The organism is Gemmobacter aquatilis (genome assembly GCF_900110025.1).
Taxonomy (GTDB): domain Bacteria; phylum Pseudomonadota; class Alphaproteobacteria; order Rhodobacterales; family Rhodobacteraceae; genus Gemmobacter; species Gemmobacter aquatilis.
Map to the genome: position 1 here is coordinate 56,269 of NZ_FOCE01000004.1, position 55,979 is coordinate 112,247.

The window sequence follows — 55,979 nt, forward strand, 5'->3', positions numbered from 1 at the left end:
CAGGCTGACCACCTCTTCATCGCCCAGATGCAGCGGCGTCACCTGCACGTTGCAGCCCTGCGACACGGCAAAATCATGGCTGTTCGGGTCACGCGCCGCGACCCAGATCGGCGGGCCGGGCTGTTGCAGCGGCTTGGGCGACGATGTGGTTTTCGGGAACTGCCAGTATTCGCCCGCATGTTCGTAGTCGCCCGCCCACAGCGCCTTGATCGCCGGCACCAGCTCGCGCATCCGCCCGCCCGCACCCCAGGCATCCAGTCCCGGCAACAGCCGTTCATATTCAAAGCTGTAGGCGCCGCGCGCGATGCCCAGATCCAGCCGCCCATCCATGATGATATCGGCCATCGCCGCCTCGCCCGCCAGCCGGATCGGGTGCCAGAACGGCGCGATCACCGTACCGGTGCCCAGCCGCACGTTTTTCGTGCGCCGGGCCAGATCGACAAGGTTCAACAGCGGGTTCGGCGCGATGGTGAAGTTCATGCCGTGATGCTCGCCCGTCCAGATGGCGTGCATGCCACCTTCATCGGCGATGCGGCACAGTTCGATCATCTCGTCGTAAAGCTGCTTCTGGTCCTCTTCGGCCGAAACGCGCTCCATATGGATGAAGAGTGAGAATTTCATCAGTTCTGTCCTTCCGCGATACGTTGCACGCGTCCCTGTTCATGTGTGCCGAAATAGATGCCGTAATTGCCCATGCGGGATTCTTCGGCGAGGCGCTGCAGCATCTGGCGCAGCGCAGGATCGGTCACATCGGCGACCCCTTCGGCGGTCAGTTCGACAAAGGCGCCCTTGGCGGTGCGGCCAAGGCTGGCCGGGCAGCGCAGCGCGATATGTTGCGTGCCAAGGCCCGCATCTTCGTACACCGCATAGATCGAGCCGGGTTCCGCCTTGACATCAAGGCTGGCGATCAGGCTGGCCAAGGCGGCATGAACACCTTCGCGCCCGACGCGCACCATCGGCACCGACAGACCGCCGCGCCCGTCATCGACCAGCAGCACCTGACCTTCGGCCTCCAGAATGGCCGAGATCACCACATCCGGCCCGGCGGGCAGTTGCGCCGTCGTGGCGGCGGGGGTGACATAGGCGCCGCGATGATAGCCAAGGCCGGGGGCGGCGCTGGCCTCGAACGCGCCGATGCGGCCCAGAAGAATGGTGTGGTCGCCCGCCGGAATGACCTGTTCCAGCGTGCAGTCGAACCATCCCGAAACCCCGGCAATCAGCGGAGACCCGACGGGTCCATGCCGCCAGTAGACACTGGCGAACCGATCCTCCGAAGGGCGCGCGAAGGTGGCCGACACATCCTTTTGCCCTTCGGACAGGATGTTCACGGCAAAGCCCTTGCCACTGACAAAGCTGTGCAGGTTGATCGAGCTGTTGGCGATCGACACCAGAAGCAGGGGCGGATCCAGCGACACCGAGGAAAACGAGTTCGCGGTAAAGCCAAGCGGCTTGCCGCTGGCATCCAGCGTCGTGACCACGGTCACGCCGGTCATGAAACAGCCGAAGGCGTCGCGCAGGGCGCGCGGGTCCAGCGGGGTTGGGTCAGTGGTCATGCCGCGATCTCCTTGATGGACAGCCAGCGTTGAAGTTCCGCAGAAACAGCTTCGGGTGCGGTCAGGTTGACCATGTGACGATGCCCGGTGATCACCACGGCCCGGCCTTTCGGGGCCATCGCGGCCATGGCTTCGGTCATGGCTGGGGTGGAATTGGCATCACCGTCCCCGGTCAGCACCAGCAGCGGGCAGCGGATTTCGCCCAGACGATCGGCATAGATGCCGTCGCCTTCGGCAAAGGCACGATAGGCCGCAGCATAGCCTGCGGGCGAGACTTTGCGCAGCCAGCCCGCCACCGCGTCGCGCAGGTCGGCCTGGTCCGGGCTGAACCAGCGGGCCAGCGGCGCCTCGATCCCGCCGGCACCGGCGGCGATTTCGGCGGCACGGGCCAGAACGGCGGCGCGGGCCGCAGGGCTGCGGCGATGCACGCCGTTCAGCAGGGCCGCGCGGCGCACCAGTTCCGGGTGTTCCACTGCCAGCCCGCCCGCGATCAGCGAACCCATGGAGTGGCCAGCCACCGATACCGGCCCCAGACCCAGCGCCTGAATGACACTCGCCGCCCAGGCGACATAATCGGGCAATTGCGGCTGACCGGGCAGCGGATCGCTGTCGCCATGGCCCGGCATATCAACTGCGATCACGCGATGATCCGTGGCCAGTGCGGCGATCTGTGGCGCCCATGCCTCGGCCCGCATGCCCACGCCGTGGATCAGCAGAAGCGGTTCCCCCGCTCCTGCCTCGATCACGCGGACGGACAGGCCATCAGACAGACGCAGGGTTCGCGACATCATGGCCCAGATCCTTGAGGTCTTGATAGCGGTCGCCGATGCGGTGATGCGGGCGCCCGCCCGTTGACGCGCCAAGCGCCACGACGATCTCGTCGGCGGCGGGGGCGTCGGGGATCGAGAAATGGATGGTCTGGTAATGCGAGCGGCGGCCCTCGTCATGCTTGTCCATCAGCGGGATCATCACCGGGCAGTTGGCCGGGCCACGCACATTGGTGAAGGCCAGATAGGTCTTTGCCCCCAGCGCCTGACGGTAGTGGTTGCCAAAGCGCAGCGTGTGGATCAGCGCGTTGGCGTGTTCCAATTCGCCATCCAGCCCGACGACCGCGGCCTTGCCATAGCCTTCCACCGCATCGGCGCCGCCTGCGGCTTCCAGGATCATCGCGGTCAGAAGCTGCCCCAGTTCGGGGGCGACGGCGTGGATCATCGGCTTCAGATCCTCGACGAAGCCTTGCCCGGCCCAGGGGTTTTTCAGCACCGCTGCCGCCGTGATCAGCTTCAGGGGTTTGGGGGCGGCGCGGCCGCCTTCGATCAGCGTTGTCTCGATGGTGGTGAAGGTCTTGCGAATCTGTGCCGACATTGGGGTTCTCCAGTTCATTAATGGTATGTTGGTATACCATATGGTCACATGTCAAGTCGAACTTGATTTACCGGAATCCACCGCCTATCCTGCAGCCATGGACCAGACACATGACACCGATCTGCGGATCGACCATTCGCCCACGACACTGCGGGAACTTGCGGTGGATCGCTTGCGGCAAGCCATCATCTCGGGCCGGTTCAGCGGCGGCGAGCGTCTGGTTGAACGCACGCTATGCGACCAGCTCGGCGTATCACGCTCGGTCGTGCGCGAGGCGATCCGCTATCTGGAGGCGGAAGGGCTGGTGGAAACGCTTGCCCGCAGCGGTCCGATGGTGGCAAAGCTGGACTGGGCGCGCGCGCGCCAAGTCTATGATATCCGTGGTCTGCTGGAGGCCGAGGCTGCTTCTGCCTGTGCCAGGCTGGCGGATGACGGGGTGAAAGCGCGTCTGCATGCCGCGCTGCGCACCCTTGAGGCGGCATTCACCGATGCTGACCCAAGCCGCCTTTATCACGCGACAACAAAGTTTTACGAAGTGATCTTCACGTCGGCGGGCCATGACATCGCGTGGGAGATCGTGCAGCGCCTGAACAGCCGGATTTCCCGGCTGCGTGCCCTGACACTGGCAACCACGGATCGGCGGGTTTCTGGCCCGGCCCATATGGCGCGCATCTGCGAGGCGATCTGCAACAATGACGCCCCTGCGGCAGCCAAGGCAGTGCGCGTGCATCTGGCCGATGCGGCCGAAATCGCCCGAATGCTCCTGGAAAAAGAGACGTAAGGGCAGCCTTATCGCCGCCACCCATGTGCCCCAAGCACCGGCGCGGACCTTCGGCCTTGGCGCGTAGATCCAGATCAGGACCGGCGGCGCCTGGCACCCGTCAGAGTCTCGCCGGGGCTTTCGCCATAGGCCAGACGATAGGCCCCGGAAAACCGGCCAAGATGGGTAAAGCCGCAATCCAGCGCGATTGTAGTGACCGAATCCCCCGGCTGGGCGGCGCACAAACGGTCGCGCGCCCGTTCCAGCCGCATCCTGTTCAGCACGGTGCTTGGTTCCATCGCACGCGTTTCCATGAAGGCCAGTTGCAGACTGCGCAGACCAACGCCCACTTCACGGGCGATTTCGGCCATCGACAGCGGTTCGTCGCTGCGGGCGCGCATGATCTCTTCGGCCAGACGCACACGCCGCGCCGGGGCAGGCAGGGTGCGCAGTTCATCAAACGTCTGCACTGTCTCGACGACGATACCCCGAAGCAATTCGTTCACCAGTACCGCAAGAGCTGCAACGGCCTGCGAAGACACCGGGGGGGCGCCATCGTGGAAATGGCCGGTCACAAGATCCAGAAGATCGGACAGGCGCCGATAGCTGGGCGCCGAATTCAGGATTGGCAACCCGTCGGGCAGGCCCGGCAGATCGCGTTCGATGTCGTCAGCGATCTGCGCGCGCAGGTCGGCCCAGGGCGTCATAACGGCGCAGGCCCGGAACAGGCCGCCACCATCGGGCGCGTCAACCCGGGTGCGCCGCGCACCGGGCGCAACCAGAAGCCCGCCGCGCTGTGTCATCCGATACTCGGCAGCCGCGACCCGAAGCCGCAGGTGCCCGGCTCGTGGCATCAGCAGGGTGACAGCGGTTTCCTCTGCGACTTCGACGACATGCCCGGTCGATTGCACATGGCTGACGCGGGGCCCGTTGCGGCGCAACTCGGCGGTATCGACACGAATGCGGCCATTGCCCTCGGACAGCGCGAAGGCCCGTGTCTGATCAAACATGTTCGACGCGAAGGCTTTGCCGTGGCCATCGTCAGGGCCGTGCTGGGTTGTGCGGATCGAAAGCAAGGAATAGCTCCGCCAGAGACGTATTCGGGAAGGGACAATCTACCCAGAAGATAGCTTCGCGGGTTCAGAAGACGAGGGGGTTTTCCGCAGTTCGCGCAGAGCCTTGATCGACCGACCAGAAAATCCGCAACGATTGCCGTGTTTCGCATTCCGGATAGACGGAAAGGCGGGCCTGCGCGACTCTCAAGCGGAGCTTTTCATTCCACCGCCTGCAGATTGCTTTGGATGCGTTTCAGGCTACATGTCTACCTTACGGAGTGCTGATCCTGACTACCGCGACGCTGTGCCGCCAAGGCGCCCCGAGTCGGGCCGCGTCGATGACAAGGGCTGATGACGCCATGGCCGGAAACCCGCCACAGTTCTGCGCGCCTGTTGCCAAGGCGCGCAGGGCAGACCCTGAAACCTTGGAACAGAGCTGATGCCCATGCCCATGCGTATCCTTCGACTAGCCGCCATGGCACTTGCAGTGACTGCTTTCGCGCAGATCCCTTCGCCCACATCCGCGCAGACCACGACACAGAGGGTAACCTTCCCGACCGGGAAGGACAGCGGCACTGTGAAAGGGCGCATTGCCGGGGATGAGGCCATGCGTTTCACGCTCGGTGCGCGCGGGGGGCAGCGGATGATCGTCGAGATGACCACCTCCAACGCCTCTGCCTATTTCAACATTACCGCGCCTGGCGCGGCAGAGGCGCTGCATATCGGATCGGTTGCAGGCAATAACTTTGAGGGGCTTTTGCCCACGACCGGCGATTATACGGTCGAGGTCTATCTCATGCGCAATGCGGCCCGGCGGGGCGAGGCGGCGGATTTCGCGATCAGTTTCCGCATCGCTGCGGCAGCGGCAGCGGTGCAGTCCGATTTTGCGGATGGGCTGGCCGGGGGGCCGGACTATTGGGCGGTCAGCGGTTTGCCGCCGGGCGATCGGCTGAACCTGCGCGCCGGGCCGGGAACAGCGCAGCGCGTGCTGGGCAGCCTTGGCGAAGGAGAGGTGATCCGCAACCTTGGCTGTCGCATGGAGGGGGGCGGGCGCTGGTGTCAGGTCAGCACCTCTTATGGCACTGGCTGGGTGGCCGGGCGTTTTTTGCGCGAATCGTCGGCGCCGGGGGCCAATATAGCGCCACCCGCGCCGCTGCCTGCCGCCAAACCGGGCCAGCCTCGCGGCAATGGCGAGCCCTTCACCGCCATGGGCACGCTGCCCTGCGCCCGAGCCAAGGGCCAGCCGACGGGGCCATGCGCTTTCGGCGTGATCCGTCCGGCGCTTGGCGAGGCCAACCTCTGGATCGCCCATCCCCAAGGCGGTGAACGCTACATCCTGTTTCAGGACGGTGCGCCGGTGTTTACCGATGCTCAGGCCAAGATCCGGTTCGAGAGGGAGGTCGATCTTTACTTGATCCGCATCGGCGCCGAGCGTTTCGAGGTGCCGCGGGCCGTGATCTATGGGGGCTGACCCGGCCCGTCCTGCACCAAAGGTTGTTAACTGCCTCCGGTGCAGGCAGTTTTCACAGCCAGCCCAGCAGTTTCCACCACAGGAAATCCACCGGCACCAGGACCAGCAGCGTCAGTGCGGCCAGCGGCAGGGTGATGCGCAGCAGGTGGCCCAGCCGTTCGCCTGACAATTGCATCGCCACGACCAGCGGCCCCACCTGATAGGGAAACAGGACGGTGGAAAAGCCGATCACCTGTGTCATCAGCACGGCACGCAACCCGAAGCCTGATTGGGCTGCCAGATCGGGCGCCATCGGTGTCAGCACCGCCGGAACGCCGGGGACGGTGGCGATCAGCCCGGTCACCGTGGACATCACCGACAGCGCCATGAAGTTCAGCGCCTCCCGGCCCGGCTGCAAGGGCAGCATCCGCTCCAGCGTCTGGCCGATCATCGTGCCAAGGCCCGAGGCATTGACCAGCGCCCCAAGCGCCAGCGCGCCCGCCACGAACAGCAGCATCCCGAAATCGACAGAGGCCTTGAAGGCGGGCGGCTCGACCACGCCGATGCGCGGCAACAGCAGCACCACGGCGGTGGCCAGCCCGATCCAGGCGGGGTTGATGCCGTGCAGACTGTCGGTCATCCAAAGCGCAAGGGTGACCAGCAGCACCAGCCCCACGCGCCGTTGCATGGCGGCACTGGCGGGGGCGGCTGTGGCGGGCTGCGGCGCGGCGGCATCGCGGCGCACCGTATCCGGGAACAGGCGCAGCACCAGCAGCACGGTCAGCAGCGATTTCAGCAGGCCCAGAACCGGATAGTGCAGCAGCAGGTATTCGGTATAGCCGAAGCTGGCATGGTGGAGCGTCTCTGCCGTGCCGGACAGGATCATGTTGGGGATGTTGGAGGGCAGGATGGCAAAGCTGGGCATGTTGCAGCCCAAGGTCAGCACCACGGCAATGCCGATCCGCCCGTTGGCGCCTTTGCCAAAGCCGCAGCGATCTGCCAATGCCATGCCGATGGGCAGCAGCACGACCGCGCGCCCCACCGAGGATGGCATCAGGAACCCCAGCGCCATGGCGACACCCATCAGCCCGCCGATCAGCCGCGGATAGCTGCCGGTCAGCAGCGGCGCCATGACGCTAGCCAGCCGGTCGCCCAGACCGGACCGGCTGATCGCCGCGCCGATCACGAAGCCCGAAACGATCAGCCAGACCGCCGCCGAGCCGAACCCGGCAAACACCAGCTCTGGTGTGGCCAGACTGAAGATCAGCGTCAGGGCGAACAGCAGCAGGGTGGCCAGATAGGGCGGCACGGCGCCCGTGCTCCACAACAGCAGTGTCACGAAGACGATGCCAAAGATGCGCGCCTGTGCCGGGTCAAACCCCGCAGGCGGCACCAGCGCCAGCCCAAGGGCCAGCGCGATCAGCCCGCCGATGATGATCTGTTTCGTGTGCTGGATGCCCGTCATGGCCCTCGTCGCTCCTGTTTGATCCTGTGGCAAGACTGTAGCGCGGTGGGGGAAAATGCGTTAGACCGCCATGATGACAACAGATGTCGATAACACGCCAAACTTTGATCCCAGCGCGGTGGCCTTTGTCCGCGACCCGGCGCGCCCGGTGTTGACCCATGCGCGGCTGTTGCAGGCGGGGGCGGCGGTGACGCCGCATCACCACCCGCGGGGGCAATTGCTGTGGGCGGTGCAGGGGGTGTTGCGGGTGATCAGCGAAAGCTCGGTCTGGATCGTACCGCCCAGCCATGCGGTGTGGATTCCGGGGGGCACGCGGCATCAGGTGGTGACCGAAAGTGCGGCGCAGACCCGCAACCTTTACGTCGATCCCTCGCGCCCGATCCGTGACGCGGCGCAGGGGTGCGGCGTGCTGCACCTGACACCGCTGCTGCGCGAGGTGATCCTGCGGCTGGTCAGTGACGCCACCAAGGACAACACTGACCGTTACCAGCGTCTGTGCGAGGTGGCGCTGGACGAGATCGCCGCGCTGGAAACCGCGCCGCTTTGCCTGCCGGGCGGGCGTGACCCCAGACTGGTGCGCTTGACCCGCCATCTGGGCCAGAACCCCGCCGATCCCCGCCCGCTGACCGCACTTGCCGCTCTGGCTGGGGCCAGCCCACGCACGATGGAGCGGCTGTTCCGGCAGGAAACCGGCCTCGCCTTCCGACAGTGGCGCAGCCAGTTGAAGTTGCTTGCGGCAATCGAACGGCTGAGCCATGGCGAAAGCAGCACCGCCATCGCCTATGCGCTGGGCTATAGCAGCCCCAGCGCCTTTGTTGCGGCGTTCCGCCAGCATTTTGGCAGCCCGCCGCAAAGCTTTCTGGCTGGCTGAGCTACACGCCAGACGCACCCGATGCGGGGCGCGTCTGGCAAAGGTTCAGGCCTCCATCGCTTCCAACTCGTCGATGAAGCCTGCGATCATGCTCAGCCCCTTGTCCCAGAAGGTCGGGTCCGAGGCGTCAAGCCCGAAGGGGGCCAGCAGTTCCTTGTGGTGCTTTGATCCGCCTGCTTTCAGCAGGTCGAAATACTTTTCTTCAAAGCCCGGCAGGCCCGAGGCATAGACGGCATAAAGCGCATTCACCAGACCGTCACCAAAGGCATAGGCATAGACGTAGAAGGGCGAATGCACGAAATGCGGGATATAGGCCCAGAAGGTCTCATACCCGTCCATGAACTCGAAGGCATCGCCCAGGCTTTCGGCCTGAATGCTCATCCACAGGGCGTTGATGTCATCGGGGGTCAGCTCGCCTTCGGCCCGTGCGGCGTGCAGTTTGCATTCGAAATCATAGAAGGCGATCTGGCGGACGACGGTGTTGATCATGTCCTCCACCTTGCCGGCCAGCAGGGTCTTGCGTTCGGCGGGGGTCTGCGCGCCGTCCAGCAGCTTGCGAAAGGTCAGCATTTCGCCGAACACGCTCGCCGTTTCGGCCAGCGTCAGCGGGGTGGAGGACAAAAGCTCGCCCTGCGCCGCCGCCAGCCGCTGGTGGACGCCGTGGCCCAGCTCATGCGCCAGCGTCATCACGTCGCGCGGTTTGCCAAGGTAGTTGAGCATCACATAGGGATGCACGGTGGTGACGGTGGGATGGGCAAAGGCGCCCGGCGCCTTGCCGGGCTTCACGCCCGCGTCAATCCAGCCCTTGGTGAAGAAGGGTTCGGCCAGTTCCGCCAGTTTTGGCGAAAACGCGGCATAGGCGCCCGACACGGTGGCGCGGGCGGTTTCCCAATCCACGATTTTGGGCGCTTCGATCGGCAGGGGCGCGTTGCGGTCCCAGACCTGCAGTCTGTCCAGCCCCATCCATTTCGCCTTCAGCCGGTAATAGCGATGGCTCAGCTTCGGATAGGCGGCGACCACGGCATCGCGCAGCGCCTGCACCACCTCGGGTTCCACATGGTTGGATAGGTGGCGCCCATGCTGCGGCGTGGGCATCTTGCGCCAGCGGTCGTGGATTTCCTTTTCCTTGGCCAGCGTGTTGTGCACACGGGCAAACAGCTTGATATGCTTGTCGAACACGGCGGCCAGCGCGCGGGCGGCGGCTTCGCGTTTCGTGCGGTCGGTATCGGTCAGCAGGTTCAGCGTGGATTCAAGGTTCAGCTCTTCCGCCTCGCCTTCCACCGTGAACATCAGCCCGGCCATGGTTTCGTCGAACAGCTTGTTCCAGGCGCTGGCACCGACCACCGATTCATCATGCAGGAACTTTTCCAGTTCGTCCGACAATTGATGCGGGCGCATGGCGCGCATCCGCTCGAACACCGGCTTGTAGCGGGCGAGATCGGCATTGGCGGCCAGCAGGCCATCAAGATGCGCATCCTCCAGCCGGTTGAACTCCAGGCTGAAGAACACCAGCGGGGTGGTGAAGGTGGTTATACGGTCCTGCACATCGGCCATGAACTTGGCGCGCTCGCTGTCCATGGTGTTCTGGTAATAGCGCAGGCCCGCGTAAGACATGATCCGCCCGGCGATCACGTCGATCTGCTCATAGGCCAGCACACAGGCCAGCAGCCCGGCGGCGTCAAGGCTGGCCAGCTTGCCCTCGTAGGTCAGCGCGAAATCGGCGCAGGCTTTTTCCAGCCAGGCCATGTCGCGGGTCAGTTCGGGGGCATCGGGGGCGGGGTAGAGATCGGTCAGATCCCAATCCGGCAGGGCGCCAAGCGGGGCTGCGCCTGCGCCTGACATGGCGGCGGCGTCGAAGACGGGGCGGGGAACGGAAACGGGCATCAGGAACCTCCGGCAATGCTTTGGCCACAGATAGGCAGTCGAAGGGCGGCGGCGCAAGCCCGTGCGGGTGGGCATGGGGCGCAAGCGGATGTGATCTGCCGCCGCCGTGATGCGGTTGCGCTGGGGGAGGCAAGGCCGAAAGACGCGGCATTTCTGGCCTTGCAGGGCTGTCGGATCGACCGGTCAGGGCAGGAGAGACCGATGTTGACGCCTGAAGTGCCTAAATTTCGGGCAACAGGCGAGATTGTAATCATTCTTCTGCCCCTTGCGCCGCAAACATCGGCGTCTCCGCTTCCCTCTGCCGGAACGCACTGATTAACTGGCCTCAAGCAAGACCGTGGGGGGTGGCTTCAGGTGACGAGCTATTTCAACGAAATGTATCAGGATGGTGCAGTCCGGGCGCCTTATGCGCGCCTTGAAGACTGGATGCGCACCATGCCTGCCGAATTCAGGCAGATGAAGCAGGCCGAGGCCGAGGCGCTGTTCCGGCGCATCGGCATCACCTTCGCCGTCTATGGTGAAGGCGGTGACCCGGATCGCCTGATCCCCTTCGACATGTTCCCGCGCGTGTTCACCGCGACGGAATGGGGCAAGCTGGAACGCGGCATCAAGCAGCGCGCCCGCGCGCTGAACGCCTTTCTCGTCGATGTCTATGGCCGGGGCGAGATCGTGCGGGCCGGGCGAATCCCGGCGCGGCTGGTCTATCAGAACGAGGCTTACGAGAAAGCCGTGGTGGGCTTTGTGCCGCCGAAAGGCGTTTATAGCCATATCGTCGGCATCGACCTCGTGCGCACCGGGGCGGAAGATTTCTTCGTGCTGGAGGACAACTGCCGCACGCCATCGGGCGTGTCTTACATGCTGGAAAACCGCGAAATCATGATGCGGATGTTCCCGGACCTGTTCCGCGAAAACCGCATTCAGCCGGTGGACAGCTATTCCGACCGGCTGCGCCGCACGCTGGCCTCTGTCGCCCCCGCCAAATGCCGGGGCGAGCCGACGGTGGTGCTGCTCACACCCGGCCATTTCAACAGTGCCTATTACGAACACAGCTTCCTCGCCGACCTGATGGGGGTCGAACTGGTCGAGGGGCAGGATCTGTTTGTGGAAGGCGAATATTGCTGGATGCGCACGACCGAAGGGCCGAAGCGCGTGGATGTGATCTATCGCCGGATCGACGACGCCTTCCTTGATCCGCTGTGCTTCAACCCGTCTTCCATGCTGGGCGTGCCGGGGCTGATGGATGTCTATCGTTCCGGTGGCGTGTCAATCTGTTCGGCGCCGGGGGCGGGGGTAGCTGACGACAAGGCCGTCTATACCTATGTGCCCGAAATGGTGCGCTTCTATCTGGGGGAAGAGCCGCTGTTGCAGAACGTGCCCACCTGGCAATGCGCCAAGGCGGATGATCTGAAATATGTGCTCGACAAGATGGAAGAGCTGGTCGTGAAAGAGGTGCATGGCTCGGGCGGATACGGGATGCTGGTCGGACCGAAGTCCAGCAAGGCCGAGGTGGAGGCCTTCCGCCACAAGGTCATGGAAGACCCCGACAACTATATCGCCCAGCCGACGCTGGCGCTTTCGACCACGCCGACCTTCGTGCAGGAAGGCATAGCCCCCCGCCATGTGGACCTGCGGCCCTATTGCCTTGTGGGGGAAAGCATCGACCTCGTGCCCGGCGGGCTGACGCGCGTCGCGCTGAAAGAGGGCAGTCTTGTCGTGAACTCGTCGCAGGGCGGGGGCGTCAAGGATACCTGGGTGCTGGCGGAGTAAGACCATGCTGAGCAGAACCGCAGACAACCTCTATTGGATCGCCCGCTACATGGAGCGTGCCGACATCGCGGCCCGCCTGTTGGAAGTGGGCTCGCGCATCTCGCTTTTGCCGGGGGTGCAGGGCTATCGCAGCGAATGGGATAGCCTTTTGCAGTCCTCGGGTACGGCCGACGGGTTCGCCAAGAAATATGGCGATCCGGTGCAGCGCAACATCGAAAGCTATCTGTTCTTTGACCGCGACAACCCCTCGTCGGTGGCCAGTTGCATCACGGCGGCGCGCGAAAACGCCCGCATCGTGCGCACGGCGCTGACAAGCCAGGTCTGGGATGCGCTGAACACCGCGTTTCAGGAATTGCGCCAGCTGGAACGCACCCCGCGCAGCGAGCTGGAACTGTCGCTGCTGACGGATTGGGTGATGCGCCACGCGGCCATGGTGCGCGGCGCCATAGACGCAACGCTGCTGCGCAATGACGGCTACAACTTCCTGAACATCGGCTATTATCTTGAACGCGGCGACAACACTGCGCGGCTGATGGATGTGAAATATTATGTCCTGTTGCCACGGGTGGATTTCGTGGGGTCTGGGCTGGACAATTATCAATGGGCGACCTTGCTGCGCGCCATGGGGGCGCAGCGCGCCTTCCACTGGGCCTATGGCGGCGAGGTGACGGCGGCGAAGATCGCGCATTTCCTGATCCTCAATCCGCAAAGCCCGCGCTCGCTGATCACCTGTGTCGCAGGCACCAATGCCCACCTGGCGCGTCTGGCCAAGGCCTATGGCCGCGCGACGCTGGCGCAATCGAAGGCGGCCGCGATTCTGGCAGAGCTGGAGACGACGACAGTGGATGCGATCATAGACGAGGGACTGCACGAGTTTCTGTCGCGCTTCATTGGCGAATCGGCTGTGTTGGGCCATCTGATGCATGAATGTTATCTGAGCGGGGATGTGCGCTGATGCGGCTGATCGTCGATCATGTGACGCGGTACACCTATGATGTGCCGGTACGCGGTGTGGTGCAAAGCCACCGGCTGACGCCTTCGGCCTTTGACGGGCAGACGGTGCTCGAATGGTCGGTTGAGGTCAGCGACGGGATTCCGGGCGGTGTGTTCCGCGATGGGGCAGGGGATCGGGTGCAAAGCTGGTCGGTTCAGGGACCGGTCAGCGAGATTCTGGTGCGGGTGCGTGGCACGGTGGAAACCGTCGATCTGGCCGGGGTATTGCGCGGGCACCGCGAGGTCGCCAAGCCCGAAGTCTATATGCAGGAAACCGCACCCACCCGCGTCGATACGGCGTTGATCGAGCTGTCCAAGGCCGCAGAGGGGGCGGCTAATCAGCTCGACGCGGCGCACAAGCTGTCAGACGCGGTGGCCGAGGCGATTGCCTATCGGCCCGGGGCGACCACGGCACACACCACGGCGGCAGAGGCGCTCGCTCTGGGCGAGGGGGTCTGTCAGGACCACGCCCATGCGCTGATCGCCTTGGCGCGGCATATTGGCATCCCGGCGCGCTATGTTTCGGGCTATCTTTTCGCCGATGGGGACGGGAAACAGCATGAAGCGGCCCATGCCTGGGCCGAGCTGTGGATGCCGGGGCTGGGCTGGGTCGGCTTCGATCCGGCGAATCGCTGCTGCCCGGACGAACGTTATATCCGGCTGGGATCGGGGCTGGATGCCCTGAACGCAGCGCCGATTCGCGGCACGGCACGGGGGCAGGGGCAGGAAAGCCTCGACGTGACGGTTGCGGTTGTCGCAGCGCAGCAATAGTGTTGCGCGACACAGCCGAAACGGAACTTGAAATGACCTATTGCGTGGGCCTGTTGCTGAATGAAGGCATGGTATTGCTGTCCGATACGCGGACCAATGCCGGGCTCGACAATATCTCGACCTATCGCAAGATGTTCACGTTCGAGGAACCGGGCGAGCGGGTGATCTGCATCATGACGGCCGGCAGCCTGTCGGTGACGCAGACCACCATCGCCCGCCTGCGCGAGGCGATGGAGGATCCCGACGCCGACGGCGAAACCTCGATCATGAAGGCGCCGACCATCCTCAAGGTGGCCGAGATCGTCGGCAACATGCTGGCCGAAGTGCGCACCGAGATCGGCGAGAAGATGAGCGCGCAGAAGCAGAGCGCCTCGGCCACGATGATCGTGGCAGGGCAGCGCAAGGGCGGCGCGATGCGGTTGTTCCTGATCTATCCCGAAGGCAATTTCATCGAGGCGACCGAGGACACGCCGTTCCTGCAGATCGGCGAGCACAAATACGGCAAGCCGATCCTCGACCGGGTGGTGCGGCCGGATACCTCGATCCTTGATGCGCAGAAGGCAGTGCTGCTGAGCATGGATTCGACGCTGCGTTCGAACCTGTCGGTGGGTATGCCGCTGGATATGGCCGTGATCGCACGGGATGCCTGTCAGGTGACGATGCGGCGGCGCATCGAGGCGGGTGATGAGCAGTTCCGCGCGATGAGCGAGGCCTGGTCGCGGGCGCTGCGTGACGGGTTCACCCAGATTTCTCTGTAACGCCAATCAACCGGAACGCGGCCCTTTGGGCCGCGCGTTCGATTTGTCTCGCCTGCGCGGCAAGGCCGCTTGGCTCGGGTGCCTCCGGCGGGGGGATTTTTACAAAGAAGAAGGCAGGGTGGCGTTGACGAACAGGGTGATGGCGCTGTGGTGGAAGCGGTCGCGATGGGCCGGGGTTTCCATCATTACCTCATGTCGGGCGCGCAGATAGAGATCGAGTCTGGCGGTGCCCCAGTCGCGCAGGCGCTGGCGGATGGCGCGGGGGCAGATGATGCGTTCGGTGCTGCCCAGGGCGATCAGGGCGGGGACGGGCGGGCTGGGCAGACGCGCGAGGGCCTTCAACTCGGTAAAGGCAGCGTGCAGCCAGGTCAGCGACGGGCCGCCGAGCGCCAGATCGGGGTGTGCCGTCAGGTGCTGGCGCATCCAGTGATACATGTCCGGGTCGCGGGTCAGCAGGTTGCCGCGGAACGGCGCGTGCAGCACATAGCTGAGGCGCGTGGTGGTGGGCGTGAGGCGGTGGCCCTGGCCCGACTGATGGGCGAGGCGCGACAGGGTGACGGCAAGGGGCTCTACCGTCGGGAACAGCTTGATCCCCCACATCGGGGCGGAAAAGACCGCGCTGCGGAAGGGCAGGCCGTCCTGCAGGCTGCGCAGGGCGATGCAGCCGCCCATGGAATGGCTGAGCAGGTGGAAGGGTTCGGGCAGGCCCCGGGTGTTGGCAAACTGCAGAAGGCTGCGCACATCCTGCTGGTATTCCGCGAAGTCCGTCACATGGCCCAGCGCCGGATCGGGGCCATTGCGGTCCGAAAGGCCCTGGCCGCGCCAGTCCAGCGTGGCCACCTGCCAGCCGGCACGGGTCAGGGCGATGGCGGTCGGCCCGTATTTCTCGATATATTCGGACCGACCGTTGAACAGGAAGACGGTGCCGCGCGCCGGGCCGCAGGCGGGCCAATGTGCCAGGCGCAGACGGGTACCATCCTCGGCCTGCGCCCAGACCGCATGGCCCCCATCGGGACCCTGTGCGGCATCGGCATGGAACGGCGCGGGCTGCATCAGCCGAGGGCGGCGCCCAGTTGCATGGCCAGACCCATATTGCCCTCGACCGCCAGCTTGCCGGTCATGAAGGCGGCGGTCGCGTTCATCTCGCCCTCCAGAATGGCGCGGAACACCTCGGCCTCGGCGGTCAGCGTCACATCTGCGGGTTCATCGGCGGCGCGCACACCTGCGGCGTCGATCATGATCGCGCCTTCACCGGGGATCACGAATTTCGCCACGCCGTCAAAGCCTGCAACCTTGGCCGACAATGCCGCGACGGCGGCGGTGATGACTTCGCTCATGCTGGTTCCTTTGTTCCCTGAAACGTGAGCAGAGGGTTATGGCAATTCGCCCCCTCTGCGATACAGTGAAGATATGAAAGCAGCGTTTCCTTTCCACAATCTTGTCGTGGCGGCAGTTCTGGCCTTTGCCCTGTGTGACGCTGCGGCCATGGCGGCGACACCCGAGGAAACCGCACAGCTTGACGCGCTGTTCGCCGAATTGCAGGCCGAGGAGGCCCCGCAGGCCGAACGGGCCGAGCGGGAGATCTGGCGGATCTGGTCACATTCCGGTTCGCCCGCGATGGACCTTTTGCTGGAACGCGGGCGCAAGGCGATGGAACAGGGCGATCTGGAGGCGGCGGTGGCGCATTTTTCCGCGCTGATCGACCATGCCCCCGATTTCGCCGAAGGCTGGAACGCGCGCGCCACGGCCTGGTTCAACATGGGGCGCTATGGCCAGTCGGTGGCGGATATCCAGCACACGCTGGCGCTCAATCCCCGGCATTTCGGGGCAATGGCGGGGTTCGGGGTGATTCTCGAAACGCTGGAGAAGAAAGAGCAGGCGCTGGAGGTGTATCGGGCGGTGCTTGCTATACATCCCCACATGCAGTCGGTAAACGAGGCTGCAACACGCCTTGAAGCCGAACTGGCCGGGCAGGAACTCTGAAACGGCAGGCCCATGGCAGCGCAAGGACGGGTGACGGCGGTTCTCGGGCCGACGAACACCGGAAAGACCCATTACGCCATCGAGCGGATGCTGGGCCATCGCACCGGCGTCATCGGCTTTCCGCTGCGTCTGCTGGCGCGCGAGGTTTATGACCGTATCGTGAAGGCGCGCGGGCCGTCGGTGGTGGCGCTGGTGACCGGCGAAGAGCGCATCGTGCCGGAGCGGACGCAGTATTGGGTCTGCACGGTCGAGGCGATGCCGCAGGAGATCGGCGCCGATTTCGTGGCGATTGACGAGATCCAGTTGTGCGGCGACCCGGAGCGCGGCCATGTGTTCACCGACCGGCTGCTGCGCGCGCGCGGGCTGGTGGAAACCATGTTTCTGGGGTCCGATTCCATGCGCCCTGCCATCGCGGCGCTGGTGCCGGGCACGCAATTCGTGCGGCGCGACCGGTTTTCGACGCTGACCTATACCGGGTCGAAGAAGATCAGCCGGATGCCGCCGCGATCTGCCATTGTCGGGTTTTCGGTCGATGATGTCTATGCGATTGCCGAACTGATCCGGCGGCAGAAGGGCGGCTGCGCGGTGGTGATGGGCGGGCTGTCACCGCGCACCCGCAACGCACAGGTGGCGCTGTATCAGAATGGCGATGTGGATTATCTGGTGGCGACCGACGCCATCGGCATGGGCCTGAATCTGGACATCAAGCATGTGGCCTTTTCGGGCACTTACAAGTTTGACGGGCGGCGGATGCGCCCGCTGTTCCCGCATGAGATGGGCCAGATCGCAGGCCGTGCCGGGCGGCATATGGAGCCGGGTACCTTTGGCGTGACCGGCGATGCCAGCCCGCTGGACGACGATCTGGTCGAGGCGATCGAGGAACACCGCTTCGCCCCGGTGCGCAAGCTGATGTGGCGCAACGAGGTGCTGGAATTCGGTTCGGTTGCGCGGCTGATCGCCGCGCTGGAGGCGCCGACCAGCAACGAATGGCTGATGCGCACGCGCGAGTCGGATGACCTTCAGGCGTTGAAGGCGCTGTCGGAAATGCCCGACCTGCGTGACCGGCTGAAAACCCCGCAAGCGGTGAAACTGCTGTGGGATGTATGCCGCATCCCCGATTTCCGCTCCAACGGCGGCGCGGATCATGTGCAATTGCTGCAGCGGATGTTCGGATTCCTGCAGGATGGGCGGGTTCCCTCTGACTGGTTGGCGAAAGCTGTTGCACGGATTGATCTGTGCGACGGAGATATTGACGCGATCTCGAAACGTCTGGCCTATATCCGCACCTGGACTTACGTTGCGCAGCGCAAAGGCTGGGTTGAAGACGAAAGCCATTGGCGCGACGAAACGCGCGCTGTAGAAGACCGCCTGTCGGATGCGCTTCATGCGCGGCTGACGCAAAGATTTGTCGATCGGCGCACATCCGTGCTGATGCGCCGGTTGAAACAGAAGGAGAGCCTTGTGGCTGAGGTGAATGACAAGGGTGAAGTGACGGTCGAAGGCGAATTCGTCGGCCGTCTGGAAGGGTTCCGCTTCCGTCAGGATGCCTCGGCAACCGGCGAAGAGGCAAAGGTGATGCGGCAGGCGGCGTTTCAGGCGCTGCGGCCCGAATTCCACCTGCGCGCGGATCGGTTCTACAATGCACCCGATACCGAGATGGATTTCACTGAACAGGGCGGCCTGATGTGGGGCGGTTCGGCGGTGGGCAAGCTTGTGGCAGGGTCCGAAGCGCTCAAGCCGCAGGTCGAGGCGTTTGTTGATGAAGAGGCCGGGCCGGATGTCACCGAAAAGGTGCGCCGCCGTCTGCAGCATTTCATCGACCGCAAGGTGGCCGCGCTTTACGAGCCGCTGCTGGCGCTGGGGCGCGATGAAAGCCTGCAGGGCCTGACCCGTGGCTTCGCCTTCCGGCTGGCCGAAGGGCTGGGCATCGTCACGCGCGAAAGCGTCGCAGATGACGTGAAGGCGCTGGATCAGGATTCGCGTTCGGCGCTGCGCAAGCATGGCGTGCGCTTCGGCCAGTATACGATCTTCATGCCGCTGTTGCTGAAACCCGCACCCACCCGGCTGCGGCTGGTGCTGTGGTCGCTGGCCAAGGGCCTGCAGGAATTCCCCGAAAGCCCGCCGCCCGGCCTTGTCACCATCCCGAACATCCCGGATGTGCCGAAGGATCATTACACGCTGGCGGGCTATCGCCCGGCGGGCACCCGTGCCATCCGCATCGACATGCTGGAACGTCTGGCCGATCTGCTGCGCGCCAAGGACAGCCGCACCGGCTTTGAAGCCACGCCTGACATGCTGTCGATCACCGGCATGACGCTGGAACAATTCGCCGATCTGATGGGCGGGCTGGGCTACAAGGGCGAAAAGGCCGAACGGGCGAAGGTGCGCGTCGTGGAACTGCCGAAACCTTCGGACAGTGCGGCACCGATCCCGGAAGAGGTGTCGGTTCTGGCGCCCGTGCCGGAAGAGCCGGTGGCCGAAGGTGCCGAGGCGCCAGCGCCCGAGATGGAAACCTATTACACCTTCACCTGGGCCCCGCGTCCGCGTGGCGGGGAACGCGGTCCGCGCCGCGAAGGGCAGGGGCAGGGCAACCGCGCTCCGCGTCCTGAAGGCCAGCCGCGTGGCGAAAACCGGGGGGAAAACCGCGGTGAGCGTCCGAACCGTGGCCCGCGCCCGGACCGCGCCGCCGAGGGGGCCAAGCCCGAAGGCGAGCGCGCCCCGCGCCCCGAAGGCGGCAAGCCGCGTGAGGACCGTCCGCGCCATGAAGGTGGCAAGCGCGACGACCGCAAGGGCGGCAAACCCGAACGCGGCGGCAAGGATCAGGGCCACAACAAGGCCAAGTCCTTCGAGGCGCGTCCGCCGCGCGTTGAAAAACCGATCGACCCTGACAATCCCTTTGCGGCGCTGTTGGCTCTGAAGGGCAAAGTCTGATTGGCGAAGTATCGGGCAGAGACGGCATCCAAGCCGGTGGCGGCGCCGCGCGTCACCATCCGGCTGGATAAATGGCTTTGGCAGGCGCGGTTCTTCAAATCGCGCCCCGTCGCCTGTGCGGAAATCGCCGAGGGCCATCTGCGGCTGAACGGCAATCGCTGCATGAAACCCGGCCATCAGGTGGGCGAGGGAGACACGCTCACCTTCCCGCAAGGTGGCCGCATCCGTCTGATCCGCGTGCTGGAGATCGGCACGCGGCGCGGCCCCGCCGCCGAGGCGCAGCGGCTCTATCTGGATCTGGACCCGCAGCCCGGCGGGATCGACGCCGAACACGCGGGCGAGTGATCGGGGCGGCTTGAATGATCAGGCAGCTTGGACTAACTGAACGGCAGCAACTCAAGACCGGGGCCGAACCATGACCTATGTGGTGACCGACAACTGCATCGCCTGCAAATACACCGATTGCGTGGAAGTCTGCCCGGTGGACTGCTTCTACGAAGGCGAGAATACGCTGGTCATCCACCCGGATGAATGTATCGACTGTGGCGTGTGCGAACCGGAATGTCCCGCCGATGCGATCCGCCCCGATACCGAGCCGGACATGGACAAATGGGTGGAGTTCAACCGCAAATATGCGGAGCTTTGGCCGGTCATCACCCAGAAGCGCGACCCGCTGCCCGATGCCGCCGAACATGACGGCGAAAAGGACAAGCTGACCAAGTATTTCTCGCCCAATCCGGGCGAGGGCAGCTGAAGGCAGTGCTGATTCGCCTGAATTTCGGGTGACGCTGCGGAAACTGTGCAAGGAACATGCGAATTTTGCATGGCGGCACATCTTTGCCGCATGACGCGCCGGTTGGAATCAGGCCGATTTTGTGTTATCAAGTCGTCATAAAACAATGCTGGATGCCTGACCGCCGCCTCAGGATTGCTCGCCTGGGACGGATATTCTTGTGACAGATCGCCCTCTCCGCTGGATACCTTGGTGTCCGGTCGGGGCATTTGTCGTCTGATGACGGGGGCTCGGCGCATGAGGAAGCTGCTGGAATGACCAAAACCAAGAAGCCCGAGTTCCGCCCCAACGAATTCGTCGTCTATCCGGCCCATGGTGTGGGCAAGATCATCTCGATCGAAGAGCAAGAGATCGCAGGTATTCATCTGGAGCTTTTCGTCATCTCCTTCGAGAAGGACAAGATGACGCTCCGCGTGCCCACGCACAAGGCGACGGAAATCGGGATGCGCCAGCTTTCCACCCCCGATGTGGTGAACAAGGCGCTGGACACGCTGAAGGGCAAGGCCCGGGTGAAGCGGGCCATGTGGTCGCGCCGGGCGCAGGAATATGAACAGAAGATCAACTCGGGCGATCTGCTGTCGATTGCAGAGGTCGTGCGCGACCTGCACCGCACCGACGATCAGCGCGAACAAAGCTATTCCGAGCGTCAGCTGTACGAAGCGGCGCTGGAGCGTCTGACCCGCGAAGTCGCCGCCGTATCGGGCGCAGACGAGGCGCAGGCGCAAAAGACCGTCGATTCGGTGCTGACCTCGCGCGCCGCCTGATCGCAGGCCAAATGGATAAAAGGGCCGCCTTAGGGCGGCCCTTTTGCATCAGATCAGGCTGGCAAAGGCGGCCAGCGCCGCCAGATCCGCCAGTTGCTGCGATGCCCCCAGAATGTCGCCGGTCTGCCCGCCGATCTTGCGCTGTGCCAGCAGCGCCAGCACCAGCGTGGCCGCCGCCACCGCCAGCACCGCCGCCAGCGCCCCCAAACCCCCCGTCAGCAGGGCCAGCACCGCGGCAACCCCTACCGCCGCCGCCGCCGCATCCTGTGACGGCCGCCCGACCGACGCGCTTAACCCGCTGCCGCGCGCATTGGCCATGCCCGCCATCAGCACCGCCATCGGCGCCCGGCTCAGTGCCGCTGCCGCCAGCAGGGCCGGCCAATGCCCCGCCGCCAGCAGGGCCGACACCGCAGACCAGCGCGCGAGTGTCACCAGCAGCAACCCCATCACCCCATAGCTGCCGATATGGCTGTCCTTCATGATTTCCAGCCGCCGCGCTTTCTCCCATCCGCCCCAAAGCCCGTCGCAGGTGTCTGCCAGCCCATCCTCGTGCATGGCGCCGGTGGTCAAGGTGCCCATCCCCAGCGCCAGTGCGGCGGCCAGTCCGACCGGCAGGCCAAGCACCAGCGCCAGCTGAGCCACTGCCACCGCCAGCCCTCCCAGGATCAGCCCCGCCACGGGCCAAGCCCAGACGGCGGGCGGGCTGGGGAAGCTGGCCGGAGGCGGCAGCGGCACCCGGCTGAGCAGGCTCAGCCCCGCGCGCAGATCACACATCAGGCGCGACGCGATGTCGCCGGGGTCGGTCGTGCGCATCTGGATGCCCTTTCCGGGATGGTTTCCGCCGTCGAATATCGGTAGCCAAGGTGCAACCAAGGTTCAATCGAGGACATGCCGATGCCTGCGCCTTTCTCCTCCCTTTCCGACTTCCGTGCCGTTCTGCAAGCGCTGCCGCGCAGCGATGCGCAGGCCGAGGCGGCGGCGCGTGACCGCAACGGGCAGTTGACCAAACCGCCCGGCGCGCTGGGGCGGCTGGAGGATCTGGCGATCTGGTATGCGGGCTGGCGCGGCACTGGGCGCCCGGTGCTGGAACGCCCGCAGGTCATTGTTTTCGCAGGCAACCATGGCGTCACCGCGCGCGGTGTGTCGGCCTTTCCGGCCGAGGTGACGGTACAGATGGTCGCCAATTTCCGCGCGGGCGGGGCGGCGATCAACCAACTGGCCAAGGCTTTCGGCGCCACGATGGCGGTGCACGAGCTGGAACTGGATCGCCCGACCGCCGATTTCACCACCGCCCCGGCGATGAGCGAAGCAGAGCTGGTTGCCGCACTGGCTGTGGGCTGGCAGGCGGTGGACCCCGACGCCGATCTTCTTGTGGTGGGCGAGATGGGCATCGGCAACACCACCCCCGCCGCCGCCATCGCCTGCGCGCTGTTTGGCGGCCAGCCGGGCGAATGGACGGGGCGGGGCACCGGCGTCGATGACGCCGGGTTGGCGCTGAAGACGCAGGTCGTGGCCGAAGGGCTGGCATTGCATCCCGACCGCGACCCGCTGGAGGTGCTGCGCTGCCTTGGCGGGCGTGAGATTGCCGCCATGGCCGGGGCGATTGCCCGGGCGCATCAGGCGCGGATTCCGGTGATTCTGGACGGGTTCATCTGCACGGCGGCGGCGGCGGTGCTGGCATTGGCGGCAGAAGGCGCGCTGGATCACTGCGTGGCGGGCCATGCCAGCGCCGAGGCGGCGCATCGCACGCTGCTGTCGAAGCTGGGCAAGGCGCCGTTGCTGGAACTCGGTCTGCGGCTCGGCGAAGGCTCGGGGGCGGCGCTGGCCATCGGGGTGCTGAAGGGCGCGGTGGCCTGCCATTCCGGCATGGCGACCTTTGCCGAAGCGGGCGTTTCGGACGGCTGAGCAGGGCAAGGCGGTGGGCGCAGGCGCCCCCTCTGGGCTTTCAGCCCGCCCCGACGGAATTGGCCAACGCGACGGCAGGCAAGCGCGTCACTGCGCGGCCTTGTCGGCGCCGATCTCGTCCTGATCGTCCAGCAGGGCGGTGCGCAGATCCTCGTCCAGCTGGCGGGCGCGGGCGACATAGGCGGGGTTGTCGTGGACGGGCTTTCCCGGCTCCCATAGCTCTGCCAGATCGCGCATCGCCGCGCGATCAACCTTGAAATAGGTCTGGCTCAGCTTGGCGGCCTCGTATTCGGTAAAGCCCATGTTTTCCAGAACATAGCGCCCCGCGCGGATCGAGCTGTCGAAGGTTTCGCGCACGATGTCATCCGCCCCGGCGCGGTAAAGCTCGTAGACATGCACCCGGTCATAGGCGCGGGCGACGATATGCAGATCGGGCCGGGACTTGCGGGCAAACTGCACGATCTGCGTGGCGCGGGCGGCATCGTCTACGGCCACGACAAGGATCTGCGCGCTGGCCAGCCCTGCCGCCAGCAGCAGATCAGGGCGGGCCGGGTCGCCGTAAAAGCCCTTGATGCCAAAGCGGCGCATCCGCTCCACCGCTGCGGCATCGGCATCCAGCACCACGGTCTGCAGCCCGGCAGATCGCGCCATCCGGTTCACCACCTGCCCGAAGCGGCCGATCCCGGCGATGATCACCGGGCCCTTCTCGTCGATTTCATCGGGGGTGCGGTCGCTGTTGCGGGCATTGTGGTGGTGCGACAGGCGTTCATACAGCAGGAACAGCAGCGGCGTCAGCAGCATCGACAGGCTGATGACCAGCAGGGCACGTTGCGCCACTGGCTCGGGCAGGATGCCTTGCGTCAGCGCGAAGCTGACGATCAGGAAACCGAACTCGCTGCCCTGTGCCAGACCGAAGGTGAACAGCATCCGGTCGCGCCCGCGCAGACGGAAGATCCGCGCCAGCGTGTACAGCACCAGCGCCTTGGCGGTGATCAGCCCCAGTGTCAGCGCAAGGATGCGTGGCGCCTGTGTCGCAAACAGCGAGATGTCGATACTGACGCCGACCGTCATGAAGAACAGCCCCATCAGGATGCCCTTGAACGGTTTGATATCCGCCTCGATCTGGTGGCGGAACTCCGAATTGGCCAGCACCACCCCGGCGATAAAGGTGCCAAGCGCGGGCGACAGGCCCACCAGCATCATCAGAAAGGCAATGCCCAGCACCATCAGCAACGAGATGAAGGTGCCCATTTCCGGCAGGCGCGAGGCATGGACAAAGCGGAACACCGGGCGGGTGAGGAAATGCCCGGCCAGCACGATGCCCGCCACGATGGAAAGGGTCAGCCCGGTCACCGCCCAGCCGGGCAGCGATTGTACCAGCGACAGCAGCGGCTCTGCCGCACCCTCGGTTGCCGGGGGCTGGATCGCCCGGGTGGCCAGCAGCGGAATCGCCGCCAGCATGGGCACCACAGCAATATCCTGCGACAGCAGCACGGCAAACACCGAACGCCCCCCCGCCGTGCGCATCAGGTTCTTCTCGCTCAATGTCTGCACCACGATGGCGGTGGAAGAGAGCGAGAACAGCAGGCCCAGCGTCACCGCTACCTGCCAGCGCCCGTCCATCGCCAGGACGATGGCGCCGATCAGGCTGGCTGACAAAGCCACCTGCAAGCCGCCCAAACCCAGCAGCCGGTGGCGCATCTCCCACAGGGTGCGCGGCTCCAGGTCGAGCCCGATCAGGAACAGCATCATCACCACGCCGAATTCGGCGAAATGCTGCAGGTCATGAGTTTCCGATCCGGCCAAGCTAAGGGCCGGGCCGAGCAGCAGTCCCGCCGCCAGATACCCCAGAACAGACCCCAATCCGGCCCGCACGGTCAGTGGCACGATCAGGACTGCAGCGCCCAGATAGACGCTGGCCTGAAGCAGAAAACTCTCCATGCGCCCCTTATCCGCATTGAGGCGGAGGCTGGCAACCGGGCAGGGTGGCAGAGGCGTAACAATATGACCCGATTTGCAACAATCGGTGTGCGCTGCCGTCAGCCGCGCGGCATGGCAAGGGTGACCATCCGGCCGCCCTTCTTGTAGCGCAACTCGTCATCTGTGATCGCGGCGATGGTGCCGCCGTCGATCCGGTCGCCGACGCGGACCTTCTTGTATTTTCCGGCCGAGGTGCGGATCAACGCATAGCGTTTGGCGGGCGTGCCATAAACACCGATCAGGTTGGTTTTTCCAAGGTCTATGGCGTTGACGAAGGTCGCGTTCTTGGCAACCGAAGCCTTGGAGGGCACCTTGGGCGCCGCGGCCGCGGCGGCCACCTCGGGTTCCTCATCCTCACCGGGTACGGCCTTGCGCGCGGTGCGCTTCGGCTCTTCCGGTGCGGGTTCCGGCTCCGGTTCAGCCAGTTTCACGGTGGCGCGGGGGGCGGCGGCCTCGGCCAGCGCTGCCTCGACCGCTTTGGAGAAGTTGCGCGGCTTTTGCGGCGGCAGCCGCGAGATGGCTACGGCCTGTGGGCTGATCGGTCCTTTGGGCGCAGCATCCTCTTGCGGCGCCGTCTCTGCCAGGGCTTGGGCAGCGGCGGCGGCGGAAAGGGAGGCGGCTTCGGCGACGCGCTGCGCCTCTTCATCCAGGCGGCGGGCTTCGGCGGCAGCGACAATACTTTGTGGCCGGGCGCGTGGCAGGACGCTGGCCAACCGGCTGTCCACTGGCGGGGCCAGCGCGGCATCATCCGCCGGGGCTGGCACCAGACCGGCAGGGCGCGCGCGCGGGCGGAAGCCGGACAGCGCCGGATCGGCGACAGGAGGAGCCGCGGCTGCCGCTTCGGGCGTGGTGTCGGCCGCTTCCGCCAAGGCCGCAGCATCCGGCGCGACCGCAGTGGGCGCCAAAGCCGCAATGCTGGCCGGGCGCTGTGGCGGCAGGATGGGCGGCGGACCCGCCACCAGATTATAGCCTTCGGGCGTGACGATTCCCTCCACCGTGGGTTTGATCAAGCCATTGGCATCAAAGGCATAAATCGTGCCAAAGGGCGGCGGCGGCAGCGGCGCCACCGGGGCCGGGTCGGCTGCGGTCTGCGGTTGTTCCAGCGCCAGTGCATCCAGTGCGGCGGGCGGCTGGTCCATGGTGGACAGGATGATCTCGTCCTGATCGTTGGGCAGCAGCACGGGGGCCGCCCCGGCCTCGCCTGCCGCTTCGGGCAGCGGCGCTGCGGGCGCTGTCGCGGGTTCGGTCATCACATCCTCGGGGGCGATGCCGTCAGCGGCGGCCTCGTCCTCGGGGCTGGGGATGTCCGTGATCGGCGCAATAGCGGGATCGGAGGCGGCTGCATCTGCCGCAGGCAGGGCCGCAACTTCCACCTCGGGGGCGGGATCGCTGCTGCGGGCCAGATAGATCGAGGACCATGCGCCGATCAACACAAGGATCAGCAGCAGGATGCCGGTCAGGATCAGGCCCAGATAGCGCGGCTTGCCGCGCGCGGGCCGGGCCTTCGGCGTAAAGGGGGCGGCCTCGGCCATGGCGGCGGGGGGCGGGGCGACCAGCGTTTCCACCGGCAGCGGCGGCATGACCGGCGGCTTGGCCGCGGCTGTGACGGGGTGCTGCGGCGGTGGAGTGGGCTTCACGCGCCGCCCGCCCATGCCCGGAATGGTGGGCGCCGTCACCTGTGCACCCTTGGCCGGTCGCGGCGGCGCCGCGACCTTGGGTGCCGGGCGTGCGGGGGCGGCGGCAACCTGTGCCGCCCGGCGCGCAAGGGCCGAGGGCAAGGCGGGCGGCGCCTGACGCGCGGCAGCCCGCGCCGCCGCCAGGGCCGGGGGCAGGGCAGGCGGCAGATCATCCTCGGGCAGCGCGTTCAGTGTCGGGTCGTCATAGGGATCGTTGTCCGGGTCGCCCGGCAGATCATAGGCGCGCGGCGCCGGGGCCGAAGCCGAAAGCGGCGGTGGCGTCAGCGGTGCTGACGGTGCCTTGCGCGCGGTGACCGGCGGCTCTGCCACCGGCGCCGCACCGGGTTTGGCCGCACGGCGCCGGCGCGAGGCGAAGCTGGCCGCAACCGAAGGCGCTGCCGCAATCCCCGCCGCAGGAGCGGTCACGGGCGGAATCACCTGCGGGCTGACCGGCGTTTCGGCCGCGTCCGTCTCGAACATTGCCTGCAGGCCATTTGCCGCAACGGGGGCATCCGGCAGGTTCAGATCGGGAATATCCAGATCCGCCGCCGTCAGGTCGGGAAAGTCGATCTCGATGAACGGCGCTTCCTCCTCGTCCGGCGGGGCGTCAAACTCTGGTGGCGCCTCGAACGGCAGTTCGGGGGCCAATTCAGGCGCGACCTCGGGCGATTCGGCAGGCAATTCGGGGGGAGGCGCGACCGGCTGTTCGGGCGTTTCCGGCTCGGGAAGCTCCCGCGCCGGCAACTCTGGCGTGGGGACTTCGGGCCAAAGCGGCTCCGGTTCGGCTTGTGGCACTTCAGGCTCCGTCGGGGCCACGGCAGGCTCGTCCTCGGACGGCACCTCTGTCGGGGCCACGGCGGGCGCGGGCTCCGGCTCCGGTGCAAACGCGGGGTCCGGTGCAATCTCGGGCGGCACGTCGATTTGCGGCTCTGGCGCGGATGCGGCCAGACGCTCGCCCCGGCTGAGGATCTGCACTGCTTCGCTGTCGCGCTCCACCTGCTCGCCCTCGGGCAGCAGGCTGGGCGCCAGCTCCGACGGGCCGAACCACGGCTCGCCCTCGAACCGCGCATCGCCCGGCAGGGCGGCGAAGGAAATCGGGTTCAGCCGGAAACTCGCCGCGAAATCCTCGGCCTCCTGCAAGGTTTCGCGCGCGACGACGGCCACCTGGACATGCGGCCCGTCGCCCGACCAGTCGAACACAAGTTCGTTCACGTCATAGGGGGTGCGCCCCTCCAGCGCGCGGCGGATCTGCGCATCGCGGTTCAGATCGTCCGGCCCCGGCGCGTCCAGCGTCAGATACAGGATCTGCGAATTGGGGATGATGATCTTCGTGGCCACCCCATGCGGCGCCAGCCCAAGGGCCGAGCGGCGCAGATAGCTCATCGCTTCGCCCAGATCGGGCGTATCCAGCGGGCTTGCGCCGATCTCCAGCCAGCCGCGTGCCGTGCGGTGCAGCAAGGCGACGCTGTCATCGGTGATGTGAAGAGCGAAATTCGGTTTCATTGCACAGGTCTAGCACGGCTTGGGGCAGCGCGGGGAGTCGCGCGCGCGCAGTCGCCCCGTCACTATAGCAGCTTTCCGCCGAAGGGAAGGAAAACACCCGTGAGCGGGCCCTGCCATGGCTTGCGCCGCGCGGCCCGGCGCCCACATCTTGCACAAGATCAAGGAGAACGAGTGATGCGGATCTGGACAATGGCCGTGATGACGGCGGGGATAAGCCTTGCGGCGCTTGGCGCGCAGGCGGGGCAGATCACGGTGACGGGCGAGGGCCGGGTAGACGGTGCGCCCGACATGGCGACGGTCAGCCTTGGTGTGACGACCGAGGGCGAGACGGCCGCCGCCGCGCTGTCGGCCAACAGCGCCGAACTGGCCAAGGTGATGGACCGGCTGACCGGCGCCGGGATCGCGGCGCGCGATATCCAGACCAGCGGGCTGTCGCTGAACCCGAACTGGCAGCAGGACAGCACGGGCAGCACGCCACCGCGAATCGCGGGCTATGTCGCCTCGAACATGGTGACGCTGCGGGTGCGGGCGCTGGAGGGTTTGGGCGGCGTGCTGGATGCGGCCGTGCAGGATGGTGCCAATACGCTGAATGGGGTGGAATTCGGCCTGTCCGAACCCGGCCCCGCGCTGGACGAGGCGCGCCGCCGTGCCGTGACCGACGCCAAGGCGCGCGCGGCCTTGCTGGCCGAAGCGGCAGGCGTGGCGCTTGGCCCCATCGCCTCGATTCAAGAGGGCGGCGGCCTCGTGGCGCCGGTGCCGATGATGCGGATGGCCGCCGATATGGCCGGGGCGCCGCCGATTGCGGCGGGCGAGGTGACGATGACGACCAGCGTGACCATCGTCTGGGAGATCAAGGAGTAAGCGCCGAAAGAAGGCGGGGGCGCTGCCCCCGTCGCCTGCGGCGACTCCCCCGGAGTATTTGGGCCAGGGTGAATGAGGAAGGGGGCCGCCAGTGAATATGGCAAATTCAACGGCCTGCCGCCCGGCGCCGCCCCTGCCGCGCCGGGCGTTTTTTCAGGCGGTGGCGCGGGCCAATGCCTGATCCAGATCGGCGATGATGTCGGCGACATCCTCGATCCCGATCGACAGGCGCACCACATTCGGTGCGGCCCCGGCGCGGATCTGCGCCGCCTCGTCCAACTGGCGGTGGGTGGTAGAGGCCGGGTGGATGATCAGAGAGCGGGTGTCGCCGAGGTTGGCGACGTGGCTGAACAGGGTCAGGCTGTCCACCAGCCGCACGCAGGCCTCGTAACCGCCTTTCACGCCAAAGGTGAACAGCGCGCCAGCGCCCCTCGGCACGATCCGCGCCACGCGGTCGTGGTATGGCGACGAGGCCAGCCCCGGCCAGGTGACGAAATCGACGCGCGGATCGGCCTCCAGCCATTCGGCGACCACTTTCGCGTTTTCCACATGGCGCTGCATCCGCAGGCCCAGCGTCTCGATCCCCATCAGCGTGTAATGCGCGCCTTGCGGGTTCATCGTCATGCCCAGATCGCGCAGGCCGACGGCGATGGAATGGAAGGTGAAGGCCATGCCCCCCAGCGCCGCATGGAAGTTCAGCCCGTGATAGGCGGGCTCGGGTGCGGCCAGCGACGGGAACTTGCCCGAGGCCGACCAGTCGAACGTGCCGCTGTCCACCACCACGCCGCCGGTGACAGTGCCGTTGCCGGTCAGGTATTTGGTGGCGGAATGGACGACCAGCGTCGCCCCATGCTCGATCGGTTTGCACAGGTAAGGCGTGGCCGTGGTGTTATCGACGATCAGCGGCAGGCCAACGTCCTTCGCCACGGCCGAAACCGCATCCAGATCGGTGATATAGCCGCCCGGATTGGCGATGGTTTCGCAGAAGATCGCGCGGGTGTTCTCGTCCACCGCCGCCTTCAGCGCCTTCAGATCATCGAAATCGACGAACTTGGCCGACCAGCCGAACTTCCTGATCGTATTGGAGAATTGCTGGATCGTGCCACCATAGAGCCGGGTGGAGGCGACCACATTGCAGCCCGGTTGCATCAGCGGGAACAGCGCCATGATCTGCGCCGCGTGCCCCGAGGAACAGCAGACGGCGCCCACGCCCCCCTCCAGCGCCGCGACGCGTTCGGCCAGGGCCGAGACGGTGGGGTTGGTCAGGCGGGAATAGATGTAGCCAACCTCTTGCAGGTTGAACAGCGCCGCCGCGTGATCGGCATCGCGGAACACATAGGCGGTGGTCTGGTAGATCGGCACCTGCCGGGCGCCGGTGGCGGGATCGGGTTTGGCCCCGGCATGGATGGCAAGCGTGTCAAAGCCCATCGGGCGCGCGTCGGTCATGGTAATCCTCCCATTACGAATGGGGCGGAGGTTAGGGGATGGTGGCGGGCGCGGCAATGGGGAGCAGAGGGGGGAGGCCGGGATCAGCGGAACCAGCAGTTTTCCCGTTTCAGGGTGTTGCGGATCACCTGTTCGCGTTTCGGCAGGGCGGCGCGATCAAACAGGCTGCGGGCCTTTTGGCCCTTGGGTTGATAGACCAGACGCTTGAAGGGTTCGTATTCCTTGAGGATTTTCTTGATCGCCTGCGGCGCGCAGACCGTTTCCAGCACCTGCACCGCCAGATCGCTTTCGCGGGCATAAAGCAGGCTGAGGCTGCGGTAGTGGCAGGTTACAGCGCCATCCAGCCCGGCCAGGTCCGGGCCGGGGCGGCCACCGCCGAAGGAATGGATGACCAGCGGCAGCGCGACCTGATCGAGCCAGGGGTTAAGCTCCTGACAGACAAGGGGTTCTGGCCGGTTGTTGCGAATTTCGCGGGCGTAATCGAGGAAGCGTGCGCCGAAGGCGCGGGGGCTTTCGTGGAAGAACCAGCCCGCGTTGAAATAGAGGTAGCGCTGCCAGTATTCATCGGGCTGGCTGCGGTCGAGCGAGCTTTCATAATCCAGCCCGAACCGGTCATAGAGCGATTTCCAGATCGCGCCGTAGCCCGGCCCGTAAAGCTCGATCTGCGGCCAGGTGTTTTCGCGGCGCATCGAGGCGGAAGGTTTTGAAAAATCGAAGAAAACCTGATCGAAACTGCCGGTGATCAGCGTGTCGGTGTCAAGGAACAGGAAGGGTTCTTCCGGCAGGGCGGTGATCGCCTCGATCTTGTTGCCATGGGGGTAGGATTCACCGAATACCTTGTTTTCAAAGGGAATGATCTCGGCCCCGAGGCTTTCCAGCAGGGCGCGGGTGGCGCTGTCGGTCAGGCGCGGGTCGGTGGACCAGCGGGGGCCGGGCTGGGGTTCGGCGAGGTAGAGCTTGCCTGCAAAGCCGGGGTTGGTGTGGCGCAGCGAGGCGGCGAGCAGCACCGCCTCGTATTGCAGACGCCCGCCCTGAAGCACGGCGAGGATGTTGAATGTCTGCCCGGAGGCGGGATGCTGTGGCATGATGAACGGGCTCTGCTTCTGGCCTTTGGCGGAACTATAGGCGGGAAGTGGGGGTGAGGAAAGCTGAATTACGAAAGGATTTCAGGATGTTCCGGGCGGTTGTTATTGCGGCGCTTCTGGTGCCGGGGATGGGGTTGGGGCAGGGGTTGACCACGGCGGCGGAGGTGAAGCCGATCTTTGCGGCGACCAAGGCGAGTTGGATTGCGGTGCGGGAATGGGAGGGGCAGGATCTGATCTATTTCACCCAGATCGAAAGCTGGCGCTGTGGCGTGGCGGAGGTGCGCTATGCGGTGAATGGCGGGGCGGAGCAGGTCTGGGCGATGGACCCGTGTTTCACCGGCACGGCACAACCCAATGCGGTTTCGGCGGACCGCATCCCCTATACCGTGTTGCCGCTGCGATCTGTGCAGCAGGTGGATGTGGTCGTGGTGTTCGAGGATGGCACCAGCGACAGCGCGCATTACGAGCGCGCCGCGGTGCTGATGCCGGGGTGAGGAGGCGCGGCGGCCGAGCTGAAAACAGGGGGGTGACATCGGTGCACCCCCGGTACACCCCCCGTGCCGCAGCGGTGCCGCGTTTTACGGCTTGGAGGTGAAGCGCAGCGACAGGCAGGACATGCCGCCGTCAAGCTTGGCACATTCGCTGTTGCCGATCTCGCGCAGGTCATACCCGGCGGCCAGCAGGGCGTCGCGGGTGCGGGGGAAGCCTGCGGGCATCAGCACCACATCGTTGAAGCGGATGGTGTTGGCGGCGGCCTCCTCGCCTTCCGCCACGTCGATCAGGCGGTAGCCCGTGAAGCAGCCGGTGGCGGACAGGCGGCGGGTGGCGAGGATGGTTTCGGCGTCGAGCAGCGAACAGTCGGTCTTGAAATGCAGCACGCCGGGGGGCGTGTGAACCTCGCGCACGGTTTCGCCCCAAGGGGCCACAAGCGCGGCCAGTTCGGCGATGCCTGCGGCATTGGTGCGGGCGGAACGGCCGACGAGGATTTCGGTTTCGGTCATCAGGATGTCGCCCGCCTCGATGAAGCTGTCGGGGCCGCTGATCCGCTTCACATCTGCATAGAGCGCCTCAAGATGCGGGGCCATTTCGGCGGCCTCGCCCAGACGGGAAGGGGCGCCGGGGCGCATGGTGACAGCGCCGGAGGGCAGGCAGAGCGCGGTATCTTCGACAAAGACGGAATCGGGATAGGCATCCAGCGCGTCAAGCTCGATCACCGTGGCGCCGGTGGCGCGCAGGGCTGCGATATAGGCGGCGTGATGCGCCTGCATCAGCGCAAGGTCGGGCGTGCCGGTATCGACGGCGCGCAGGCCCGCGATGATCGAGGCGGCGGGTTTGCGGGTGATGGCATGGGTGAAGCGGTAGGACCGATCAGACATGGGGGCTCCTTCTGTTGCGCCAGAAATAGCTTGGCGGGGCGGGGCGCGATTGTCCGGGCGCGACGCGGCAAGGTCGGCGTGCGGCTCTTGATGCGTGGGGCGGCAGCGGTTAGTCAGGCGGAATGAGCGATCTGGCAAATTCCCTTCCGGCTGTGCGTGGCACGCTGACCCCGAACCGGCCTTTGGCCGATCTGACCTGGCTGCGCGTGGGCGGGCCTGCCGACTGGCTGTTCCAGCCCGCCGACGAGGCCGATCTGTGCGATTTTCTGGCGGCGCTGCCCGAGGATGTGGCGGTGTTTCCGATGGGCGTCGGGTCCAACCTGATCGTGCGGGATGGCGGGTTGCGGGCGGTGGTGATCCGGCTGGGGCGCGGCTTCAACGGCATTGCGGTCGAAGGGGAGCGGGTGATCGCCGGGGCGGCGGCGCTGGATGCGCATGTGGCGCGCAAGGCCGCCGAGGCGGGGCGCGACCTGACCTTCCTGCGCACCATTCCGGGCAGTATCGGCGGGGCCGTGCGGATGAATGCGGGCTGCTATGGGCATTATGTGGCGGATTTTCTGGAGGAAATCCGCATCGTGACCCGAGCGGGCAAGGTGGAGGTGCTGCCGGTGGCGGCGCTGCACCTGCGCTATCGGCAATCGGATCTGCCGGAGGGGGCGGTGGTGGTTTCGGCCACGTTCCGGGCGCCTGCGGGCGATGCGGCGGCGCTGGAGGCGCGGATGGCGGATCAACTGGCCAAACGCGATGCGAGCCAGCCGACGAAAGACCGTTCCGCCGGATCGACCTTCCGCAATCCGGTGGGCCATTCGTCCACCGGGCGGGCCGATGACAGCCATGATCTGAAGGCGTGGAAGGTGATTGACGAGGCCGGGATGCGCGGCGCGCGGCGGGGCGGCGCGCAGATGAGCGAGATGCATTCCAACTTTCTGATCAATGCCGGGGGCGCCTCGGCGGCGGATCTGGAAGAATTGGGCGAGGACGTGCGAAAAAAGGTTTTCCAACACAGCGGGATCACGCTAGAGTGGGAAATCATGCGCGTCGGTGAACCGGCGGCAAAATAACAAGAATATCGGGGCGTCAGACCCTGAAGAGGCAGTAAATGGCGGGCAAGTCGGGCAAGACGGGCTCCCGTATAGCAGTTTTGATGGGTGGGCTTTCCGCAGAGCGGGAGGTGTCTTTGTCATCCGGGCGCGAATGTGCCGATGCTTTGCGGGTTGCGGGATATGACGTGATCGAGGTCGATGCGGGCCCGGATCTGGCCGCACGCCTTGTCGAGATCGCACCCGATGCGGTGTTCAACGCGCTGCATGGCCGCTGGGGCGAGGATGGCTGCGTGCAGGGCATCCTGGAATGGCTGCGGATTCCCTATTCTCATTCCGGCGTGCTGGCTTCGGCCCTGGCGATGGACAAGCAGCGCAGCAAGCAGGTGTTCCGCGCGGCGGGGCTGCCGGTGGTGGACAGCGTGCTGGCCAGCCGCGACGCGGTAGAGGCGGCGCATGTGATGGCGGCGCCCTATGTGGTGAAGCCGAACAACGAGGGGTCGTCGGTCGGCGTCTATATCGTGCATGACGGGGCGAACAGCCCGCCGAAACTGTCGGCGGAAATGCCCGATGTGGTGATGGTGGAAACCTATGCGCCGGGGCGCGAGCTGACGACGGCGGTGCTGGGCGACCGGGCGCTGGCGGTGACGGATATCATCACCAGCGGCTGGTATGACTATCACGCGAAATATTCGGTGGGCGGATCGCGGCACGAGATTCCGGCCAATATCCCCGCCGAGATCGAGGCGGCCTGCCGCGACTATGCGCTGCGCGCGCATCAGGCGCTGGGTTGCCGGGGGCTGAGCCGCACCGATTTCCGCTGGGATGAAAGCCGCGGTCTGGCCGGGCTGATCCTGCTGGAGACCAATACCCAGCCGGGGATGACCCCGACCTCGCTGGCGCCGGAACAGGCGGCCCATTGCGGGATGCCGTTCCCCGAGCTGTGCGCCTGGATCGTGGAGGATGCCTCATGCGGGCGGTGACCGCCGGGCCTCATTACCGCGAGCCGCCGATGACACGGGTTGCGGCGTCGCGGGCGGCGCCGGGGCTGCGGCGCGATCCGGCGCCGACGCGGATGGCCTACCGGATGCAGCGGCTGTGGCTGACGCCGGTGTTCCGCGTGCTGATGAGGGTGGGGTTGCCGGCTTTCATCATCGTCTTCGTGGGTGGGGTCTGGCTGTCGGATGCCGAACGGCGCGAGGCGCTGAATTCGACCATGCTGGGGGTGCGCAACACGGTGGCGCAGCGGCCGGAGTTCATGGTGTCGGCGCTGTCGATCTCGGGCGCGTCGGCGCCGCTGGACAAGGCGATCCGCGAATTGCTGGGGCTGAAGCTGCCGCTGTCGAGCTTTGACATTGATCTGGTGGCGGCACAGGCGCGGATTTCCACGCTGGATGCGGTGGAAAAGGTCGAGGTGAAGGTGGGGGTCGGCGGCGTGATGGAGGTGACCGTCACCGAACGCCAGCCGGTGCTGGTCTGGCGCCGGGGCGACGCGCTGGATCTGCTGGACCCGACGGGGCGGCGCGTGGCGCAGGTGCTGGCGCGGGCAGACCGGCCCGACCTGCCGCTGATCGCGGGCGAGGGCGCCAATCTGGTGGCCGACGAAGCACTACAGATCATTGCCGCCGCCGAGCCGATCATTCCCCGCCTGCGCGGCCTTGTGCGCATGGGCGAGCGGCGCTGGGATGTGGTGCTGGACCGCAACCAGCGCATCCTGCTGCCCGCCGATCAGCCGGTGCGCGCGATGGAGCGGCTGCTGGCGCTGGACAAGGCCGAAGATTTGCTGAGCCGGGACGTGCTGACTGTCGATCTGCGCAGCCAGTTGCGCCCCACATTGAGACTTGCCCCCAACGCCCTGAACGACCTGCGCGTCGCCAAGGGCATCGTGACCGCGGAGAGCGACCTATGACCGATCTCTACCAATCTCAGCGTGCCATGCGGAACATGCGCCGCGCCGCCATGCAACGCGGTGTTGTGGCCATTCTGGACATCGGCTCGTCCAAGATCGCCTGCCTTGTGCTGCGGTTCGACGGGCCGGAGCGGCGGCGCGATGCCGATGGCGTGGGCTCGATGGCGGGGCAATCGCAGTTCCGCATCATCGGGGCGGCGACCACCCGGTCGCGCGGGGTGCGCTTTGGCGAAGTGCATGTGATGAACGAGACGGAACGCGCCATCCGCACCGCCGTGCAGGCGGCGCAGAAGATGGCGAATGTGCGGGTCGATCACGTCATCGCCAGCTTTTCGGGCGCCGAGCCGCGCAGCTACGGGCTGGCGGGTGAGATCGAGCTGCAGGACAGCGTGGTGACGGAACAGGATGTGGCCCGCGTGCTGGCCGCCTGCGACATGCCGGATATCGGCCATGGCCGCGAAGTGCTGCACGCGCAGCCGGTGAATTTCGCGCTGGATCACCGCTCGGGCCTTGGCGATCCGCGCGGGCAGATCGGCAACCGGCTGGCCTGCGACATGCACCTGCTGTCGATCGACGCGACGGTGGTGCAGAACCTGTTCTACTGCATCAAGCGCTGCGATCTGGAACTGGCGGGGATCGCCTCGTCGGCTTACGTTTCGGGCATTTCCTCGCTGGTGGAAGACGAGCAGGAACTGGGCGCGGCCTGTATCGACATGGGCGGCGGGTCCACCGGGATTTCGATCTTCATCAAGAAACACATGATCTATGCCGATGCGGTGCGCATGGGCGGGGACCACATCACCTCGGATATCTCCAAGGGGTTGCAGGTGCCGATGGCGGTGGCCGAGCGGATCAAGACCAAGCATGGCGGCGTACATGCCACCAGCATGGACGACCGCGAGATGATCGAGATGGGCGGCGACAGCGGCGACTGGGAGAAGGACCGCCGTCAGGTGAGCCGGACCGAGTTGATCGGCATCATGCGCCCGCGCGTGGAAGAAATTCTGGAAGAGGTGCGGGCGCGGCTGGATGTGGCGGGCTTTGACCACCTGCCCAGCCAGCAGATCGTGCTGACTGGCGGCGCCAGCCAGATCCCCGGGCTGGACGGGCTGGCCGCGCGGATTCTGGGCCAGCGCGTGCGCCTTGGCCGCCCGCTGCGGATTCAGGGGTTGCCGCAGGCGGTGACCGGCCCGGCCTTTTCGGGCGCGGTGGGGCTGTGCCTGTTTGCCACGCATCCGCAGGATGAATGGTGGGATTTCGACATTCCTGCCGAGAAATATCCGGCGCGGTCGCTGAAGCGGGCCTTCAAATGGTTCAAGGACAACTGGTAATCCGCAACATCCTGCGCCAGCGGCGAAATCCCGCTTAGAACGCGCCACAATCCCCCATATTTTGTGGGGGAATCGCGTTTTTTTCGTGACGGCGGTGGCATCTGTGGATAGAATCGCGGATAAGTCAGGGGTCCGCTGTCCGGGACAGACAGCGCGAACATCCTGAGATCAAATGAAAACCTTCGGCGGCCCACAAAAAAATCAGGCGGATAGGCAATGGCACTTAATCTGACGATGACCTCTCAAAACGAAGAGTTGAAGCCGCGCATCACCGTTTTCGGGGTGGGCGGTGCTGGCGGCAATGCGGTCAACAACATGATCGACAAGCAGCTTGAGGGGGTGGAATTCGTCGTCGCCAATACCGACGCGCAGGCCCTGCAGCAAAGCCGGGCAGATGCCAAGATCCAGATGGGGCCGAAGGTCACCGAAGGTCTGGGCGCGGGTGCCCGCCCGACCGTGGGGGCCGCCGCCGCCGAGGAAACCATCGAAGCCATCGTGGACCATCTGGCGGGGGCGCATATGTGCTTCATCACCGCCGGGATGGGTGGCGGCACCGGCACCGGCGCTGCCCCGATCATCGCGCAGGCCGCGCGGGAACTGGGCGTGCTGACGGTGGGTGTTGTGACCAAGCCGTTCCAGTTTGAAGGCAACAAGCGGATGCGTCAGGCCGAGGAGGGCATCGAAGCCCTGCAGAAGGTCGTCGATACGCTGATCATCATTCCGAACCAGAACCTGTTCCGTCTGGCGAACGAGCGCACCACCTTTACCGAAGCCTTCGCCATGGCCGATGACGTGCTGTATCAGGGCGTCAAGGGTGTGACCGATCTGATGGTGCGCCCCGGCCTGATCAACCTCGATTTCGCCGACGTGCGCTCGGTGATGGACGAGATGGGCAAGGCGATGATGGGCACCGGCGAAGCCTCGGGCGAGGATCGTGCGGTTCAGGCGGCGGAAAAGGCGATTGCCAACCCGCTGCTGGACGAGATCAGCCTGAATGGCGCCAAGGGCGTGCTGATCAACATCACCGGCGGCTACGATCTGACGCTGTTCGAACTGGACGAAGCCGCGAACATCATCCGCGAGAAGGTGGACCCGGACGCGAACATCATCGTGGGTTCCACGCTGGACACCGGCATGGAAGGCGCGATCCGCGTGTCGGTCGTGGCGACCGGCATCGACGCTTCGGCGGCGAACCGCGCCGAAACCCCGTCGCGCCGCCCGATGGGCAGCGCCGCGCCGACCTTCGCCCCGGCGCCCGAGCCGAAGGTCGAAGCCCGCCCGGCTGCCGCTGCCGCGCCGCAACCGGCCCCGCAGCCCGCGCAAGCCGCCCTGTTCGAGGCGCCGCAGCCGCAAGGCTTCCAGCCGCGCGCGGAACAGGACGAGGTGTTTGACGACATGCCGGCCCCCGCCTATCGCCCGCAGCCCGCCGCCCAGCCGGCGCCGCAGGGCCGCAGCTTTGCCGCGCATGACGAAGATGCCGCCTCTTTCGTGGCGCCGCGTCCGCGCTCGGCAGGCCAGCCCTCGCCCGAGGCGATGGCGCGTCTGCAGGCAGCCGTGACCAAGAACCCGGCCACCGCGCAGCGCCCGCAACCCGCCGCGCGTCAGCCCGCACCGCAACCGGCCCCGGCGCCGCGCGCGGCGGAAAAGCCGCGTTTCGGCATCGGCTCGCTGATCAACCGCATGGCGGGGCATTCGGCGGAACCGGCGGTGGAGCGTGCGCCCGCCCGCCAGCAGCCGCAGGTCGCGGCCTATGACGACGAGCCGGAGCCTTCGGCGGATCAGGAGCGGATCGAGATTCCGGCTTTCCTGCGCCGTCAGGCGAACTGACGCTGCGGAAATCGGTAACATTTGTTGACGTAAAAGCCCGGCATGCCGGGCTTTTTCTTTTGATGAATCAGGGGGTTGTGGCGGCTGTGGCGGAATGTTGCAGGGCGTGGGACCGACTGTTACATCCGGTTACAAAGAGTGAGTTGTGGTCTGAGCCCCCCCGAATTACCTAGACTGCACGGCATGATCCCTGTGGATAAGTGCCGGGGATCCTCGGGTGATCTGGGAGTTGGACGTGCAGAATACGCTGAAATCCGCTGCGGTTTTTGAAGGGCTCGGCCTGCATTCGGGCGCGCCCGTTCGTATGGTTGTGACCCCCGCCGCTGCCGATAGCGGCATCTGGTTCCGCCGTACCGATCTGCCCGCAGGCGAGGCGCTGATCGCGGCGCGCTGGGATACGGTTGTGCCGTCGAAGCTGTGCACGCTGGTTGCCAATGCGGCGGGGGCCTCGGTGTCCACCATCGAACATATCATGGCGGCGCTGGCGGGCTGTGCCATCCACAATGCGCTGATCGAGATCGACGGGCCGGAAGTGCCGATCCTTGACGGATCCTCGGTGCCGTTCGTGGAGCGGTTTCTGGCGGTGGGGCTGGTGGAGCAGGATGCGCCGGTGCAGGCGATCCGCGTGCTGAAGGCGGTGGAAGTGCGCGACGGCGAGGCGGTGGCGCGGCTGGAGCCTTCGGACATGCTGGAGATCGACTTCCGCATTGATTTCGCCGAAGCGGCGATCGGGCGGCAGGAAAAGACACTGAACATGGCGAACGGCGCCTTTGTGCGCGAGCTGTGCGACAGCCGCACCTTCTGCCTGCAGGCCGATGTGGACCGGATGCGCGCCAATGGGCTGGCGCTGGGCGGGTCGCTGGAAAATGCGGTGGTGTTCGAGAATGGCGCAGTGCTCAGCCCCGGCGGTCTGCGGCATAGCGACGAGCCGGTGCGCCACAAGATGCTGGACGCGCTGGGCGATCTGTCGCTGGCGGGCGGGCCGCTGCTGGGCCGCTATACCGGCATCCGCGCGGGCCATGCGTTGACCAACCGGCTGCTGCGCGCGCTGTTTGCCCAGCCCGACGCGTGGATGGCGGTGGATTGCGGCGGCCAGACCATGGGCAAGCTGCCGGGCATGGGCGTGCATCGCGGCGATCTGCCCGCGACGTGCTGAGCCTGCCGCAGCGGTGAAAGGCGTTTTGCGCACCGCATTTTTCTGTGCTAGGACAAGCCAAACAGAGCGGTCCGGCGCAGCCCTTGCGCCGCGCCCGTGCTCGCCGCCCGGAACGGGCCGGAACTGACGAGGCGAATGTGCGTAAGATGACAGGCAGCAAATCGGGCGCAGGCATCCTTGGGGGCTTGCTTCTCGCCGCAATTCTGGCTGGGTGTGGCGGTGGTGCGTCGAAAGAGCCTGCGCTGGACAAGATGAGCGCCGAGCAGATCTACAAACTGGGCGAGTTTTCGCTGGAGGAAGAGGGCAAGCCGGAAGACGCGGTGCGCTATTTCTCGGAAGTGGAGCGGCTGTATCCCTATTCCGATTGGGCCCGCCGGGCACTGATCATGCAGGCCTTCACCTATCACAAGAACAAGGAATATGAGGATTCGCGCGCCGCAGCGCAGCGGTTCCTTGACTATTATCCGGGCGATGATGATGCGGCCTATGCCAAATACCTCATGGCGCTGAGCTATTACGACCAGATCGACGAGGTGGGCCGCGATCAGGGGCTGACCTATCAGGCGCTGCAGGCGCTGCGCGACGTGATCGAGGAATACCCGGACAGCGAATATGCCCGCTCGGCGATCCTCAAATTCGATCTGGCCTTTGACCATCTGGCCGGCAAGGAAATGGAGATCGGTCGCTATTACCTGAAGCGCGGCAATTACACGGCGGCGATCAACCGCTTCCGCGTGGTGGTGCAGGATTTCCAGACCACCAGCCATACCGCCGAGGCGCTGCACCGGCTGGTCGAAGCCTATCTGTCGCTGGGTCTGACCGACGAGGCGCAGACGGCGGCGGCGATCCTGGGCCATAACTATCAGGCAAGCCCGTTCTATGAGGACAGCTATGCGCTGCTGGGCCAGCAAGGGCTGAAACCCGAGGCGAAGGGGGATAGCTGGCTGACCAAGATCTACCGTCAGGTCATCAAGGGCGAGTGGCTGTAAGGCGGCGGCGCAAGCCGCGCCCCACAGGCCGAACCATGACAGGGATGGCGGGTTGACCCCCGCCCTACGGGATGAACCATGCTTCGTTCGCTTGATATTCGAGACATGCTGATCATCGACCGGCTTTCGCTGGCGTTTCAGCCGGGGCTGAATGTGCTGACCGGCGAAACCGGGGCGGGCAAGTCGATCCTGCTGGACAGCCTGGGCTTCGTGCTGGGCTGGCGCGGGCGGGCCGAACTGGTGCGCGGTGGCGCCGACAAGGGCGAGGTGGTGGCGGTGTTCGATCTGCCGCCCGGCCATGCGGCGCGGGCCGTGCTGGCGGAATACGAGATCGAGGCGGAGGACGAGCTGATCCTGCGCCGGGTGAATTTCGCCGATGGCCGCAAGACTGCCTGGGTAAATGACCGCCGCGTATCGGGCGAGGTGTTGCGCGCCCTGTCGGAGCGGCTGGTGGAACTGCATGGCCAGCATGATGACCGGGGGCTGCTGAACCCGCGCGGACATCGGCAGATGCTGGATGCCTATGCGGGCTTCGATCTGGCGCCGTTGCGGGCCGCCTGGGCGGCGATGGGGCAGGCAAAGAAGGCGCTGGCTTCGGCGCAGGGTGCGCTGGCGGCGGTGCAGGCCGAGGAAGAATTCCTGCGCCATGCGGTGGCCGAACTGGACAAGCTGAACCCCGAGCCGGGCGAGGAGGCGGTGCTGGACACCCGCCGCCGCGCCATGCAGGGGGCCGAGAAGATCCGTGCCGATGTGGCGCGGGCCGGGATGGCGATGTCGGAGCAGGGCGCCGAGGGCGTGCTGCTGGAGGCGCTGCGGCGGCTGGAGGCGGTCGCCGATCAGGCGGATGGGGCGCTGGAAGCGCCGATTGCCGCGCTGAACCGGGCGCTGGTGGAACTGGGCGAGGCGTCTTCCGGGGTGGAGCGCTGTCTGGCGGGGCTGGACTTCGATCCGGGCGCGCTGGAGGCGCTGGAGGAACGGCTGTTCGCCATTCGGGCGTTGGCGCGGAAACATTCGGTGCTGCCGGATGATCTGGGCACCTTTGCCGACGGGTTGCGCGGGCGGCTGGCGGCGCTGGATGGCGGGGCGCAGAACATCGCGGCGCTGAGCCGGGCGGTGGTGCAGGCCGAGGATGGCTATGCCGCCGTGGCGGCGCAGGTGAGTGCGGCGCGGCGCGAGGCGGCGGCGCGGCTGGATGCGGCGATGGCGGCGGAACTGGCGCCGCTGAAGATGGAGCGCGCGGTGTTTGCGACCGAGGTCGCGCCGGGCGAGCCGGGGCCGGAGGGCGTGGATGCGGTGGCCTTCACCGTGGCCACCAATCCGGGGGCGCCCTCGGGGCCGTTGAACCGCATCGCCTCGGGCGGGGAACTGTCGCGCTTTCTGCTGGCGCTGAAGGTGTGTCTGACCGGCGATGCGCCGGGGCTGACGCTGATCTTTGACGAGATCGACCGGGGTGTCGGCGGGGCGACGGCGGATGCGGTGGGGCGGCGGCTGAAGGCGCTGGCCGACGGCGCGCAGGTGCTGGTGGTGACGCATAGCCCGCAGGTGGCGGCGCTGGGGGCGCATCACTGGCGGGTGGAAAAGCGGGTGTCAGGCGGAATGACCACCTCGACCGTGACGCCGCTGGATGCCGGGGCGCGGGTCGAAGAGATCGGGCGGATGCTGGCGGGCGACACGGTTTCCGACGCCGCGCGCGAGGCGGCGCGGGCGCTGCTGGTCGGCTGATCTTCGCCGCCCCGGTTTTCGCTGCCCCGATCTTCGCTGCGTTGCAGAAACTGCAGGGCGGCAGGGCGCAAATGGCGGTTGTTCCGTCAGCGATGCTGACCCATATTGCGGACAGGGAGGCAAACCACTCACGAGGTTCGCCATGTTGGACACTGTCACGAAATTCATCCGCGCCCTGCGCATTCCCACCACCGAAGAGCTTGAGTCGCGCTATCTGAACGAGGCTTCCAGCCGCTATGATCTGGAGCAGCGCGAGCGCGAGGTCGAAAGCGGGCGCTTCCGCCGCAAGACGCTGGCGTTTTACTGAAATCAGCCTTCCGTGGCGCTGAACTGCAGCGCCACGGCCTGCCAGCCTTCGGGGCGGGCGACCAGCGTTGCGATCAGCAGCGCACCGATGCGGCCCATATCGCGGCCTTCTTCATCCACCAGACCGGACAGCACGAAACGCTGATGCAGCACGGCAGCGCCGGGGCCCATCGGGCGCAGCTTGCTGCGGCCCGTGACAAGGCGGGCGCGGCTGAACAGGCCCGACAGTTCGGCCTTCAGCGTGGCGAGGATGGCCTTGCGGCCTTCGACCCAGGCGCCGGTGAGGCTGAGCATGTCGGCATCTTCGCTGAGCAGGGCGGCCAGTGCATCCGCATCGCGGGCGATCCAGCCGGCAGCGAAGGCGCGGGGAAATTCTTCAGGCGTCATGCGGGGGCACCAGCTTTCCGGGGTTGAGCAGGTTCAGCGGGTCCAGCGCGGTTTTAAGCGCGCCCATCACGGGCCATGCGGCGCCATGTTCCTGCGCCATGTAGCCCAGCTTGCCGATGCCGATGCCATGTTCGCCGGTCACCGTGCCGCCCAGGCGCAGGGCGCGGGTTGCCATGCGGGCGGCCAGCGCTTTGGCGGTGGCGCGGTCTTCGGGGCTGTGCGGGTCGATCAGCAGGATGGCGTGGAAATTGCCGTCGCCGACATGGCCGAGGATCGGGCCGGGGATGCCGCTGGCGGCGATGTCGGCGCGGGTTTCCTCGACCGCTTGCGCCAGTTGCGAGATCGGCACGCAGACATCGGTGACGATGGCGGTGGCGCCGGGGCGCGCGGCAAGGCAGGCGGGGTAGGCGGCGTGGCGCATCTTCCACAGGGCGCTGCGGTCTTCGGGCTGTTCGGCCCAGCGAAAGCCGGTGCTGCCATGGCTTTGCGCAATCTCGCCAAAGCGGGCGGCCTGTTCGGCGACGCTGGCGGGGGTGCCGTGAAATTCCACCAGCAGCAGCGGGGTTTCGGCCAGCGTCTGGCCGGAATAGGCGTTGCAGGCGGCGACGGCGGCGGGATCGAGAAACTCGATGCGGGCCATGGGCAGGCCGGACTGGATGGTTTCGATCACGCAATCGACGGTCTGCGCCATGGTGGCAAAGCCGCAGACGGCGGCCGAGACCGCCTCGGGCTGGCCGTGCAGGCGCAGGGTCAGTTCGGTGATCAGGCCCAGCGTGCCTTCGGAGCCGACGAACAGGGCGGTGAGGTCATAGCCCGCGGCGGATTTTGGCGCGGCAGAGCCGGTGCGGATCACCGTGCCATCGGCCAGAACCACCTCCAGCCCCAGCACGGCGTCGCGCATGGTGCCATAGCGCACGGCGGTGGTGCCCGAGGCGCGGGTGGCGGCCATACCGCCCAGCGAGGCATTGGCGCCGGGATCGACGGGGAAGAACAGGCCGGTGGCGCGCAGATCGCGGTTCAGCGCCTCGCGCGTGATGCCGGGTTGCACGCGGACCAGCATGTCTTCGGCGCGGATGTCGAGCACGCGGTCCATGCGGGTGAAATCGACGGTGACGCCGCCGTGCAGCGCCAGCGCGTGCCCTTCCAGCGAGGTGCCCGCCCCCCAGCCAATGACCGGCAGGCGATGGGCGGCGCAGATGCGCATCAGGTCTGCCACCTCGGCGGTGGTTTCGGGGTAGGCCACGGCATCGGGCAGCCCGCCCGTCACATGGGTTTCGCTTTGCGCATGGGCCGCGCGATGGGCCTGCGCTGTGGTGAACCGGTCGCCCAGCAGGGCGGAGAGGGCGTCATGGGCTGTCATGCGCGGCACCCTAGGCGAGCGGCGGGCAAAGGGGAAGGGTGGGCGCGATCAGGGGGCGGCAACCCGCGCAATGGCGGGCGCCAGATCGCCATAGCCGGTGAAGCGGCGTTCGTAAGCCAGACCGAGCCGGGCGGCGGCGTCTGCGGCCTTGGCATTCAGCGCGGGGTCGTTGGTCTGCGCCTGATACACCAGTTTGGTGTAATTGCCGAACATCATCGGGATCAGTTCGGGGTGTTTGTCGAACCCCATCGGGCGCCAGACGAAGGCATCGAATTGCCGCACGAGGAAATCCGTCAGGTAGAAGGCGGTGAATTCCTGTTCGGCCAGTTCGGCAAAGCGGGCATTGCCTTCGAAGAACGAATAGCAATGCGGGCCTTCCAGCATGTCCACGCCCAGTTCGGCGCATCGGGCCTGAAGCAGCCCGCCGGTGCCGCAATCGGCGTAAAGGATGAAGATGCGGTCATAGGTGGCACGGTGATCGGCCACGGCGCGGGAAACGGCATCGGGGATCCGGTCGGGCCACAGATGCAGGTTCGCAGGCAGGCATTGCAGATCGAGGTGATCCCAGCCGCCCGCGCGTTTCACGGCCAGAACCTCATGCGCGAGCGCGCCGCAGGCAATCAGCAGCACGCGGCCCGGGGCCGGGCCTTGCGCGCTGGCGTCAAGGCCGGTTTCCGTAAGCACGGTATCGTCGAGTTGAGTATCGTTGGGCGGGGGGCTTTCAGGGGGCACGGGACTCTCCGGTCTGGTGTGAAAGGTGTGGGGGGGAGGGGGGCCCGGGTCAAGCCCCGCGTCGGATCACGGAGCCGTGAGGCGGGACGATTTCTGCGCCGGGTGTGAAACTCGGGCCGGGCGCGGCCCGTAGGTGCAGCATCTACCTGAAACCGATTGGAGGATCACATGGCCCATCTTGGAAGTTCCTACACCTCGCTTGATGCCTTTCTGGACAGTGCCACACGCTATTGGGCGGTGGATTTTGTCGCGCTGAACAGTTCCGGCGTGTCGGGGCAGGCCGTGCTGGCGCTGGGGGAAGACACCGAGGGCACGCCCTATCTGAGCGTGTCGATCACCGCCGAGGGCATGGCGCCGGATCAGGTGCATGCCCAGCATATCCACGGCACCTTCGATGCCGATGGCGATCCGTCGGATGCGCGGGAACCGACGCTGGCGCAGGATACCGATGGCGATGGCTTCGTCGAGGTGCTGGAGGGTGTGGCGACCTATGGCGACGTGATCATGACGCTGGACACCGAAGGGCATGACCATGGCACGGGCCATGTGACGCATGGGCCGATGGCCAATTCCGAAGGCGAGATGAGCTTCATCCGGGCCTTCGATCTGACCGAGGCGGAGGCGCTGCTGAGCCCGGTGACCGGCACGCAATACACGATGGACGATCTGATGCCGCTGATCCTGCGCGAGATCGTGCTGCATGGGGTGAATGTCGGCGCGGGCTATGGCGCGGGATCGACCGGCGAGATCAACGGCACGCAGGACGGCTATGTCGGCATCCTGCCGGCGGCGACCGGCGAGATCGAATGGATCGACGCCGAGGGCGCGCGCGACATCTTCGAAGAACAGTTCGCCTTTGCCAGCGAGACGATCCGTCTGGGCCGGGGCGCGGATGCGCGCGATGCCGGTCTGGGCAATGACACGGTGTTCGGGGGCAGCGGCAATGACAATGTGGAGGGCGGCGCGGATGCCGACCGGCTGCTGGGCAATGCCGGGGCTGATACGCTGGACGGCGGCGATCAGGATGACCGGCTGATCGGCGGGGCGGGCGATGACCTGCTGACCGGCGGGCTGGGGGCGGATCTGTTCGTCTATCGGCAACTGTCGCTGGGCAAGGATGTGATCGCGGATTTCGAGGACGGCATCGACCGGATCGACCTGCGCGGCAGCGGGCTGGACATGGATCTGCTGGTGTTCGGGTCCGCCGCCGATGGCGATGCGGTGGTGCGCTTTGGCGAAACCGTGCTGCGTTTTGAGGGTGTGAGTGCAGCGGCGCTGGACGAGGCGGATTTCCTCTTCGCCTGAGGCTGCGTGTAGAGAAGGCGCGCCGCTGTGGCGCGCCTTTTTCCGTTTGTCAGGCGCTGAGCTGGTTGTGCTTGCGCGCGACGAAGGATTTCGCGGTTTCCACCGCCACGGCGGCATCGCGGCAATAGGCATCGGCGCCGATGGCCTTGCCGAATTCTTCGTTCAGAGGCGCGCCGCCGACCAGAACGATGATTTCCTCGCGCATGCCTTTTTCTTTCAGCGTGTCGATGACCACCTTCATGTAGGGCATGGTCGTCGTCAGCAGGGCCGACATGCCGAGGATGTCGGGCTGCTCTGCCTCGATCGCCTCAAGGTATTTCTCGACCGAGTTGTTGATGCCAAGATCCAGCACCTCGAAGCCCGCGCCTTCCATCATCATGCCGACAAGGTTCTTGCCGATGTCGTGGATGTCGCCCTTGACGGTGCCGATCACCATCTTGCCCATGCGCGGCGCGCCGGTTTCCACCAGCAGCGGCTTCAGGATGAACATGCCGCCCTTCATCGCATTGGCGGCCAGCAGCACTTCGGGCACGAACAGGATGCCGTCGCGGAAATCGGCGCCGACGATGGTCATCCCGGCGACCAGCGCCTTGGTGAGCACGTCATAGGGCGTCCAGCCGCGCTCGATGAGGATGTTCACACCCTCTTCGATCTCATCCTTGAGGCCGTCGTAGAGATCGTCGTGCATCTGGAGGACAAGTTCGTCGTCGCTCAGTTCAGACAGGATGATATCGTCTTCGTCAGCCATTTCGGGGCTCCTGCGGGAAGGGTTCAGGCCTGAATGCGACGGATGATCGCCCGGCACTTTTCGCTTTGCGACATGGCCGCAGGCAAAGGCGACAGTCAAGCGGAAAGCGGGCGGGGGCTTGCAGGATGTTCCTGTTGTGTTCTAGTGTCCGGCATGGATGGCAAGGATCGGACAGTCAGGCCGGAGATGCGGCTGCGCGCGCGCGGCGCGCTGGGCAATGCCAGCGGGCGGTTTGAACGCGAAAGCCGGGTGGCGGTGGATGACGGCTGGGAGATGGCCGAGGAGGAGCGGCTGCTGCAGACGGAGGTGCGCGAGGAGCGGCCCCGGTCGGCGCTGAGCTACAACCGTTCGCCCGATCTGCCGTTTGACCGCAGCGTGAACCCCTATCGGGGCTGCGAACATGGCTGCGTCTATTGTTTCGCCCGGCCCTCGCACGCCTATCTGGGCCTGTCGCCGGGGCTGGATTTCGAGACGAAGCTGATCGCGCGCCCCGGAATCGCCGCGGTGCTGGAGCGGGAGATCGGGGCGAAAGCCTATCGCGTGGCGCCGATTGCGCTGGGCACCAATACCGACCCCTATCAGCCGGTGGAGCGTGACTGGGGCGTGATGCGTGCGGTGCTGGAGGTGCTGGCGGCCTGGCAGCATCCGCTGGCGATCACCACCAAGGGCACGCTGGTGGAACGCGATCTGGATCTGCTGGCGCCGATGGCGGGGCGGGGGCTGGCGCGGGTGGGCATTTCGGTCACCACGCTGGATGCCGGGCTGAGCCGGGCGCTGGAGCCGCGCACGCCGCTGCCTGCGCGGCGGCTGGAGGTGATCCGGCGGCTGTCCGCCGCAGGGGTGCCGGTGCGGGTGATGGTGTCGCCGGTCATTCCGGGGCTGACCGATCACGAGTTGGAGCCGATTCTGGCGGCGGCCAAGGCGGCGGGGGCGGTGGCGGCAAGCTGGATCATGCTGCGCCTGCCGCTGGAGGTGGCGCCGATGATGCAGGACTGGCTGGAAGCGCGGGTGCCGGGGCGGGCGGCCAAGGTGATGGCGCGCATCCGCGAGGTGCATGGCGGCAAGGACTATGACCCCGCCTGGGGCAAACGGATGCGCGGCGAGGGGCTGTGGTCGCAGCTTGTGGCGCAGCGGTTTGACAAGGCGGTGGCGCGCGAGGGGCTGGGGGTGAAGCTGCCGCCGCTGCGGTGCGATCTGTTCCGCAGGCCCGCGCGGACAGGGGATCAGATGAGTTTCTGGTGAGGGGGTTCTGGCGGGACTCTGCGTTGCGAAGGCGCGCCGGACAGGCCGCCCGTGCGGACCGCGCGGGCAAGCCATACGCCGTTCTCGACAGGGGGCTGTTGGTATGGAATTGTGATCACATCCGAAGCCGGGTGTTTGGGATGAGTCTGTCAGAGGAAGGGGGGAGCTTGGCCTTTGGCTGATCTGCACGCCGCCGCCGTCTTGCACCGGGCGTTTTAGCCGGTCGGGATGTGACAGGATCGTGCGGGTCGGAGTGCTGCAGAATAGCTCGAAACAAAATTCGTTCTCAGAAACGATGGGGGATCATTCGATGCCGACAGGACAATATATCATTTCGCGGGTTGAAGACGGCCTGACCCATACCGAAGCCCATGACCTTGCGCTTGGCCTGGGTGGGCATCTTGCCGTGATCACCAGCGCCGAGGAGAACGATGTCGTTCTTGGGATGCTTGCGCGGGACGTAGATTCCTGGAGCTTTGAGCCGCGTGATGTCGCACGCTCCGGGCCATGGATCGGACTGACGCAAACCGAGGGCGCATCCGAACCCGGCGGCGGTTGGGTCTGGGAGACGGGCGAGGAGTCGGATTTCACGTTTTGGCACAGCGGTCAGCCCGACAATTTTGTAAATGACTCCAGGGCATTGTATTGGGAGTATCAGGGGCAGATCGGTTGGGCGGATCATGTGGATGACCCCGTGAGCCTTGGCCTGGGCTATGGCGCAATCAAGACGGCCGCGACCGAATTCGATGCCGGGCAGCGCAAGCTGGTCGGAACGGCAGAGCATGATTTCATCTGGGGGTCGGACGTTGGCAATCTGCTGAAGGGCGCCAATGGCAATGATCTGCTGGAGAGCAATGGCGGCAGGGACAGGCTGGATGGCGGCAATGGCGATGATAGCCTGACCGGTGGCATCGGCGCCGACAGCCTGATCGGCGGGGCCGGGAACGACGATTTCATCTATGCCACAATCGCCGAGTCGAAGGTCGGGACGGTTGGCCGCGATCGCATCCTCGATTTCAATGCCGACGCGGCGGATCAGATCGACCTGTCCCGGATCGACGCGATTGCGGGTGGCGGCGACGATCTGTTTTCTTTCGTCGGGTCCGGGCGCATCACGGCTCTGGGGCAGGTGCGCGTCTACGAGTCGGGCGGGAATACGTTCATCGCCTGCAATACAACCGGCAGCAATGCGGTTGACATGCGGATCCTCGTGATCGGTCTGCACGATTTCGACATCAGTGATTTCATTTTGTAAGGCAGGGTGACCGTTCAGGTTGCGTGCGAAACGCGCAGCCTGAACGGGTCTGGCAGGTACAAACCGCGCGGCTTGGGACCGGGCGTTCGGCTGTTACCGGCCGCGGCGGCGTTCGCGGCGGGCCGGGCCTTCGTCGCCGGTGCCGTCGGAGGCCGAGGAGAAGGCGCCGAGTTTGGCCGAGATTTCGTCCAGCGACGGGCGGGGGCCTTTGGGGCGGGTTTCCAGCGCTTCGCGCATCGCTTTCAGGTGCACCGGCATGGTGCCGCAGCAGCCGCCGATGATGCGGGCGCCGGAATCGCGGGCCAGCACGGCGTAATCGGCCATCAGCTCGGGCGTGCCGTCGTAATGGATCGCGCCGTCCTTGTATTTCGGGATGCCGGCATTGCCCTTGGCGATCACCGGGCGTTCGGTGCCTTGGGCGAAGAAGCCCAGCACGGTGCGCAGCAGATCCGACGAGCCGACGCCGCAATTGGCACCGAAGGCAATCGGCGGGTTCGGCAGTTTTTCCACCAGTGCTGCCAGATCGGCAGAGGTCGCGCCCATCATGGTGCGGCCTGCGGTGTCAAAGCTCATCGTGCCGCACCAGGGCATCCCGGCCAAAGCGGCGGCCTCGGCGGCGGCGCGGTATTCCTCGGGGGCGGAAATGGTTTCGACCCAGAGCACATCGGCGCCCCCGGCCTTCAGCCCCTCGGCCTGTTCATGGAACATCTCGACCGCCAGCGCATGGGTCAGCGTGCCCATCGGCGCCATGATCTCGCCGGTCGGCCCGACGGAGCCTGCGACGACGACGGTGCGGCCCGCGGCATCGGCGATCTCGCGCCCCAGCGCCGCGCCGATGCGGTTCAGTTCGTGCACGCGACCCTGCGCGCCGTGGAGTTTCAGGCGCGAGGCGTTGCCGCCGAAGGTGTTGGTGAGGAAGATGTCAGAGCCCGACTCCACCGCGCCGCGATAGAGCGCGCGGATATTGTCAGGCTGATCCACGTTCCACAACTCGGGCGGCTCGCCGGAGGAGAGGCCCATGTTGAACAGGTTGGTGCCGGTGGCACCATCGGCCATCAGCCAGTCGCGGGTGGCCAGCAGGGTGGAAAGAGCGTCGGTCATGTCGCCTCACGGGGGGGGGAGGGCCGCAGGGTGCGGCCTTGGGTCTTTGCCCTTCCTGTGCCACGGGTGGCGGGATGAGGCAAATTCATAATCTTCATGTTCATTGTGAAGATCGTGCAGGGTGGCAAAAGAAAAGGCCGCCCGGCGGGGCGGCCTGAGCCTGACAGATCCCGCAGGGATCAGGCTTCGGACATCAGCTGCGCCTTGGCGACGGGCAGCAGTTCGGCCAGTTTGGCGCGGATCGTGTCGGCGGTGGATTTGTCGCCCAGATCGGCGGCGAGCTTGCGCACCACGTCTTCGACCCCGGCTTCCTCGAAATCGGATTCCACGATGGTCATCGCATAGGCGGTGGCCTCGTCGCCGGTCTTGCCCAGCAGATCTGCGGCCCAGAGCCCGGCCAGCTTGTTCCGGCGCGCTTCGGCGCGGAACTGCATCTCTTCGTCATGGGCGTATTTGGCTTCAAACGCTTTTTCACGGTCGTCGAAGGTGGTCATGGCAAGGCCCCCCTAAGGAATATGGTTCCGGTTGCTTTCCATATGCCCGCCCGCGCCTTGCGCCGCAAGGCCCCAAGGTGCCCCGGTGGCGCTAAACCTTGCGGGGGCGGCGGGCTTGGACTATAGCCGCGCCAAGGGGGACGGGCCTTTCGGGCTTTTCGTCCCATGTGCGATTCGGGAAAATGCATGGCACGTCGCAAGAAGGTCTACGAAGGCACGGCGAAGATCCTTTACGAAGGGCCGGAGCCGGGCACGCTGATCCAGTATTTCAAGGACGACAGCGCCACCCCCGGCACCGCCCCGCAGGGCGGGCTGGAAGGCAAGGGGGTGCTGAACAACCGCCTGTCCGAATTCTTCATGTCGGGGCTGAACGCCATCGGCGTGCCGACGCATTTCATCCGCCGCATCAACATGCGCGAGCAACTGGTGCGGATGTGCGAGATCGTGCCGCTGGAAGTGGTGGTGCGCAATTTTGCCGCAGGTGGCATCACCACGCGGCTGGGCATCCCGGAAGGCACGCCGCTGCCGCGCCCGATCGTCGAATATTACTACAAGGACGACAAGCTGGGGAACCCGCTGGTGTCGGAAGAACATATCATCGCCTTCGGCTGGGCCAACCAGCAGGATCTGGATGACATGGTGGCGCTGGCACTGCGGGTGAACGATTTCATGTCCGGCGTCATGCTGGGCGTCGGCATCCGGCTGATGGATTTCCGGCTGGAAGTCGGGCGGATCTGGGAGGGCGATTTCATGCGCCTGATCGTCGCCGACGAGATCAGCCCTGACAGCTGCCGCCTGTGGGATACCCGCGGGCTGGAAGCGCCCGACCGCGAAGGGTTCGTGCGCGAACCCGGGCCGCTGGCCGACGTTTATACCGAACTGGCGCGGCGCCTTGGCGTGCTGCCGTCCAATGTCACCCATACCACCAAGCCGACCCTGATCAACTGAAAGGGGTCATTTGGGCCAGCGAAAATCGAAACTATCATTCTTTCTCAAGCAACATCCCAAGTGTTGCTACTGTGGTGGTGAGGTGGATGCGGGGTCGATTGATCACGTCCCGCCAAAAGCCGTATTCAAATACAAGCATCGTCCTTCTGGCTTGGAGGTGCCTGCGTGCAGTCATTGCAATGCTGCGCATTCACCCTTTGACGAGTTCTTCGCGTTCATTGCGTTTCTTCAATTGTCATCCAAGGCAAATCACGTCGAACCTCGTTTCAATTCAATGATTTCTGGCCTTGTTCCTCGATTTCCAGAGGCGATTGTTGAGATTGTCCGGAAATCAAGTAGAGGCTGGGTCAAGGATGCGTCTGGGCTCTTGAGGCCAGTGATAGTCGCAACCTTTGAGGATCCGGCGGTTCACTTCGCCGTTGAATACATGGCGGCAAGGATCAGTTGCGCACTCGTGTATCTCTTTCATGGTGCAAGTGTTCCGCTTCAGACCTGTTTCAAAACGCGTTGGGTTTCGAACGCATCAGGCGATCACGCGGCAGTCATGAAACTGGCTCGCGGACTTCCCAATTACATTTCCTTGAAGCAGGGAAGCTTTAATACAAGTGACCAATTCGAGGCGCGATACTTCATCGAAAGTCCAACGCGGGCTGGTTTTGCATTCAATTTCCATCAGTCATTTCAAGTGACTTGCGTAGTCGAACCGGAGGCTCAGCGCGGCGAGGAAGAGCCCTTGTTTACCGTGACAAGAGACGGTATCGCCCCATTGAACCACGACTATCCACCCTCTCTACGAATCCCAGTGCGGAGATGAACCCATGAAAGCCCGTGTGACCGTGATGCTGAAGACCGGAGTGCTGGATGTGCAGGGCGAGGCCGTGCGCCGCGCGCTGGGCACGCTGGGTTTTGAAGGGGTGGAGGCCGTACGGCAGGGCAAGGTGATCGAGCTGGATCTGGCCGCCACCGACAAGACCGCCGCCGAGGCCGAAGTGGCCGCGATGTGCGAAAAGCTGCTGGCCAATACGGTGATCGAGAAATACTCGGTCGAGATCGCCTGATTTTACGCTGCTGCGGCCCGTTGCGGGTGACGCAGCAGCGCCAGAAGCACCTGCGTTTCGTGCTGGCGCAGGGTTTGGGCGGCATCCGGGCGGGACAAAAGCTCGGGCAGGGTGGTGCCCATCAGATCGCAAAGCGCGCGGGTTTCCGCCGCGCCCATGGCCGTGGCGCCACGTGCGCCCGGTTGAAAGCTTTCGGCGGGCAAGCCTTCGGCAATCAGCATGGCATGTTCGTCCAGAAGGATATGGTAATAGGTGATCGGCCCGACCGGGCGCAGCGGCTTGACCGATGCGCGCAGATGGGCTGCGGGCAGCAGCACCTCGGAGCAGCCGAACAGCATTTCGGTCTGCCAGCCGGAACAGGAAATCCGGTGGCCCGGTGACAGGCCCAATGCGCGCAGGGGCAGGCCTGGCCCGAAAAAGTTCTTCGGGATGATCACGGGGTGCAGCGCGGGCTCTTTCTGCAAGGCCGCTTCGCCGACAACGGTGTCTCCGATCCAGCGGACCGGCAGGGTCCGGCCATCGGCGGTTGTCACCCCATCGCCGGGGCGCAGCGACTCGACTGCGCGCGGGCCTTGCGGGGTGGCGATCCGGGTGCCGCCCAGAAAACACAGCAGGACCGTGCCGGGGGCATAGTTGCTGCCCGTGATGCCGTGCGCGCCGTTCGGAAAGGCGGTCATCACGCCAAGCGTGCCTGAACCGTCATTGAGGAAAAAGAACCGCTGGCCGTCTGCGGTGGTGATGACGGTGATTTCCTTGCCGCGCAGATCGACGCCGTTCACATTGGCCAGCTTGTTGGTGGTCGGCAGGTTGCCGGTGAACTCGACCCGGAACCCCTGCGTCACGCCGTTGAGGATGACCTGGGTGTCGGGGTCGTTCTGCCCGCCGTTGTAATCAAGCTTGATGTCGCCGCCGGTTCCGGAGGTGAAGGTCAGTTGCGTGACCGGCGTGGTCGAGATGCCCTTCGCGTTCAGCGAGGCGTTGTTGGCGGTATTGCTGTCACCGCGGGCGTAGAAGCTGATCGTTGTCATCGCGGCGTTTCCTGTCGGGTAAGATCGGATCGTCCTCTGGCATTGGCAATCCTTGAACCTTGACCAATCATTGTGACCAAGCAGAGGCCAGCTCTGGGGCGAATTGCGGCCTTAAGCGCCGGCCTGCGCAAGCGATGCGCTGCCGGGCCACGAATTCCGGCGCGGGCCCGGTCTGGGGGCTGGAAAGCGCGCGGGGCTTGCGCTATTGGGGCGGCATCCCCCGCGCCGCGTCTGAAAGGATCCCCCGATGAAAGCCGCCGTCGTCACCTTCCCCGGTTCCAACTGCGACCGTGATCTTGCCGTTGCCTTCGAAAAGGCAGGGGCCGAGGTCGTGCGGGTCTGGCACAAGGACAGCGCGTTGCCGCAGGGGGTGGATATTGTCGGCGTGCCGGGCGGGTTTTCGTTCGGCGACTATCTGCGCTGCGGCGCGATTGCCGCGCAATCGCCGATCGCGGCGGCGATTCAGGCTCATGCTTCGCGCGGCGGCTATGTGATTGGCATCTGCAACGGTTTTCAGGTGCTGACCGAGATGCGGCTGCTGCCGGGCGCGCTGATGCGCAATGCCGGGCTGAAGTTCATCTGCAAGCCGGTGGAGCTGGTGGTGGCGACCACGGAGTCCGATTACACTGCGGGCTATGCCAAGGGGCAGCGGATCAGCGTGCCGGTGGCGCATCACGACGGCAACTATACGGTGGATGCCGAAACGCTGGCGCGGTTGCAGGGCGAAGACCGGGTGGCCTTCCGCTATGGCGACAACCCCAACGGCTCGATGGGCGATATTGCGGGCATCCTGTCGGAGAACCGCCGCGTGCTGGGCATGATGCCGCATCCCGAGCGGGTGGTGGATCCGGCGCATGGCGGGGCAGACGGGGCGGTGCTGTTTGCCAGCCTCGTCGGCAAGATGGCGCTGGCCTGAGCAGACCGCACCTTGAGGCGCCGTCGCGCGCGGCCTAGACTGCGGGCATGACGGATACTGCCGCGACGACCAGAGACAGCGACCGCGAACCGGGGATTTCCTGGCAGGTTAAGCTTGTCGTGACGGTGTT

At 65.8% G+C, this 55,979-nt stretch carries 53 protein-coding genes (2 of these 53 only partly in view); 31 read left to right on the forward strand and 22 right to left on the reverse strand.

Annotated elements, in window-relative coordinates; translation table 11 throughout:
- The 4 genes in view from BMX43_RS08740 to BMX43_RS08755 are tightly spaced (each overlapping or abutting the next) and all read right to left on the reverse strand, a layout consistent with a single transcriptional unit that may run on beyond the window.
- A protein-coding gene (locus BMX43_RS08740) for an LLM class flavin-dependent oxidoreductase (RefSeq protein ID WP_091300388.1) crosses the window boundary here: on the reverse strand, positions 1–621 show its 5' portion. Its footprint begins 417 nt before the window's first position; the window shows 621 of its 1,038 coding nt (coding positions 1–621); its start codon is at positions 619–621; the stop codon falls past the left edge of the window.
- On the reverse strand, positions 621–1,553 hold the full coding sequence (locus BMX43_RS08745; RefSeq protein WP_091300392.1) for a flavin reductase family protein: 933 nt from the start codon (positions 1,551–1,553) through the stop codon (positions 621–623). The genes BMX43_RS08740 and BMX43_RS08745 overlap by 1 nt, the downstream gene beginning before the upstream one ends.
- Positions 1,550–2,344 carry an alpha/beta fold hydrolase gene (locus BMX43_RS08750; RefSeq protein WP_091300395.1) on the reverse strand — a complete coding sequence of 265 codons (795 nt, stop codon included), beginning with the start codon at positions 2,342–2,344 and terminating at the stop codon, positions 1,550–1,552. Before BMX43_RS08750 ends, BMX43_RS08745 begins: the two co-directional genes overlap by 4 nt.
- Positions 2,316–2,918, reverse strand: a complete 603-nt coding sequence (locus tag BMX43_RS08755) for an amino acid synthesis family protein (protein WP_091300397.1) — start codon at positions 2,916–2,918, stop codon at positions 2,316–2,318. Before BMX43_RS08755 ends, BMX43_RS08750 begins: the two co-directional genes overlap by 29 nt.
- Before the next feature lie 97 nt (positions 2,919–3,015).
- On the opposite strand from BMX43_RS08755, the gene BMX43_RS08760 reads away from it, so the two are divergent.
- Positions 3,016–3,699, forward strand: coding sequence for a GntR family transcriptional regulator (locus BMX43_RS08760; RefSeq protein ID WP_091300400.1), 684 nt, complete (start codon positions 3,016–3,018; stop codon positions 3,697–3,699).
- 74 nt (positions 3,700–3,773) lie between these two features.
- Here BMX43_RS08760 and BMX43_RS20380 read toward each other — a convergent pair whose 3' ends face one another.
- On the reverse strand, positions 3,774–4,754 hold the full coding sequence (locus tag BMX43_RS20380) for a helix-turn-helix transcriptional regulator (RefSeq protein ID WP_091300404.1): 981 nt from the start codon (positions 4,752–4,754) through the stop codon (positions 3,774–3,776).
- Positions 4,755–5,340: 586 nt separating this feature from the next.
- Here BMX43_RS20380 and BMX43_RS08770 point away from each other — a divergent pair.
- On the forward strand, positions 5,341–6,204 hold the full coding sequence (locus BMX43_RS08770) for an SH3 domain-containing protein (RefSeq protein WP_245749426.1): 864 nt from the start codon (positions 5,341–5,343) through the stop codon (positions 6,202–6,204).
- 52 nt (positions 6,205–6,256) lie between these two features.
- On the opposite strand, the gene BMX43_RS08775 is transcribed toward BMX43_RS08770, so the two are convergent.
- On the reverse strand, positions 6,257–7,648 hold the full coding sequence (locus BMX43_RS08775) for an SLC13 family permease (protein WP_091300407.1): 1,392 nt from the start codon (positions 7,646–7,648) through the stop codon (positions 6,257–6,259).
- Between the two features lie 70 nt (positions 7,649–7,718).
- Here BMX43_RS08775 and BMX43_RS08780 point away from each other — a divergent pair, with 70 nt between their 5' ends.
- Positions 7,719–8,519, forward strand: a complete 801-nt coding sequence (locus tag BMX43_RS08780; RefSeq protein ID WP_217643945.1) for an AraC family transcriptional regulator — start codon at positions 7,719–7,721, stop codon at positions 8,517–8,519.
- 45 nt (positions 8,520–8,564) lie between these two features.
- On the opposite strand, the gene BMX43_RS08785 is transcribed toward BMX43_RS08780, so the two are convergent.
- Positions 8,565–10,403, reverse strand: a complete 1,839-nt coding sequence (locus tag BMX43_RS08785) for a M3 family oligoendopeptidase (RefSeq protein ID WP_091300412.1) — start codon at positions 10,401–10,403, stop codon at positions 8,565–8,567.
- Positions 10,404–10,778: 375 nt separating this feature from the next.
- Here BMX43_RS08785 and BMX43_RS08790 point away from each other — a divergent pair, with 375 nt between their 5' ends.
- The 4 genes from BMX43_RS08790 to BMX43_RS08805 are packed head-to-tail and all read left to right on the forward strand — an operon-like array spanning position 10,779 to position 14,692.
- The gene (locus BMX43_RS08790) at positions 10,779–12,170 is read left to right on the forward strand and encodes a circularly permuted type 2 ATP-grasp protein (protein ID WP_175482072.1); all 1,392 of its coding nucleotides are present in this window, start codon (positions 10,779–10,781) and stop codon (positions 12,168–12,170) included.
- A 4-nt stretch (positions 12,171–12,174) separates the two neighbouring features.
- Positions 12,175–13,125 carry an alpha-E domain-containing protein gene (locus tag BMX43_RS08795; protein ID WP_091300418.1) on the forward strand — a complete coding sequence of 317 codons (951 nt, stop codon included), beginning with the start codon at positions 12,175–12,177 and terminating at the stop codon, positions 13,123–13,125.
- On the forward strand, positions 13,125–13,934 hold the full coding sequence (locus BMX43_RS08800) for a transglutaminase family protein (RefSeq protein WP_091300421.1): 810 nt from the start codon (positions 13,125–13,127) through the stop codon (positions 13,932–13,934). The genes BMX43_RS08795 and BMX43_RS08800 overlap by 1 nt, the downstream gene beginning before the upstream one ends.
- Before the next feature lie 32 nt (positions 13,935–13,966).
- Positions 13,967–14,692 carry a proteasome-type protease gene (locus BMX43_RS08805; protein ID WP_091300863.1) on the forward strand — a complete coding sequence of 242 codons (726 nt, stop codon included), beginning with the start codon at positions 13,967–13,969 and terminating at the stop codon, positions 14,690–14,692.
- 99 nt (positions 14,693–14,791) lie between these two features.
- Here BMX43_RS08805 and BMX43_RS08810 read toward each other — a convergent pair whose 3' ends face one another.
- A complete protein-coding gene (locus tag BMX43_RS08810; protein ID WP_091300424.1) occupies positions 14,792–15,745 on the reverse strand; it encodes an alpha/beta fold hydrolase in 954 nt (317 codons plus the stop codon).
- Positions 15,745–16,029, reverse strand: a complete 285-nt coding sequence (locus BMX43_RS08815) for an SCP2 sterol-binding domain-containing protein (protein ID WP_091300427.1) — start codon at positions 16,027–16,029, stop codon at positions 15,745–15,747. Before BMX43_RS08815 ends, BMX43_RS08810 begins: the two co-directional genes overlap by 1 nt.
- A 73-nt stretch (positions 16,030–16,102) precedes the next feature.
- On the opposite strand from BMX43_RS08815, the gene BMX43_RS08820 reads away from it, so the two are divergent.
- The 5 genes from BMX43_RS08820 to BMX43_RS08840 all read left to right on the forward strand — a co-directional run bounded on the left by BMX43_RS08820 (position 16,103) and on the right by BMX43_RS08840 (position 21,163).
- On the forward strand, positions 16,103–16,675 hold the full coding sequence (locus BMX43_RS08820; RefSeq protein ID WP_091300430.1) for a tetratricopeptide repeat protein: 573 nt from the start codon (positions 16,103–16,105) through the stop codon (positions 16,673–16,675).
- A gap of 12 nt (positions 16,676–16,687) precedes the next feature.
- Entirely contained in the window at positions 16,688–19,606 is a 2,919-nt protein-coding gene (locus BMX43_RS08825) for a helicase-related protein (protein ID WP_091300434.1), read from the forward strand.
- Positions 19,607–19,951, forward strand: coding sequence for an RNA-binding S4 domain-containing protein (locus BMX43_RS08830; protein ID WP_245749427.1), 345 nt, complete (start codon positions 19,607–19,609; stop codon positions 19,949–19,951).
- Between the two features lie 70 nt (positions 19,952–20,021).
- Entirely contained in the window at positions 20,022–20,360 is a 339-nt protein-coding gene (gene fdxA, locus BMX43_RS08835; RefSeq protein WP_091300437.1) for a ferredoxin FdxA, read from the forward strand.
- Between the two features lie 293 nt (positions 20,361–20,653).
- The gene (locus BMX43_RS08840) at positions 20,654–21,163 is read left to right on the forward strand and encodes a CarD family transcriptional regulator (RefSeq protein ID WP_091300440.1); all 510 of its coding nucleotides are present in this window, start codon (positions 20,654–20,656) and stop codon (positions 21,161–21,163) included.
- Between the two features lie 48 nt (positions 21,164–21,211).
- On the opposite strand, the gene cobS is transcribed toward BMX43_RS08840, so the two are convergent.
- Entirely contained in the window at positions 21,212–21,976 is a 765-nt protein-coding gene (gene cobS, locus BMX43_RS08845) for an adenosylcobinamide-GDP ribazoletransferase (protein ID WP_091300444.1), read from the reverse strand.
- A gap of 81 nt (positions 21,977–22,057) precedes the next feature.
- On the opposite strand from cobS, the gene cobT reads away from it, so the two are divergent.
- On the forward strand, positions 22,058–23,068 hold the full coding sequence (cobT, locus tag BMX43_RS08850; RefSeq protein ID WP_091300867.1) for a nicotinate-nucleotide--dimethylbenzimidazole phosphoribosyltransferase: 1,011 nt from the start codon (positions 22,058–22,060) through the stop codon (positions 23,066–23,068).
- A gap of 87 nt (positions 23,069–23,155) precedes the next feature.
- Here cobT and BMX43_RS08855 read toward each other — a convergent pair whose 3' ends face one another.
- Complete coding sequence (locus BMX43_RS08855) at positions 23,156–25,009, reverse strand: cation:proton antiporter domain-containing protein (protein WP_091300447.1); 1,854 nt, start codon at positions 25,007–25,009, stop codon at positions 23,156–23,158.
- Between the two features lie 98 nt (positions 25,010–25,107).
- Entirely contained in the window at positions 25,108–28,227 is a 3,120-nt protein-coding gene (locus BMX43_RS20385) for a hypothetical protein (RefSeq protein ID WP_091300451.1), read from the reverse strand.
- A gap of 174 nt (positions 28,228–28,401) precedes the next feature.
- Here BMX43_RS20385 and BMX43_RS08865 point away from each other — a divergent pair, with 174 nt between their 5' ends.
- The gene (locus BMX43_RS08865) at positions 28,402–29,088 is read left to right on the forward strand and encodes an SIMPL domain-containing protein (protein WP_091300454.1); all 687 of its coding nucleotides are present in this window, start codon (positions 28,402–28,404) and stop codon (positions 29,086–29,088) included.
- A gap of 153 nt (positions 29,089–29,241) precedes the next feature.
- Here BMX43_RS08865 and BMX43_RS08870 read toward each other — a convergent pair whose 3' ends face one another.
- A complete protein-coding gene (locus tag BMX43_RS08870) occupies positions 29,242–30,534 on the reverse strand; it encodes an O-acetylhomoserine aminocarboxypropyltransferase/cysteine synthase family protein (protein ID WP_091300457.1) in 1,293 nt (430 codons plus the stop codon).
- A gap of 83 nt (positions 30,535–30,617) precedes the next feature.
- Positions 30,618–31,619, reverse strand: coding sequence for a hypothetical protein (locus tag BMX43_RS08875; protein ID WP_091300461.1), 1,002 nt, complete (start codon positions 31,617–31,619; stop codon positions 30,618–30,620).
- A gap of 86 nt (positions 31,620–31,705) precedes the next feature.
- Here BMX43_RS08875 and BMX43_RS08880 point away from each other — a divergent pair, with 86 nt between their 5' ends.
- Positions 31,706–32,113, forward strand: coding sequence for a hypothetical protein (locus BMX43_RS08880; RefSeq protein WP_091300465.1), 408 nt, complete (start codon positions 31,706–31,708; stop codon positions 32,111–32,113).
- An 84-nt stretch (positions 32,114–32,197) separates the two neighbouring features.
- On the opposite strand, the gene BMX43_RS08885 is transcribed toward BMX43_RS08880, so the two are convergent.
- A complete protein-coding gene (locus BMX43_RS08885; protein WP_091300468.1) occupies positions 32,198–32,995 on the reverse strand; it encodes a dimethylarginine dimethylaminohydrolase family protein in 798 nt (265 codons plus the stop codon).
- Positions 32,996–33,117: 122 nt separating this feature from the next.
- Between BMX43_RS08885 and murB the strand changes: the two genes are divergently transcribed.
- The 9 genes from murB (at position 33,118) to BMX43_RS08930 (ending at position 43,276) form a co-directional block, all read left to right on the forward strand.
- The gene (murB, locus tag BMX43_RS08890) at positions 33,118–34,056 is read left to right on the forward strand and encodes a UDP-N-acetylmuramate dehydrogenase (protein ID WP_091300471.1); all 939 of its coding nucleotides are present in this window, start codon (positions 33,118–33,120) and stop codon (positions 34,054–34,056) included.
- A 38-nt stretch (positions 34,057–34,094) separates the two neighbouring features.
- Positions 34,095–35,018, forward strand: coding sequence for a D-alanine--D-alanine ligase (locus tag BMX43_RS08895; protein ID WP_091300474.1), 924 nt, complete (start codon positions 34,095–34,097; stop codon positions 35,016–35,018).
- Positions 35,006–35,944 carry a cell division protein FtsQ/DivIB gene (locus BMX43_RS08900; RefSeq protein WP_091300477.1) on the forward strand — a complete coding sequence of 313 codons (939 nt, stop codon included), beginning with the start codon at positions 35,006–35,008 and terminating at the stop codon, positions 35,942–35,944. Before BMX43_RS08895 ends, BMX43_RS08900 begins: the two co-directional genes overlap by 13 nt.
- Positions 35,941–37,275: a cell division protein FtsA gene (gene ftsA / locus BMX43_RS08905; protein ID WP_091300480.1), complete on the forward strand. Its 1,335-nt coding sequence runs from the start codon at positions 35,941–35,943 to the stop codon at positions 37,273–37,275. Before BMX43_RS08900 ends, ftsA begins: the two co-directional genes overlap by 4 nt.
- Before the next feature lie 216 nt (positions 37,276–37,491).
- On the forward strand, positions 37,492–39,102 hold the full coding sequence (ftsZ, locus tag BMX43_RS08910; RefSeq protein ID WP_091300483.1) for a cell division protein FtsZ: 1,611 nt from the start codon (positions 37,492–37,494) through the stop codon (positions 39,100–39,102).
- Between the two features lie 235 nt (positions 39,103–39,337).
- A complete protein-coding gene (lpxC, locus tag BMX43_RS08915; RefSeq protein WP_091300869.1) occupies positions 39,338–40,258 on the forward strand; it encodes a UDP-3-O-acyl-N-acetylglucosamine deacetylase in 921 nt (306 codons plus the stop codon).
- A gap of 146 nt (positions 40,259–40,404) precedes the next feature.
- Positions 40,405–41,247, forward strand: coding sequence for an outer membrane protein assembly factor BamD (locus BMX43_RS08920; RefSeq protein ID WP_091300486.1), 843 nt, complete (start codon positions 40,405–40,407; stop codon positions 41,245–41,247).
- Between the two features lie 78 nt (positions 41,248–41,325).
- Positions 41,326–42,969: a DNA repair protein RecN gene (recN, locus tag BMX43_RS08925; RefSeq protein WP_091300489.1), complete on the forward strand. Its 1,644-nt coding sequence runs from the start codon at positions 41,326–41,328 to the stop codon at positions 42,967–42,969.
- A 142-nt stretch (positions 42,970–43,111) separates the two neighbouring features.
- Positions 43,112–43,276 carry a DUF3563 domain-containing protein gene (locus BMX43_RS08930; protein ID WP_091300491.1) on the forward strand — a complete coding sequence of 55 codons (165 nt, stop codon included), beginning with the start codon at positions 43,112–43,114 and terminating at the stop codon, positions 43,274–43,276.
- Positions 43,277–43,278: 2 nt separating this feature from the next.
- Here BMX43_RS08930 and BMX43_RS08935 read toward each other — a convergent pair whose 3' ends face one another.
- The 3 genes from BMX43_RS08935 to BMX43_RS08945 are packed head-to-tail and all read right to left on the reverse strand — an operon-like array spanning position 43,279 to position 45,754.
- Positions 43,279–43,662, reverse strand: a complete 384-nt coding sequence (locus BMX43_RS08935) for an SgcJ/EcaC family oxidoreductase (protein ID WP_091300494.1) — start codon at positions 43,660–43,662, stop codon at positions 43,279–43,281.
- Entirely contained in the window at positions 43,652–45,022 is a 1,371-nt protein-coding gene (locus BMX43_RS08940; protein WP_091300497.1) for an FAD-binding oxidoreductase, read from the reverse strand. Before BMX43_RS08940 ends, BMX43_RS08935 begins: the two co-directional genes overlap by 11 nt.
- Positions 45,023–45,070: 48 nt before the next feature.
- Positions 45,071–45,754: a DUF1638 domain-containing protein gene (locus BMX43_RS08945; RefSeq protein ID WP_425431797.1), complete on the reverse strand. Its 684-nt coding sequence runs from the start codon at positions 45,752–45,754 to the stop codon at positions 45,071–45,073.
- Between the two features lie 168 nt (positions 45,755–45,922).
- On the opposite strand from BMX43_RS08945, the gene BMX43_RS08950 reads away from it, so the two are divergent.
- Positions 45,923–47,059: a calcium-binding protein gene (locus tag BMX43_RS08950; RefSeq protein ID WP_091300500.1), complete on the forward strand. Its 1,137-nt coding sequence runs from the start codon at positions 45,923–45,925 to the stop codon at positions 47,057–47,059.
- Between the two features lie 49 nt (positions 47,060–47,108).
- On the opposite strand, the gene BMX43_RS08955 is transcribed toward BMX43_RS08950, so the two are convergent.
- Entirely contained in the window at positions 47,109–47,807 is a 699-nt protein-coding gene (locus BMX43_RS08955) for a corrinoid protein (RefSeq protein ID WP_091300503.1), read from the reverse strand.
- 153 nt (positions 47,808–47,960) lie between these two features.
- Here BMX43_RS08955 and BMX43_RS08960 point away from each other — a divergent pair, with 153 nt between their 5' ends.
- Both BMX43_RS08960 and BMX43_RS08965 read left to right on the forward strand, forming a co-directional pair.
- Entirely contained in the window at positions 47,961–49,049 is a 1,089-nt protein-coding gene (locus BMX43_RS08960; protein WP_091300506.1) for a PA0069 family radical SAM protein, read from the forward strand.
- 241 nt (positions 49,050–49,290) lie between these two features.
- Positions 49,291–50,304: a hypothetical protein gene (locus BMX43_RS08965; protein WP_139201554.1), complete on the forward strand. Its 1,014-nt coding sequence runs from the start codon at positions 49,291–49,293 to the stop codon at positions 50,302–50,304.
- Positions 50,305–50,397: 93 nt separating this feature from the next.
- On the opposite strand, the gene bmt is transcribed toward BMX43_RS08965, so the two are convergent.
- The gene (bmt, locus tag BMX43_RS08970; RefSeq protein WP_091300512.1) at positions 50,398–51,405 is read right to left on the reverse strand and encodes a betaine--homocysteine S-methyltransferase; all 1,008 of its coding nucleotides are present in this window, start codon (positions 51,403–51,405) and stop codon (positions 50,398–50,400) included.
- Between the two features lie 179 nt (positions 51,406–51,584).
- Positions 51,585–51,899, reverse strand: coding sequence for a DUF1476 domain-containing protein (locus tag BMX43_RS08975; protein ID WP_091300516.1), 315 nt, complete (start codon positions 51,897–51,899; stop codon positions 51,585–51,587).
- A gap of 186 nt (positions 51,900–52,085) precedes the next feature.
- On the opposite strand from BMX43_RS08975, the gene BMX43_RS08980 reads away from it, so the two are divergent.
- Together BMX43_RS08980 and purS are read left to right on the forward strand one after the other, a co-directional pair.
- Complete coding sequence (locus BMX43_RS08980) at positions 52,086–52,847, forward strand: phosphoribosylaminoimidazolesuccinocarboxamide synthase (RefSeq protein WP_091300519.1); 762 nt, start codon at positions 52,086–52,088, stop codon at positions 52,845–52,847.
- An 818-nt stretch (positions 52,848–53,665) separates the two neighbouring features.
- A complete protein-coding gene (purS, locus tag BMX43_RS08985; RefSeq protein ID WP_091300521.1) occupies positions 53,666–53,905 on the forward strand; it encodes a phosphoribosylformylglycinamidine synthase subunit PurS in 240 nt (79 codons plus the stop codon).
- Between the two features lie 2 nt (positions 53,906–53,907).
- Here the strand turns inward: purS and BMX43_RS08990 are convergent, their stop codons facing one another.
- Positions 53,908–54,933 (reverse strand): Hint domain-containing protein, encoded by a 1,026-nt coding sequence (locus tag BMX43_RS08990; protein ID WP_091300523.1) that lies wholly within the window; start codon positions 54,931–54,933, stop codon positions 53,908–53,910.
- A gap of 247 nt (positions 54,934–55,180) precedes the next feature.
- Here BMX43_RS08990 and purQ point away from each other — a divergent pair, with 247 nt between their 5' ends.
- Positions 55,181–55,849, forward strand: coding sequence for a phosphoribosylformylglycinamidine synthase subunit PurQ (gene purQ, locus BMX43_RS08995; RefSeq protein WP_091300527.1), 669 nt, complete (start codon positions 55,181–55,183; stop codon positions 55,847–55,849).
- A 47-nt stretch (positions 55,850–55,896) separates the two neighbouring features.
- A protein-coding gene (locus BMX43_RS09000) for a sensor histidine kinase (protein ID WP_091300531.1) crosses the window boundary here: on the forward strand, positions 55,897–55,979 show its beginning. The gene runs 1,681 nt beyond the window's last position; 83 of the gene's 1,764 nt are visible here — the first part of the coding sequence; it begins with the start codon at positions 55,897–55,899; its stop codon lies beyond the right edge, outside the window.

Bases quoted from the DNA above. Each gene is read 5' to 3' on its own strand.
- BMX43_RS08745 (WP_091300392.1), bottom strand. From the start codon at position 1,553: ATGACCACTGACCCAACCCCGCTGGACCCGCGCGCCCTGCGCGACGCC.
- BMX43_RS08750 (WP_091300395.1), bottom strand. From the start codon at position 2,344: ATGATGTCGCGAACCCTGCGTCTGTCTGATGGCCTGTCCGTCCGCGTG.
- BMX43_RS08755 (WP_091300397.1), bottom strand. From the start codon at position 2,918: ATGTCGGCACAGATTCGCAAGACCTTCACCACCATCGAGACAACGCTG.
- BMX43_RS08760 (WP_091300400.1), top strand. From the start codon at position 3,016: ATGGACCAGACACATGACACCGATCTGCGGATCGACCATTCGCCCACG.
- BMX43_RS08770 (WP_245749426.1), top strand. From the start codon at position 5,341: ATGCGTTTCACGCTCGGTGCGCGCGGGGGGCAGCGGATGATCGTCGAG.
- BMX43_RS08775 (WP_091300407.1), bottom strand. From the start codon at position 7,648: ATGACGGGCATCCAGCACACGAAACAGATCATCATCGGCGGGCTGATC.
- BMX43_RS08780 (WP_217643945.1), top strand. From the start codon at position 7,719: ATGATGACAACAGATGTCGATAACACGCCAAACTTTGATCCCAGCGCG.
- BMX43_RS08785 (WP_091300412.1), bottom strand. From the start codon at position 10,403: ATGCCCGTTTCCGTTCCCCGCCCCGTCTTCGACGCCGCCGCCATGTCA.
- BMX43_RS08790 (WP_175482072.1), top strand. From the start codon at position 10,779: ATGTATCAGGATGGTGCAGTCCGGGCGCCTTATGCGCGCCTTGAAGAC.
- BMX43_RS08795 (WP_091300418.1), top strand. From the start codon at position 12,175: ATGCTGAGCAGAACCGCAGACAACCTCTATTGGATCGCCCGCTACATG.
- BMX43_RS08800 (WP_091300421.1), top strand. From the start codon at position 13,125: ATGCGGCTGATCGTCGATCATGTGACGCGGTACACCTATGATGTGCCG.
- BMX43_RS08805 (WP_091300863.1), top strand. From the start codon at position 13,967: ATGACCTATTGCGTGGGCCTGTTGCTGAATGAAGGCATGGTATTGCTG.
- BMX43_RS08810 (WP_091300424.1), bottom strand. From the start codon at position 15,745: ATGCAGCCCGCGCCGTTCCATGCCGATGCCGCACAGGGTCCCGATGGG.
- BMX43_RS08815 (WP_091300427.1), bottom strand. From the start codon at position 16,029: ATGAGCGAAGTCATCACCGCCGCCGTCGCGGCATTGTCGGCCAAGGTT.
- BMX43_RS08820 (WP_091300430.1), top strand. From the start codon at position 16,103: ATGAAAGCAGCGTTTCCTTTCCACAATCTTGTCGTGGCGGCAGTTCTG.
- BMX43_RS08825 (WP_091300434.1), top strand. From the start codon at position 16,688: ATGGCAGCGCAAGGACGGGTGACGGCGGTTCTCGGGCCGACGAACACC.
- fdxA (WP_091300437.1), top strand. From the start codon at position 20,022: ATGACCTATGTGGTGACCGACAACTGCATCGCCTGCAAATACACCGAT.
- BMX43_RS08840 (WP_091300440.1), top strand. From the start codon at position 20,654: ATGACCAAAACCAAGAAGCCCGAGTTCCGCCCCAACGAATTCGTCGTC.
- cobS (WP_091300444.1), bottom strand. From the start codon at position 21,976: ATGCGCACGACCGACCCCGGCGACATCGCGTCGCGCCTGATGTGTGAT.
- cobT (WP_091300867.1), top strand. From the start codon at position 22,058: ATGCCTGCGCCTTTCTCCTCCCTTTCCGACTTCCGTGCCGTTCTGCAA.
- BMX43_RS08855 (WP_091300447.1), bottom strand. From the start codon at position 25,009: ATGGAGAGTTTTCTGCTTCAGGCCAGCGTCTATCTGGGCGCTGCAGTC.
- BMX43_RS20385 (WP_091300451.1), bottom strand. From the start codon at position 28,227: ATGAAACCGAATTTCGCTCTTCACATCACCGATGACAGCGTCGCCTTG.
- BMX43_RS08865 (WP_091300454.1), top strand. From the start codon at position 28,402: ATGCGGATCTGGACAATGGCCGTGATGACGGCGGGGATAAGCCTTGCG.
- BMX43_RS08870 (WP_091300457.1), bottom strand. From the start codon at position 30,534: ATGACCGACGCGCGCCCGATGGGCTTTGACACGCTTGCCATCCATGCC.
- BMX43_RS08875 (WP_091300461.1), bottom strand. From the start codon at position 31,619: ATGCCACAGCATCCCGCCTCCGGGCAGACATTCAACATCCTCGCCGTG.
- BMX43_RS08880 (WP_091300465.1), top strand. From the start codon at position 31,706: ATGTTCCGGGCGGTTGTTATTGCGGCGCTTCTGGTGCCGGGGATGGGG.
- BMX43_RS08885 (WP_091300468.1), bottom strand. From the start codon at position 32,995: ATGTCTGATCGGTCCTACCGCTTCACCCATGCCATCACCCGCAAACCC.
- murB (WP_091300471.1), top strand. From the start codon at position 33,118: ATGAGCGATCTGGCAAATTCCCTTCCGGCTGTGCGTGGCACGCTGACC.
- BMX43_RS08895 (WP_091300474.1), top strand. From the start codon at position 34,095: ATGGCGGGCAAGTCGGGCAAGACGGGCTCCCGTATAGCAGTTTTGATG.
- BMX43_RS08900 (WP_091300477.1), top strand. From the start codon at position 35,006: ATGCGGGCGGTGACCGCCGGGCCTCATTACCGCGAGCCGCCGATGACA.
- ftsA (WP_091300480.1), top strand. From the start codon at position 35,941: ATGACCGATCTCTACCAATCTCAGCGTGCCATGCGGAACATGCGCCGC.
- ftsZ (WP_091300483.1), top strand. From the start codon at position 37,492: ATGGCACTTAATCTGACGATGACCTCTCAAAACGAAGAGTTGAAGCCG.
- BMX43_RS08920 (WP_091300486.1), top strand. From the start codon at position 40,405: ATGACAGGCAGCAAATCGGGCGCAGGCATCCTTGGGGGCTTGCTTCTC.
- recN (WP_091300489.1), top strand. From the start codon at position 41,326: ATGCTTCGTTCGCTTGATATTCGAGACATGCTGATCATCGACCGGCTT.
- BMX43_RS08930 (WP_091300491.1), top strand. From the start codon at position 43,112: ATGTTGGACACTGTCACGAAATTCATCCGCGCCCTGCGCATTCCCACC.
- BMX43_RS08935 (WP_091300494.1), bottom strand. From the start codon at position 43,662: ATGACGCCTGAAGAATTTCCCCGCGCCTTCGCTGCCGGCTGGATCGCC.
- BMX43_RS08940 (WP_091300497.1), bottom strand. From the start codon at position 45,022: ATGACAGCCCATGACGCCCTCTCCGCCCTGCTGGGCGACCGGTTCACC.
- BMX43_RS08950 (WP_091300500.1), top strand. From the start codon at position 45,923: ATGGCCCATCTTGGAAGTTCCTACACCTCGCTTGATGCCTTTCTGGAC.
- BMX43_RS08955 (WP_091300503.1), bottom strand. From the start codon at position 47,807: ATGGCTGACGAAGACGATATCATCCTGTCTGAACTGAGCGACGACGAA.
- BMX43_RS08960 (WP_091300506.1), top strand. From the start codon at position 47,961: ATGGATGGCAAGGATCGGACAGTCAGGCCGGAGATGCGGCTGCGCGCG.
- bmt (WP_091300512.1), bottom strand. From the start codon at position 51,405: ATGACCGACGCTCTTTCCACCCTGCTGGCCACCCGCGACTGGCTGATG.
- BMX43_RS08975 (WP_091300516.1), bottom strand. From the start codon at position 51,899: ATGACCACCTTCGACGACCGTGAAAAAGCGTTTGAAGCCAAATACGCC.
- BMX43_RS08980 (WP_091300519.1), top strand. From the start codon at position 52,086: ATGGCACGTCGCAAGAAGGTCTACGAAGGCACGGCGAAGATCCTTTAC.
- purS (WP_091300521.1), top strand. From the start codon at position 53,666: ATGAAAGCCCGTGTGACCGTGATGCTGAAGACCGGAGTGCTGGATGTG.
- BMX43_RS08990 (WP_091300523.1), bottom strand. From the start codon at position 54,933: ATGACAACGATCAGCTTCTACGCCCGCGGTGACAGCAATACCGCCAAC.
- purQ (WP_091300527.1), top strand. From the start codon at position 55,181: ATGAAAGCCGCCGTCGTCACCTTCCCCGGTTCCAACTGCGACCGTGAT.